Below are 57,671 nucleotides of genomic sequence, written 5' to 3'. Positions count from 1 at the left end.
GAATCTTGATAGTAATATCTTTTTCCAATTGAGCCCGAATTTGAAATTGTGGTTGAAATTTTATGGTCAATTAACTTTTTTCATATCGTTTCAGCTAGAGGGGTAAACTTTTTTAAAAGTGGTAAAACTGCAACTTTATACGGGCTTAAAATAAACGGAAATTGGAAAAAATAACGGTTTTTCTGTTCATCAAAGCGAAAATTTTCCTCTAAAATTGCTAACATTAAGCGATCTAGACCCATCGAGGGTTCGATAATGTAGGGTAAAATTTTTTGGCCATTAGATGAATCAACAAATTCAAGATTCTCACCACTTTTTTTCATATGATTCTTTAAATCAAAGTCGCCGCGATTACTAATTCCGATTAGCTCACCTCATCCAAAGTTAAAATTGTATTCAAAATCAGCGGTTGCTTTTGCATAATGAGCTAATTTTTCCGGTTGATGATGATTTAATTTGAGTGATTTTTCGTTAAAACCTAGCTTTAACAAAAAATTTTTAATTTTTTCGAGTTGAGCATTAAAAGTTAATTCAGAATCTTCTTGTTTTACAAAAATTTCTAACTCCATTTGTGTAAATTCGCGTGTGCGAAAAATGAAATTACCAGGAGAAATCTCGTTTCTAAATGATTTTCCAACTTGCGCGATTGTTAGCGGTAAACTATTTTTTGTTGTCCGTAAAAGCGTTTTGAAGTTTATAAAAATTCCTTGAGCAGTTTCGGGTCTCAAAAACAAGGTAGTTTTTTCGTTTTCAATAACACCTTGATGAGTTTCGAATAATAAATTAAACTTTTTTGGGACAGTTCATTCAGTTTTGGAATTTTCAAAATTATCAATTTTGGATAAATACTCTTGAATTTCAGATTCTGTTAACTTTTCAAATTCAACATTAGGGAAAAATTTTTCAAATAAATGGTCAACACGATAACGTTTTTTGTTAATTTTGTTTTCAACTAATAAATCGCTAAAGTTTTCAAGATGACCAGAGGTTTGTCATACTTTTGGATTCAATAGAATTTTGGTGTCGACAAAAAAAGCGTTAGGATTAGAATTTACAAAAAAATCTGCTCAAAAATTTTCAATATTTTTTGCTAAAAGAACTCCAAGATGACCATAATCGTAAGAATTAGCCAAGCCACCATAAATTTGCGAACTAGGAAAAACGAAGCCTAATTCCTTCAATTGGTTAACAAAAAATTGATAATTTTCAAACTTAGCCATTATTCTATCCTTAAAAATCAAAATTTATTTAATAAAAGAATCAATATTAAGATTTTTTGAAGAAAATTCGGACATTTTTTTTGACATCGATTCAAATTCATTAATTAAGCGATTAAGTTCGGCGTTTGTTCGACCTGAACCACGCAAAACTCGATTTCGGCGGGAGGGGTTTTTTAAAAGTTTTGGCTTTTTTCTTTCTTCAATTGTCATTGAAGAAATTAAAATTTTATACAGATTCATTTTTTTTTCAGCTTCATCAATTTGATTCTGATCAATTTTGCCTGACAAACCTGGAATCATTTTGATTATTTTTGAAAATTTTCCAATTTTTTGAATCTGAGCTAAACTATTTAAAAGATCATCTAAATTAAATTGACCTGAAAACATTCGGTGAGAAAGTTTTTTTACAGCTTTTTTATCAATATTTTCTTCTGCTTGTTCTAAAAGCGACATTACATCACCCATTCCCAAAATTCGGTCAGCCATTCTGTTTGGGTGAAAAAGTTCAAGAGCAGAAATTTTTTCACCTGTACCAATTAGCAAAATTGGAATTTTAAGCAAATGAGTAATTGAAAGCGCCGCTCCTGCACGTGCATTTGAATCTAATTTTGTAATAATTGAACCATTAAGGTTGATTTTTTGATTAAATATCTGTGCAACATTGATTATATCTTGTCCTGAAAGCGAATCTACAACGAAAATAATTTGATCAGGACGAATAACTTTTTTGATTTCAGATAATTCTTCCATTAATTCTTCGTTGATCGAAAGTCGCCCAGCAGTGTCAAAAATTACAAGGTCATAATTGTTGTTTTTACTATAAATTAGGGCATCTTTTGCAATTTCAACAGGCGTTTTTTCAACATAAAAAACATCAATTGATATCTGTTTTCCCAATTGCTTTAACTGATCAATTGCAGCAGGACGATATGTATCACAAGCAACTAGCAAAATTTTTTTTGATAATTTTTTTTGTCGAGCAAAAACCGCTAATTTTGCTGCAGTTGTAGTTTTTCCTGAACCTTGAAGTCCAACTAACATTACTACAGTTGGATTTTTGCTAAAATTAATTGGTTTCGAATTGACACCAAGAACTTCAACTAAATTTTGGTGCAAAATTTTCAAAAATTCCTGTTGTGGATTCAGTTTTGTTGTTAAACCTTGCTTTAAAACTTGTGTTTTTACCTTATTAATAAAATCTTTTACAACAAGCAAATTAACATCGGCTTCAAGCAAAGCAAGTCGAATTTCACGTGTTATTTCCGTCAAATCCTGTTCGTTTATTGTTACTGATTTTTGTATTTTTTTCAAGGAAGATTGAATTCGATTAGTTAAAAAATCTAGCATTATACGCAAAAATATAAAATTTTTCCCGTTTTTTAAGGAAAAATTTTATACCTCTCTTTAATTTGACTTGATAATTATTCTACTTTTTTTTAGCTTCTTGAATTTGCTGATTAACTTCAGTAGAAAAATCAACATTCTGTTTTTGAATTCCCTCACCAACTTCAAAACGAATAGATTTTAATAATTTAGCTGAATTTTGCTGTAGATATTTTCCGACTGAAACTGTGGAATCAAGCGCGAGCGGTTGAAGTTCAAGAACGTATTTTGAAAGTTCTTTATCAATCATTCCTTGTAAAATTGATGCTCTTATTTTTTCAGGTTTTTTTTCTAAAGCAGGTGAATTTGAGAACTTTTCATAAAGTTTATTCATTTCCTCTTCTGGAACATCGCTTTTAAAAATATATTCTGGATTCAAAGCAGCAACGTGCATTGAAATATTTTTTGCAATTAAATCGTTGCCACCTTTTAAAATTGTAAGAGATGCAATTTGACCATTTGAATGTGTGTAAACTCCAGCGGTTCTTCCAGTGAAAAATTTATTTTTAAATGCACGGCGCAAAGTAATTTTTTCACCAATTGTTGCAGTTGCATCAATTAATAATTGGGAAATTGTTTTTCCGTCAGTGTCTACAATATTGTCTAAAGCGCTTTTTAGATTTTCAAAATCATTTTCTAAAAGCAAGTTACCGATTTTTTGTTGCAAATTAATAAAATTTTGGTTTTTTGCAACAAAATCTGTTTCAGAATTTAATTCAAAAATTAAAACAGTGTCTTCATTTTTTAGTGCTAAAACTAAACCTTCAGCCGCAATTCGATCAGCTTTTTTCATAGCTTTAGACTTGCCGTTTTCACTAAGTCAATTAATTGCCAAATCGATATCGTACCCAGAGTTTTCCAATGCTTGTTTGCAATCAACAAAAGGAGCATCGGTAATTTCCCTTAATTTTTTAACTTTAGCCATTTTATCAATTTGTGACATTTTTACACCCTTTCCTCGTTTTGCTCGTTAACTTTATTTTGCACTTGTGTTTCAGAGTCTAAATTTTGTGTTGTTCTGTCTCTTAAAGGATTTTTGTTAAAATGATTTTTGTTATTTTGTCGATCAAATCTTTCAAATTTTTCAAACGAATTACGACGGTACCGATTTTGTTTTTGTTCTCTTTCAGGATCTTCAGGAAGGATTATTTGCTCATCAGTTTGGTAGGCAAAAAGAGGTTTGCCACCTTTTGCAGCTGCAATCGCATCAGCTAAAACAGTAAAAATTAATGTAATTGATTTAGTTGAGTCATCATTTGCTGGGATTCCAAAGTCAACCAATGAAGGATCGACGTTTGAATCAGTTATTCCAATAATTTTAATCCCTTTTTTACGCGCTTCCTTTACCGCAATTATGTCTTTAATAGGGTCGGCAACCAACATAATTAGCGAAAATAGCGGAATATCTCTTAATCCTTTGATTCCGTTAAGGTTTTTTTGTAATTTTGAGAGTTGTTTTTGTTTTGAAAGTCTTTCTTTCTTTGTATAGCCCTCAAAATTATCGGCTGCTTGTTTTTCAAGATCTTCCATTGCTTTAAGTCGCGATAAAATTGTACGACTATTTGTTAAAGTTCCACCTAGTCAACGACCTGAAACATAAATTGAGTTTGTACGAATTGCTTGTTCTTCAACAACTTTTCTCGCTTGTTTTTTAGTCCCAACAAAAATAAATTTTGCACCTTTTTGCGCAAACTTTTCAACTAATTTATAAGCGATTTCCAACATTTTTTGAGTTTTTAAAACATCAATAATGTGAGTTTGATTTCGTTTTCTTTTTAGCAAAAACTGTGCCATTTTTGGGTGTCATTGAGATGTTTTATGACCAAAATAAACACCAGCTTCAAGTAATTTTTGCTTTGAAATAATAGGTGTTTCGCTCGAAGTTTCAGCGTCAATCTCACCTATATTTAATAGGTCGCCGTCTTTTGACACGGTGCTTAAATCTTGATTTATTCCGTTTGCCTTCTCCATGTTTTTCCTTCGTTTGTTATTTCTACTTAAAATTTCGAACAGTTAGAACTTAAAAAAGCACATCCAACTGAATCCATTTTAATGATATTTTGAATAATTTTTTAGGTTAGTTTAAGAACTAAATTATATCATAAAACTAAAAATAAATAAGCAAATAAAAAAACATCAATTTTTTAAAAATTCTATATTTTTTCTAGTAAAACTTCTTTATTAGCAAAAATTAGCAAAATTCAAACAAAAATCGAAATTTTTAACTAGATTTTCATCTAAATTGTGCAAAAAAAGTAGTGTAATGTTTTGTTTTAACAACAAATTTACAAGATTTTCAATATTTATCTTGTCAAGATTGGAAAGGTTTCATCAATTATTTTAGTTCGTCTAAATTAACTAAATTAATTAAATCATCAATTTTTTTCTCATCATATTTTGAATAAAAGCTAATATTTTCAGATAAATTTCCTTCAATTAAGAGCGGATTGTTGTCGATAAAACTAATTTTTTCAATGATATTTTTGTTGCTAATTGAGTTTAAGTTTGTGGAATTAAAAATAATTTCGCCTTTATAATCTCGTTCAACCCCAGTTAAAATTTTTAATAAGGTCAATTTTTCAGCACTATTTTCGCTACGAAGCAAATATTTTTTCCTAAAAATATGTTTGGTAAAATTAAATAATTCAAAGGAGGTTCAAAATTTTGCCAGTTTATAAAATTTGCCAACATATTTTTATGAAATTTTATAATATTTTTAGCAAAAATTAAAGCATTTGATCAATATAGCCAATGAAATCAATTATTCCTGGATAGGTCAACGAAATTTCAAAACCTTCTTTTTCTAAAAATGAAATTGAAATGGATTTTAAAGAAAAATCAACTTTATCAATATTAACTATATAAAATTTTTCTAGTTGCTTAAAAAAAATTACAAAAAATGCACAACCAAAATGTTTTCGGACTTTATGTAAATAATTTAATTGGTGTTCTGGAATTTGTTTTAAATTCAAGGTATTTTCGTTAGTGCTTTTTGCTTCAAAGGCAACAAAAACCCCCTTATAAATTCCATAATAATCAACAGTCGATTTTTTTAAAATAAAAGCATCGTTTAATGCCAAATCTTTGTTGACTGCTTTAAAACTAATATCCAAATTTTTTTTATGAAAAATGGCAATATCGTTCTGATAATAAAATTCGATTGTATTGTTAATAATTTTTTCAAGAAACATTCCACGGTTTTTGTGATTCATATAACTTGTTAAGTTTTTTTTCTTTTTTAATCAAAAAAAGGAAAAAATTAGGAAAAACTACATAGTAAGTTAGTATAGGAAAATGAGACACATCATTATTTTTAATTATTTTTAAAACAAATTTTTATTATTTTTTATTCTCCAAAATTGTGAAAATTTTTTTGAGCACCAAATTGTTCAAAATGAGAATTTGGACTCAAATATGAAAGGCAACTTTGCACTCTAGTTTTATTGTATCATTTAACAAATGAGCTGATTTTTTGATGGGCATCTTCAAGGTTTTCAAAAATTTTACCCTCAACATTCAAGTATTCTCTTTGTAAAATAGCATAAAAGTATTCAATCGGGCGGTTTGCAAGCGCGTTTCCTTTTGGCGACATTGATTGTTGAATGTTGTTTTCTTTTAAAAATTGAGCAAATCGGTGGTTAGCATATTCAACTCCATGATCTGAATGGAAAAATTTAGGTGTAATTTTGTGTTTTTTGATTGTTTCTTTTACTAATTTTATTGTTTCTTCTGAAAATCTAGTCTTGGAAATTGAAAAATTTAGCAAATAATTAGATTTTGTTTCAATTATTGAATGCAAAAAATAAAAATCATCGCCAATTCTTATAAATTTAATATCAGCAAATCATTTTTCACCAAAATTTTTAGATTCAAATTGTCCTTTGATATGATCTTCGGCTCAAATCCGCGAAAATTTAGCTTCTTTTGGCGCATTTTTACCTTGTTTTTTGTAAGCAATCGATTTTATCCCTAAATGTTCATAGTGTTTTTGAAAAACATATGTGCTTATATTATTTCCTTGATTTTTGTATACATTATACAAATTATCTCGACCTTTTACTTTTCTGTTAAAATTAAAACTTTCAAGAATTCAATCAAGTAATTCTTTACTGTATACCATTTCTTTTGGTGATTTTTTCACCTTTATTTTGCGATAAATCGATGTGCGATTAACTTTTAAAACGCTGCAAAGTCTTGTTGAATTTTCGATTTGATCCTTATCTTTTTCTGCTTCTTGTTTTCGCTTTTTAAGTTCGTCCATTACAATTGCAGGATCAATCCCGTATCTTCTAAGGACGTTTTCCATTATTTCTTGATAAATTCCGCGGTCATTTTCCGAAAGATCGTTAATTGTGTATTGTTTTTTTGACTTACGTGGTGATTTATTTTTACCACGTGTGCTAATTAATCCGTTCATACCATAATTATAATACTTTTTTTGTCAGTTTCGAATTAAATTATTCGCATATGTCTGTAAAAAACCCTCTTTTTGCGATTTTTTATTAACTGATTTATTTTTATAAATTTCACGAAACTCGTTTGCAAAATGTATAGTCGCACTTTTGAATCCTTGCGATTCAGCGATTTTGATATATTTGATTTTTTCATTAATTGAAAATTTATTTTGTTTCATAAAAAAACACACCTCTCTTGGTGTGTCTCATTTTTTTCTACTAATTTAGGAAAAACTACATAGTTTTCCTTTTTTTAACAAATTTTCCCAAAAAATGTTAATATTAAGCAGAACCCAATTTATCTTCAGTAAAAATCAAAATCTCAAATTTGTTAGCGAAGACGATTCCGCTTTTAATTTCGAATTCTAGTTTTTCTTTTTCGTTAAAAATCTGCAAAATTGATGGGTCAATCACACCAACAAAAGGAGTTATTCCGTATTGAGCCACACGATATCCAAGTTTTGTTTTTATTAAAACTGAATCAGGTTTTGATTCGTGAAAAACTCCGTTCGGAGTAAATATTTTAAAGTTAATTTTTTTCACTTCAGCCCATCTTTTTTGCTTTTTCTATTGCTTGATCGATTGTTCCAACGTATAAAAATGCCTCTTCTGGAACATTGTCGTATTTACCAGACAAAAGCTGGTCAAAATTATTAACAGTATCATGTATTTTAATGAATTGACCTTCAATCCCAGAAAATTTTTGCGCTACAAAAAATGGTTGGGATAAAAAATTACGAATTCTACGGGCGCGAGCGACTACTTGTTTATCAGATTCGCTAAGTTCATCTACCCCTAGAATTGCAATAATATCCTGTAATTCCTTGAATCTTTGTAGAATTTGAACAACTTTTTTAGCCACACGATAGTGTTGTTTGCCAACTATGTTTGGCTCTAACGCCCTTGATGATGAAGCGAGTGGATCGACAGCGGGATAAATTCCTAAAGCGGCAATATTTCGGTCTAAAACTGTTTTTGCATCAAGATGGGAAAAAGTAGTTGCTGGTGCTGGGTCAGTGATGTCATCTGCTGGAACATAGACAGCTTGAACTGAAGTTATTGAACCACGAATTGTCGAAGTAATTCGTTCCTGAAGTTGGCCCATTTCTGTCGAAAGTGTTGGTTGATAACCAACAGTTGAAGGAATTCTTCCCAGTAAGGTCGAAACTTCTGAACCTGCCTGAGTGAATCGAAAAATATTATCAATAAAAAGTAGTACATCTTGATTTTCGTGGTCACGGAAATACTCGGCCATTGTCAGAGCTGAAAGCGCAACTCTCATTCTAGCACCTGGCGGTTCGTTCATTTGACCAAAAACAAGTGCGGTTTTTTCTAAAACTCCCGCGGCTTTCATTTCAAAATAAAGATCATTTCCTTCACGAGAACGCTCGCCAACACCAGCAAAAACCGAAAGTCCCCCGTGTTTTGTGGCGATATTATTAATTAATTCCTGCACTAAAACGGTTTTCCCGACACCCGCACCACCAAAAAGTCCAATTTTACCCCCTTTTACAAAAGGTATTAGGAGATCAATAACTTTTATCCCTGTAACTAAAATTTCGCTAGTTGCTTTTTGTTCTAAATAAGTCGGAGCTGGAGCGTGAATTGGTTTTTTTTGAACTGAGTCAAGCAAGGAACCACCATCAATTGGTTCGCCTAAAACGTTAAACATTCGTGAAAGCACTTCTTTTCCAACGGGAACTGAAATTTGTGAACCAGTGTCATAAACCTCAAGACCTTTAGACAAATTATAAGTCATTGACATCGCGATTGCGCGAACAATTCCTTCACCCAAATGTTGAGCAACCTCGAAAACAATTTTTTGACCATTAATTTCAATTTCAAGCGCTGAAAGAATTGCGGGCATATGCTCATTCGGAAATTGAACATCGATAACTGGGCCAAAAATTTGAACAATGTGACCGATACTTACGTGTTTTTTCATAAATTTACCTACTTTTTTCTACATTTTTCCGCTAATAATTTCAATAATTTCTTGCGTTATCATTGCTTGACGACTTGAGTTGATTTCCGTTTCTAATTTTTGCAAGATTTCACGAGCATTTTCAGTTGCACTTTCCATTGAAGAACGTCGGGCAGAAGTTTCAACTAATTTCGATTCAATGAAAAGTTTTTCAAGAACTGATTTAATGTAAAAAGGCATTAATTTTTCAAAAATTTCGGTGGCATTTGGTTCAAATTCAATTCCATACCCATCGTATTTTACAGTGTTTTTTTTAAAATCAAGCAAATTATGCATTTCTGGTTTTGAGTGAATTATACTGATAAATTTATTATAACAAATAAAAATTTTACTATATTTTTTGTCTATTATCGCCTGATTTATAAGGTTAGATACTTGTAGAATCGGATCCACGAAATTTGATTCTTCTATTCCTAAAAAAGATTTTAGAATTACCTTTGGGTAATTTAATGATAAAAAATTATAAATTTTCTTCCCAAAAACGATCACTTCGTCATTTTCTTTGAGTTCAAGTGTAAGTTTTTTTAAAATTAAATTATTAAGAGCGCCACAAAACCCTAAATTTGAACCAAAAATTATATAAAGATTTTTTTTAGATTCTGTTTTAGTTAATTCTTCGACTTTTGTACCTAAATTTTCAAGAATATTTTGAAAAATATAGTCCAAATTTTCAAAATATTCTTGAGATGATTTAAATTGATTCTTTATTTTAGGGATTTTTGCATTTGCAATCATTTCCATAACATTAGTCATTTTTTTTATGTTTTGAATCTGGACAAATCTAGCGCGAAGTCGATTTAATTTAGCCATTTTTTCACTCGCCTTTCAAAAAAATTAACTAAAAGCTTGTCCTAAATTGAATTTTTCGATAAAATCTGTAATATTTTTTAGAATTTCTTCTAAATTTTCGCCTTCTAGACCTTGATTATGACTAATTTTTTCTAAAATTAACTTAATTTTACTGTCAGAATCGAGAAATTTTAGAAAAACTGACCTAAATGATTGAATAGATTTCTGTTCTAATTTATCAATTAAATGCTCACGAATCAAAATTAGTAACATAATTTGCTGAATTTCACTAAGTGGTTGTTGATTTTCTTGTTTTAAAAGTTCATAAATTTTATTGCCGCGATCAAGAATCAACTGTGAACTAGGCCCTAAATCTGAACCAAATTGGGCGAAGGCCTTAAGTTCGTTATACTGTGCTAATTCCAATTTTAATGAAGAAGATGCTCATTTCATCAATTTAGTTTGGGCGGCAGAACCAACCCGTGAAACCGAAAGCCCAATATCAATCGCTGGTTTTTGCCCAGAATTGAACAAACTATCTCTGACAAAAATTTGTCCATCTGTAATTGAAATCACATTTGTGGGAATATAGGCTGAAATATCGCCAGCTTGAGTTTCAATTATTGGCAAAGCGGTAATTGATCCACCACCTTTTTCATCAGAAAGTTGCGATGATCGCTCAAGAAGGTAGGAATGTTGATAAAAAATATCGCCAGGAAAAGCTTCGCGACCTGGCGGCCTTCTTAAAAGAAGCGAAAGTGTTCGATAAGCAATTGCGTGTTTTGATAAATCATCATAAATTATCAAAACATCTTTTCCTTTGTGCATCCAATATTCGGCGATCGAAGTTCCAGAATAAGGTGCAAGATATTGCAAAGGTGAAAGTTCGCTTGCGCCAGCTAAAACAACAGTTGTATATTCAAGTGCACCTTTTTTTTCAAGAAGTGAGACTATTTGAGCAACGCTAGAATTTTTTTGCCCGATTGCGACGTAAACACAATAGACATTTTTTCCTTTTTGGTTCAAAATTGTATCAATTGCGATTGTGGTTTTCCCAGTTTGGCGATCCCCAATTATTAACTCACGTTGACCTTTTCCGATTGGAACTAGTGAATCAATGGCTAAAATTCCCGTTTTCAATCCTTTTTGGACACTTTTTCTGTCCATGATCGAAGGTGCACTAGTGAAAATTTCGCTTTTAAGACTATTATCAAATTCACCTTTTCCATCAATTGGAGCCCCAAGAGCGTTGATAACCCGACCTAAAAGTTGATCTCCAACTGTGATTGAAATTACAGATTTTGTCCTTTTGACAATTGAGCCTTGAAAAACCGAATTTTCTCCACCCATAATAACGATTCCGATTAAATCTTGCTCTAAATTAAGGGCGATTCCAAAAACATTGTTTTCAAATTCAACAAGTTCACCAAATTTCACTTTTTCAATTCCAGATACAAGCGCGACACCATCGCCGACAATAATGACTTTTCCAATGTCATCATTTTGAATTTTAGCTTCAAAATTTTCAATTTCATTTTTGATTATTGCGGCTAAATTTATATCTTTATTCATAATAAAACCTTTAAATTTATAGACTTTTTTTAATATCTATACGATTTTTCAGTGTCTGTTTTAGTGACTTTAATTGTGAAAAAAGTGAGTTTTCAAAAATTTGGTTATCAACTATTATTCGAACTCCAGAAATTAGTTGGGAATTGATTTTTTGCCTTAGATGAACTTTTTTGTTTAATTTTTTTGAAAGAATATTTTCAAAATTACTAATAACAGAAACAGGAATTGGAAAAGCAGTTTCTATTTCACCTCAAGTTTGTGCTAAATGTGCATTTGCAAGTTTAATAAATTTTATCAAAATTTGTCGATAGTATGAAAAAAGATTGTTCTTACCAATTACTTTAAGAAAATTAACCATCTTTTTTTCAACTTTGTCTGAAAAAATTTTATCAATTAAATTAAATTTTTCCTGTTTAGTTACAAAATAAGAATTAAAAACTGAAATTAAAACTGGATGATTTTGGATTATCTCTAAAATTAAAAAACTATCATTTAAAAAGTTTTTTACTTTTTCATCAGAAATTGAAATTTCCAAAAGTGTTTCCGCATATCCGTAATAATTTTTTACTTGTGAGTGCATTTTTAACCCTATTTGGTATCAATTTTTGAATTATTTTCTTCAGATTTTAATTCATTTTCTAAATCTAAAAGTAACTTTTTATGCAAATCTTCGTTGTTTTCTCGCTGTTTTTCAAGGTATTTTCGACTAATTTCAACTGCAACATTAATAATATTTTCTTGATGTTTAGCGATTATTTCTTTTTCATATTCTAGTAAAATTTTTTGACCTTCACTAATTAATTGCCGTGCGTTTTCTGTCGCTGTTTTTTTTGAATCTTCAAGAAATTTACTAGCTTCAATTTGTGATTTTTCTTTAAGTTCGTTGCAAAATTCTTTTGTTTCAAGAAGTTTTTTTTGTGTTTCTTTTTCAAGTTTTTGCGCCTGTAAATTCGATTTGATTGTCGAATCTATATGATTTTGAAGGAAATTTTTTCGATCTTTTATGTATTTTTTGAGTGGACGATAAACAAAATAAGTAATTACTAAAAATAAAATTATAAAACTAACTATTGTCGCAGTAATAACATAAATATTAGGAGTAATTCCTTCAAACAACTTGCCTAATGATTTCTTAAGATCTTCCATTTTTTATCTTTTTCAAGTAATTCAAAAATTGCCTAAAATTATTTAACAAAAATTAAAATAAAAGCAATTAAAAGCGCATAAATTGAACTAGTTTCAGAAATTGCAGTCCCGATTAATAAAACACGAAAAACTTTTTTCTGAGCTTCAGGATTTCGAGCAATCGCATCACACGCCTTACCCACCGAATATCCTTGACCCGCTCCAACACCGATAACACCGATCATTGCAAGTCCTGCGCCCAGATACGCAAACGCTTTCCCGTTTAAGTCGGTTTGTGCTGCTTTATTTGCTACTTCTTGAAAATTTTGAACAACTTTATGTGAAAAATTTATGAGAGAATCCATTTTTTTCCTTTTTCTAGTTTTTTAAAATTAATTTTTTAAATTTAGAGTTTTTATGTTTTTTGAAAATGTGCTTCTTTTTCCGTAATTTGTTCACTTTTTCCAGACTCGTTTGCTTCCATTCCTCAATATGAAACTGTTAAAATTACGAAAATGAAAGACTGAATTAGCGAGCCAACAATATCGAAATATAGAAGAAAAGGTGGAAAAATTAACACAACTGGCAAATTAAAATTACCAAAAACACCCAGTGGTATTTTTTGGTAAACCCATTGGACTCCCGAATAAATAATCATAAATAAAACTGAACCAGAAATTAAATTCCCATACATCCTAAAGGAAAGCGAAATTAATGGGGCTGGTGCTCCAATTATTTTTAAGGGGTTTTTTGCAAATTCAAGTAAATAACGTCATCTAGAATAAATAGCGCCAACTACAAAAATTCCAAATCAACTAATAAAAGCTAAAGTTAAAGTAACTGAAATTGAAGTCGAAACTGGTTCTAACCCAACGAGAGATAACAAATTTCCAAACAAAAAAAAGGTAAAAAGTGAAAAAATATAAGGTTTTGTCTTATTTACATAACCTTCACCAGCAGATTCAACAAGATCATCGATAAACATAAAATAAGATTCTGCAAACAAAACAATGGCTGAAGGAGCTTTATCAACTTTTGATTTTTTTACGTGAAAAAAAACAATAATTGATAAAATTATCAAAAAGATTACTAAAATAAAGAGAGTAAATAATTGTGGCTGATTTCAATTTGAAAAAAAATCCATTTTACTCCTTTACTTTTTATATTTTAATATCGAATTATTAATTATAGCACTAATTGGAAAAATTGTGTACCCAAAAATAAAAGAAATAATATTAATCGGGTGGAAAAAAATGCTGTAAATTTGTTGAGAATCATTAGTTGTAAATGTTTTGTTTATGAAAAAAATAATTGTAAAAATCGATGCCTGAAGTAAAACGAAGAACATATAGGCAAAAAAAGCTATAAAAACCGTCGTTTTTATTTTTCTCTTTGCGTTATTTGTAATTTTATTTAAAAATAAATATTTTGAAAACACAGATGTAAGAACGCTAATTAGAGAAAAAAGTCATCCAAATATTAAACTATAATTTCAAATTGCAACAAAACTTAAAATTATTGATATTGCAAAAAATATTTTTAAATAAAGATACAAAGTTTTTTTCATTTTTTTTAATTTTTAATATGATTTAGTACAAATAATTTTTTAGAACCCATTTTTTTGTTAATGTCCGAAATGATGCTCTTAACTTTTGGGTTAGTTTTTAACATACCAGTATCATAATCTGAAATTTTAGACACAGCGATACCAAAACCAAAAATGAAAGAAAAATCATTAATTTTTTCAACAAGTGCAACTAAATTTTCATAAAGAAAGTCATAATCGTTAGAGGGAAAGGTTAAATTAGTAAAAAAACGGTTCTGTACTTTGTTTTTTAGTTTAAAAAAAATTTCAATTCTATTAGCCGCTTTTGAATATTTTTTCAATTTTTCCACTATTTCTGATAAAAAATTTGAAATTAAGTTTAAAATTTCCCTTTTCGTTAACAAATTATTTAATGGGAATGTGCGAAAATGTGAGATACTTTTGAATTTCTCAAGTCTATTAGAAACGTTGTTGTCACCTTTTCCGGTTAATGATTGAAAAAAATAGTGACGATTAACCCCTAAAATTTGAACTATTTTTTCGTCATTAATTCCTTTTTTTACAAAATCGCCGATAGTGAAAATTCCAGCATCTTTTAATTTTTTCGAGTTTTGCGCTCCTATTCCAAATAGATTTTCAATTTTTTGCGTATGAATTAGCGATGGAATTTTAAATTCTGGGATTAAGACAATTCGGTCTTTTGAGTGTTTAGCCAAATTAGTAGCCATTTTTGCAAGCAATTTGTTATAGGAAACACCGATCGATATTGGTAATTTAAGATTTTTTTGCAATTCATCCTTTATAAAGTACAACATTTCGCTTAAAGTTTTGAAATTTCGAGAAAAATCTGTTAAGTCAAGAAAACATTCATCAATTGAGTAAACTTCAATTTTTTTAGTGAAATTTTTAGAAATAAAAGTGAAAAACTGGTTTGACAAAAATTTATAATAATTCATATTTGGTCGAATTACAATTAAATTTGGTATCTTTTTTTTAATTTCAACAATTTTATCTGTAATTTTAAAGCCTTTTTCTTTTACTTCTTTAGAAACAGAAACAGCCATTGCAAAATCATCTCTTCGAGAAATTGCAATTGGCTGTCCTTCTAGTTTTGAGTCTAGTCTAATTTCTGAGGAAACAAAAAAGGTATCAATATCAATATGTGCAATTATTTTTGGCATACAGTTAAAAATAATTATACTTAATTTTCTACAAAATAAGCAACATTATGCATCTTGATATAAACTGATTTTATAGTTTCTATTTAGTTTATTTTTTTTGTATTTCCAAAGAATTTCAATATATATTGTGCTTTTTTGATCATCAATTTGATATCGAAAATTTATTGATCCAAAAGCAACTTTAATTTTTGAGACTATTTCTTTTATAACATTTTCAACTAATCATTCATCAATAAAAACTTGCCCGTCTTTAACTTTGATTGTGTCATAAAAATCATTCGCATAAATATTAGGAAAAACTTCGTTGTCCTTGTATTTGCTTTCATTTTTTACTTCAAAATCAAGCTGTTTTTTTAGTGGCGGAATTGATTCCTGCAATTTGTGATTATACAAATATCAACCACCTATGCCAACGCCAGCAATTATTACGGTTGCCGCAAGCGCTGCTCCTATTTTAATAGCGACTTTCAATTTATTCCTCTAATTTTTTTTCCTCATCATCTTCTTTAAAGTTTGTGAGCGAAAGATCTCTTAATTGCTGAATTGTTAAAAAATTAGTGGCAACATATTTAAAATCTTGATTTGAAATTCTAATTTGATCTGATTTAATAAAAGGGGTAGAATAATTTGTGATTTTTATTTTATAGATTCCACTTTTTTTATCATAATCAATTAATTTTTTACTAATTTCTTGTGAAAAAGCCACACTTATTTTTCGGTAGTCATTGTTAATATTCATCTCAATTTTTGGATTTAGTGTTCCTGAAAAATTATAGGGAATCACAAAACCTTGTTGAGAAATTTGTGAATTTCCAGAAAAAACAGCTCTTTCTTTTGAATCATAATAAGTATTTGACGTTATAAAAACATCGCCTACAATGTATTTTCCTGCAATTATTTCTGGTTTTTTATTTTTATCATAAATATTTTCCCTAAATTGGAACGACAAATCCAAATGATTTTTCGAATTATTTAGCGATTTAATTGGCAAATTAGTTAACTTTAGGTTTGTAATATTAATGTTTTTGTCGATATTTCCTGCATAAAAAAGTTCAGGATCAACACCAACTTTAAAAATATTTACATTGTGTTTTTGTTGACTAAATTTACTAGGAAAAAAATAGACTGTATTTTCATCAATTTTTTCGTAAGTTTTCGAAAATTCGACCGAAGCATCAGCGCCAAGATTTGCCATCTTAATTGATTTTAACAACTTAAAACCAATTCCCGTTTTTTTTATAGAATATTCTTTGCTTACATCAGAAAAATTACGGACTTTTAACACATTGTCTAATAAAATGTTTTGTTCATTTTCTTTAGTTAAATACACTAAAACATTGTTTAATTTTATAAATGCAGCATCATTTTCTTTATCTTTTTCTTGCTTTGGTCCGCCAAATGTAAAAACTGCTTGGTTAAATCTTTCTGGAAATAATTCAAGTAATTTCGGCACAGTTGGTGTAGAATTATTTAACTGCACATAAACATTGACTTTTCCTACTATTTTTGAAAAAACAGTAACAATTACGCTAAATCTTTCAGAAGTTAGATCGCGATCAATTTTAACAAATTGCCTAATGCCGTTAGGAGAAGAACTTGATGCATAACTAAATGAAATTTGCCCGTAATTTCTTGCGATTTGAATTTCTGGATTCTCGTTAGGAATAAGATCTAAATTCATACACTAAAGATTTAAAATTATGATAAATTGATCAATCGCTTTATGCATATTTTTGTAATAAGTGGATTTTGATCAATATTTTTTAATCCAGTTGCGATCGTTGTCAATAAATTCTTTAATTAAAAGTTTGGTATATTTTGGTTCTAGCAAAGAAAGCGCGCGTTCAATTGCCGAAATTGGCAGATTATCTGGTTTGTTAGTCAAACCGAGAGTTTCGTAAATTTTTTCTTTTTGAGAATGTAGTTTGTTTGCTTTGTGATATAAGAACAAAAATGAAACTAAAGATTTTTTTTCAACAAAAGTTCACTCTGAAGAATCTCTTAATTTTTTACGAAGTGATCTTTTTGGTTTGCGGGTGTCGTCCATTATTTCTTTCTCCTATTCAATTAATTTCATAAAAAAGTATAGAACTTATGAAGTGTGGTCTAAAAAATATTTTTAATTTCATTGAAATTCAAAATCATAAATTTTGACTGTATCACCAGATTTAATTCCGAGTTTAATTAGTTCATCCCAAAGTCCAATATTTTTGACTTTAGTATTAAATCTAAAAATATTTTCCTGTGAATTTAACGGTATTTTATGAATTATTTTTTTAATTAACTCGCCAGTAACTTCGTAAAATCCAGGAGTACTGTTATCGATCAAAAATGGTGCTTCTAAATTAAATTCAACAGGGTTTTCGCTTAATTCTGTAATTTCTACATTTTTTTTGCTTTTTTTAATTAAATCAAGCATTTTTTCTTTTATTTCTTTAATTTCAAATTGATCATTTGAAATTAAACTAGCTTTAACTATTGGAATTTCGGGAAATTTTTTTTGAAAATTAATCAAATTATCTTGAAAACTTGGTAAATCATGTTTGTTTGCAATTACAATTTGCTCTAAATTTAACAGATTTTTGTTAAATTTTTCCAATTCAGCGTTAATTTCAACAAAATCAGTAACTGGGTTTTTCTCTTTATCACCGAAATCAATTATATGAGCAATTGCGCGGCATCTTTCAATGTGTTTTAAAAAGATAATTCCCATACCTTTTCCAGAACTAGCCCCTAAAATGAGCCCTGGAAGATCGGCGACAACAAAAGAATCATTATGAATTTTAACAAGACCTAACTGCGGAACTAAAGTTGTAAATTCATAATTTGCAATTTTCGGTTTAGAATTAGAAATTAATGACAAAAGTGTTGATTTTCCAGCATTCGGTTTTCCTATTAAACCAATATCAGCCATAACTTTTAGTTCAAGGTTAAGGTTAAACTTCTGTCCTAATTCACCATTTTCCGAAATTCGCGGCGCTTTATTTTTTGAACTTTTAAAGCGAGTGTTGCCTAATCCACCGCGTCCACCGCGAGCGATTAAATACTCTTTTTGCAAAATGATGTCGCAAATTAAAGTGTTTTTTACAAATACTTGCGTTCCTAAAGGAACTTTTATAAAAACATCTTTACCGCTTGCACCTGTTCTATTTTTTGATCTGCCGTTTTCACCATTATTACCAAAAATTTTTTTAGTTTGGTAAAATGGTAACAATGTATTTAAACCAGAATCTCCAACAAAATAAATTGAACCACCACTTCCCCCATCGCCACCATCAGGTCCGCCTTTATCAACATGCGCCTCTCGACGAAAAGAAATTATGCCATCACCACCTTTTCCAGCCTCAACTTCAATTGAAACATGGTCTATAAATCTCATTTTATTCCTTTCATAACAGAAATTGTGAATATAAATTCTCTAATTTTTCCATATAAGGTTCGTCATCAAAATATTTAGTTTCTTGGGCGTTAACTCATAAAATTATAAGATAGAGAACAAAAATTCTTTGCACTAATATGTCTTTATAGTTAGTTTTGCCATAAAAATCTAAAAAAATACGTTCATTTTTATCATTTAGCCTTGCTGATTCAATGAAGTAAGCTAAATCAAAATGTATATCGCCTTTTGATGCGTATTCTCAATCTAAAAAATAGATTTTATGATCTTTTTCGACCATATTCATTAATCACAAATCGTTGTGAAGCGGTTTGGATTTGTCCATTTTTTGAAGTATTTCTTTAATAAAATCATAATATTTTGAAATGATTCTATTTTTTATACCTTTTTCTGATAGAGTTTTTAAATAACACTCAACTCTAAAATTATGATTCGAAGGCGGAAAATCAAGTTCAGAATCGTGGACTTCTTTTAGTTGAATTGCTATTTTTTGAAGTGATTCAGGGGTTAGTTCAACTTCGCTACCCTCGATTCATTCTCAAATAATTAATTCTTTTGAGTCAAAAATTAACTTTGGAACGAATTTAAAATTTGATAAAATTTTATAATCAATTTCGTGATTCATTCCGTTATGAATTTTTTTTTGCACGAATTTGGGACCATCACGGAATGATTCGTTAGTAAATCCAATCGAAATTTTTTTCATATTGGAAATTTTATTAAATTTTTTTAAATTTAAAAATTTAATAGTAATAAAATTATCATGCTAGGGTGGAGTAACTTTTATTTTTAACATAATAAAGTTTATTTTTTCCACCCTAGCATAATATTTTAAGAAAAATTCCAAAATTTTTCTTAAAAAAGGAAAAACAGTTATTTTTTCCTAATTTTTTCCTTTTTTAATTTAATTTTTCAAAAAAACTTAATTTAAATATAGTTTTATATTAAGAACCAAAAATTAAAATGAAGGAACCTATAATGACAGAAAATATGGATAAGTCACTATTAAAACAAGCGCTTGCAGAAATTAAAAAGAAATTTGGTAACGAATCAATTATGGTTTTGGGCGAAAAACCACCTATTGATACAGAAGTTTTTTCATCAGGCAGTATGGCAATTGATATGGCGCTTGGAATTGGAGGGTTTCCAAAAGGAAGAATTATTGAAATTTACGGTCCTGAATCATCAGGAAAAACAACAATTAGCCTTCACGCAATTGCAGAAGTGCAAAAACAAGGAGGAATTGCAGCTTTTATTGATGCTGAACATTCGATTGATCCACAATATGCAAAAAATTTAGGAATCGATATCGACAATTTAATTCTTTCGCAACCAGATTCAGGAGAGCAAGCCTTAGATATTGTTGATACTTTGGCAAAAACAAAAGCGATTGACTTAATTGTCGTTGATTCAGTTGCGGCTTTAGTCCCAATCGCGGAACTTCAAGGCGAAATGAAAGATCAAGTAATTGGCGCTCAAGCCCGTCTTATGTCAAAAGCACTTCGAAAAATTACAGCATCCTTAAATAAAAACGGTACTACTGTTATTTTCATTAATCAAATCAGAGAAAAGGTTGGTGTAATTTTTGGAAATCCTGAAACAACCCCGGGTGGAAGAGGACTTAAATTTTATGCATCTATCCGATTAGATGTTAGAAAAACACAACAAATTATTTCAGGAAACGACATAACAGGACATAGCGTAAAAATAAAAGTAGTTAAAAATAAACTTGCAATTCCGTTCAAAACTGCAATAGTAGAAATTATTTTTGCAAAGGGCATCTCAAAATCAGCAGAAATTGTCCAATTAGGCGAAGAATTGGGAATTCTTGTGAGAAAAGGCTCTTGATTTGCATATCGGGGAGAAAATATTGCGCAAGGGAAACTGAATTTAAAATTGTTACTAGAAAACAATTCTAAACTATTTAATGAAATAAAAGAGCAAATTATCGAAAAATTAAAGGAAAATCAAGAACAAAATCCAACATTATAGTAAAATTACTGCTACAATGCATAAATTCACAAAGTGATTTTTTTATTATTGCTTTTTAGCGCTATTTCTAGCAGGTTTTAGTGCAGCAATTTATTTGATCCATCTTTTTTTGTCAAGAAATATGGATTGAATTTCGATTTTAACTCTCGCCGTCGTCCACGTTTCTACTTCTTTTTTTAATATTTATTTGTTATTTCAAAAAAGAAGGTATGAAACTAAAATTTCATGGTTAATTGCTTGCTCAATTTTCCCTATAATAGGGCCGATTTCATATTTTATTTTCGCAAAAAAGTACTCAAATAGACAACACATAAGTCAATATTTTAGCCAATATCAACGTTTTATCGAATTTAATTACGAAGAAAATAAGTTAATGGAGAAAAATCCGGACTTTGAAGATAACTTACTAACTTTTTCAAGCAAATATTTTTCTTCTCCAATTAAAAAATTTAACGGTGATTTGCTAGTTGATGGTCATAGTTTTTTTGAAAAACTTTTTTTTGACATTAAAAATGCAAAAAAATATATTTTTATCGATGTTTACATAATAAAAGACGATTTTGTTTGGAGAAAATTAAAAAAACTGCTGATAAAAAAGAGAAAACAAGGTGTAGAAGTAAAAATTCTAGTCGATTCTTTTGGTGCTTACCTTATAAAAACGCGACAATGAATCGAATTAAGAAGAAAAAAAATCGAAGTTTTACTTTTCAACATTTTCAAAGTTCCCTTTATTACGGGGCAAAGTTTTTATAGAAATCATCGAAAAGTTTATCTCATAGATGGAAAAATCGCTTATACTGGTGGAAATAATATTTCTGAAGAATATTCAGGTTTTGACAAAAATTATGGTTATTGGATGGATTTAAACCTTAGACTTGAAGGTGAAATTGTCCAAACTTACTGCAAAAACTTCCTATTTCATTGGACAAAATGAGGAAAAAAAAATATTTCTAAAGATAAAATAAATAGTTTTTGCAATGTTAAAGACTTTGATCCCAAACCTGATGAATCCAAAAATATCGGTGTCGTTATTCAAAACGGACCAAATCTCGAAGATTCGTTGATTGAAGGTTTTATTTTAAAAAAGATTTATTCAGCGAAAAAAAATATAAAGATTTTTACACCTTATTTTGTCCCAACGCAAAAAATTCTTGATGCATTAAAAGATGTTTTACTTGCAAAAATTGAATTGGAAATCTTTTTACCGGGAAGAAATGATTCAAAAATCATTAAAAAATTTAATGATTTTTTTGCACGTAAATTGTTAAAAAAAGGGGCGAAAATCTATCATTTTAAAGAAATTTTTTTTCACGGAAAATCAATAGTTATTGATGATAAAATCGGAATGATTGGGACTTCAAATTTGGATTATCGATCTTTGTTTTTTCAGTATGAAACTAATTTATTTTTTAAAGGAAAAATTTTAAACGAGTTTTTAAATCACACAGATTTTCTGAAAAAACAAGGTATTATTGTCGAAATAAAAGATATTACAAGGGTTTTTTCTATACTTCGTTTTTTCATATTTTTTTTAAAAACAGTTGTTTAAGTTTTAGATAATTTTATTGTATAATTATAATTATATTTTTTTTGAGTTGGGCATTATGTTGAGAACAATAATTATTGCTTTTATTGCTATTTTTGGATTTTTAATCATTTTGATTTCCTTGCTAATGTCGCCACATTCAAACTCCTTTTCTGGAGCGCTTATCGGTTCTAGTGATCTTGATTTGTTTCAAGTTTCAAAAGAACGTGGATTTAAAAAATTCACAAAATGAGCAATGTTTGTGGTTGGATTTATTTTTCTAGCACTGTCACTAATTATTAGGTTGTTGTAAATTTTATGGAAATTATATCAGAAGAAAGATTAAAAAATTTTCTAAAAAACGAAAGAACATTTGTTGAAATTGTCAGAAAATTTAATATCCCTTTCAATTTAAATCAACAACTCACTAACCAAATTAGCAGTCTTATTGAAAACTTCCTTGTTTTTAAAACACCTGAAGGAAAATATTACGCGCCGCGATTATTAAAAACAAAAGTCGGTATTTTTAGAGCAACACAATCAAATTTCGGTTTTGTTGAAGACAAAGAAAACCCAATACAAAGTCAAAACGTTTTTATTCCAGCTCGATTTACAGCTAGCGCGCTTGAAAGTGATGAAGTTAGAATCAACATTTATGCTGATCGATTTAAAAGCGATCAGGTTTATGGTGTGGTTACCAAAATTATTCAAAGAAACACGAAGTTTTTGATTGGAAAAGCTTTTAAAAATGGTAAATTTTGGGATTTTGAACCTGTTAATTTCAAAGGAAATTTTGTTTTCCGTTGAAATTCATTTAACGATTTAGTTGTTGACAATTTTTACAAAGTAAAAATTGTTGACTACCAAAAAAACATTCTAAAAATAAACCTAGTTCAAGAAATTGGTCACAAAAGTGAACCTTTTTTGTACGTAAAAATCCCTATAATTGAATCAGAAGTTTCGAACAAATTTAACAATGATGTTATTGAAGAAGCCTCAAAAATAGAAGAAGAAATTACCTTTATCGATAAAAACAGAGTCGATTTAAGGAATGAATTAATCGTTACAATTGATGGCGATGATACAAAAGATTTTGATGATGCAATTTCTGCCCAAGAAACGGAAGATGGAAATTTTCTTTTAAAAGTCCACATTGCTGATGTTGCTCATTATGTGAAACAAGATAGTGCAATTGATATTGAAGCACAAAATCGTGGAACTTCAATTTACCTTCCGCACACCGTAATCCCGATGCTGCCAGAAGAGTTGTCGAACGGAATTTGTTCACTAAAACCAAATGTTGATAGATTTACAGTGACAATGGAATCTTTAATAAACAAAAAAGGTGAAAATTTATACATTAAAATCTATCCTTCTGTCATCAATTCAAAGCAAAGATTGACATACGAAGAAGTCAACAATTTTTTTGCTGGAAAATCTAATTTTAATAATTTTGAATTAGAAAATATGCTTAAAACTGCGTTAAAATTAAACTCTGTTCTTTCGCAATTCAAGAAAAAACAAGGTTATATTGATTTAGCGATTGACGAAGTGAAAATTATTTTAGATGAAGAAGGTTATACTAAATCTTTAAAATTAAAAAGCAGAGGAATTTCCGAAGAGTTAATCGAAAATTTTATGATTAGAGCTAACGAGAATGTCTCTGAATTTTTAACAAAAAGAAAAATTCCGATTTTATACAGAATCCATAATAAACCCGATCCTGAAAAAATAGTGATTTTCAATCAAATTCTTAAGGCCTTGGGTATAAAAAACACTTTAAAATTAAATCCAAATTCAAAGGAATTTGCTAAAAAAATTGATGAAATTAAAGTCGAAAATAACGACAATTTCTTAAAATATTCAATTTTAAGAACAATGCAAAAAGCAATTTATAGTACCGAAAATGTAGGTCATTTTGGTTTGGCCGCTACTTTTTATAGTCATTTTACGAGCCCTATTCGTCGTTATCCAGATTTAATTTTGCACAGAATTATTCACCATTTTATTTTTGAAAAAAATAAAGATTTGGAACTTTTTAAGGAAATTTTAAACAAAAATTCTTATTCAACCACCGAATTAGAACAGAAAGCTTTTAATTTAGAAAGAAAAATTGTGAATATCAAAAAAACCGAATATGTGAAAAAATTGGTTGGTCAAACTTTTGGCGCTCAAATAACATCAATTATAAAATCCGGTTTTTTTGTTGAAATTGACGGTCTTTTTGATGCGATGATAATTAATAAGAGTTTACCTGATAGCGAAAACGATCCATATCAGTTAACTGAAGATGGATTTTGCGTTTATAACAGTAAGCGTAGATTCAAATTAGGCGAGTTTATTGACGTTAAAATTGAGAACGTTAATATTTGAGACGGTAAAATTACAGCTATTTTAGCTGAAAATTAGAATTAAGCTGACTAAATTTTTCTATTTTAATTTTAGTATAAAAATCAAAATAGAAAAATTTTAGGAAAAATTAAAGAAAATTTCTTTAATTTTTCAGTTTTTTCGCTAACAATAAAAGGACTTTGTCACTAAATTTTTTGTTAAATTTTTCAATTTTGACAAATTTAACAAAAAAAATACTATTAAAAAATTAAGGTAAAAACTGTTAATTAGAAGGAATTCCGATGACTTTTTGTTCAGCGTAAGTTTTTTCATCAAGATATTCGGTTAAAGGTCTTTCGAATTTTTCTTTTTTAAGTTGAACTTTTTTGCTTTCATCAGTTGTTAATTTCGCAAACTCAATTAAGGAATCAATAAATTTACTTCCCTCAAAAGCAAGTGTGATTTTATTTTTTTGGTCTTTTTTATCCAGCATTTTATAGCCGTCGCCACCGTCTAAAATAAAATCATTTGTTGCAATATAATAATATTTTTCAGGATCAATTGTTTTATTATTAATTTTGAAACTTTTTTCATCAGGAATTCAAAAATATTCTTCTTTTTTTGTTTTGTCATCTAGTTTTTTTTCAACTCTTACATTATAAGAAACGTTTGAAGAAACTTGTGCAAAACCGCCCGAACGCCCACGAGAAAGTCCGTGTTTTAAAGCCTGAATTACAACATCACCCTTAGTTCTTACAGCAGTAATTAAATCGCCAAAAGGACTTACAGATAGCGCTTTTTCTTTAGTAATTTCACCTTTTTCGTAATTTGAGCGCAAAGCGCCGCTGTTATAAATTCCGATCGTATTTTCGAGCGATCCGCTTTCTCAATTTGTATGCGTTTTTCAAGGTTCTTCTTTTGCAAAACCTCAAGCGACAGTATCGGCAGCGATAACCCCTAAAGATGTCGGCTTAAGTCTACCAACTCAAAAATCTTCACCACCAATTTTTTGTGAAATTGTATGTTTAAATTCGCCAGGAGATGTAAATACGACAACTTTTCCCTCTTTGTCAAAATTATCCCTTAATTTCTGCACTAATTTTGAAGGCAAGTCTCTATTATATAGTTCGATTTGATTAATATCTCTCATTACTTGGTGAACTTCTGTGATTTTTCCAGTTTTTGTATCAAAAACAAGGTCAATATCGCCTAAAAATTTTGTGTAATGACTTGTTTGGGTGATATAAACATCTCTATTTTCTGCAGCTTTTTTGTTAATTTCGACATATGTGTGACTGTGTCCGTCGATAATTAAATCAAGTTCGCTATCTGAATTTTGTGATAAAAATTCTGATGTTCATTTTTTTTCATTTCGACCTGTTCCGAGATGGGTAACTGCAACAATAAAATTAATATCAGGATTTTCAGCTTTAATTTCACTAATAACTTGATTTGCTGATTCAACAGGATCACGAAATTCGACTAGTTCAGAATTACTTGGTCTAGAAGTAAAAACTGTATCAGGTGTTGTGATCCCGAAAACTGCAACTTTAATGCCACCGACTAATTTTTTGATTATATAAGGTTTAAAAACTCTTTTTCCGACTTTAGTTTGGTCATAATTTTCAGGTTTTCGATCGCTTTTTTGATAATCTTTATAATAAATATTTGCTGAAATAAATGGTGTGCTAGTTCCGGTTTTAGGCTCGCTTATTTCCTTGTTTAATTTCAAAAGATGCCCTAATCCATAGTCAAATTCGTGATTTCCGACTGCAACCGTATCATAACCAGCGAATCTTGCAATTTGGGCAATTGTTTGTCCTTTATCAGAATCGGAAAGGGGTAAACCTTGAATTAAATCTCCAGCAGAAAGGAGCAAATCTTTGTTTTTATCCGCCAAATATTTAGAAAAGTCTATCATTCCAATAAATTTACTGTATTTTCCAGCATCAAATTCGAGTCGACCGTGTTCGTCGTTTGAATGGAAAATTTTAATAGTTTTTAACCTTGAATTTTCAGCATTCTCTGCTTCACGAAGTTTTCTGAACAAGTAATTGTATTCTTTAACAAGTGGATCTAAAGTTTTTTTAGATTGAAAATACAGGTCGAAAATCGCTTGTTCTAATTGATGTTTTTTAGTTTCCTCTTTTTGATCTTTAAGTTTTTTGTTCAAATCTTCTAATTTTTTAGCAAAATTGGCGATTTCCTTATTATATTTTTCATTATTTTCAAAATATTTTTTCCTAATTTCACTCGACTGTTCCGATTCTGATATAACAGGAATGCAACTCGCAACCACAATCGACACAGGGGCTAAAATTAACAAATTTCCTAAAATTAACTTCTTAAATTTCATAATTTATTCTCCAAGTTTAGTCAAAATTTAAAATTTTTTATTTAAATATATAGCAACAAATTATATTACAAAAAATTTTAAATTTAGGCGATTTCAAACTATAATTTAATATAAAAATTTAAAATTATAGTTTGAAATTCGATATTTTTTAAACTAGAAAATAAAACTTTGGAAAAGTTAAACTTTTTAAGCAAAATAAAAGCAGATGTCGAAATCGTAATTTTGGACATCTGCTTTTAGGTAAAAAACTATAAGGTTAATTAAAATTATGCTTATTTTTACGACATAATTTGGCTTTTGTTAAAATAAAAATTTATTAATTTCTTCAGTTAAATTAACGCTTAAAGTTTTAAAAGGAATGGCAGCCGTTATATAATTCGATAAATTATTTTGATCATAATAATATTTTTGCTGTTTGTTATCCTTGACGAAAATATAATTTGTAAACACTAGCAAATGAACATATTTTTGGCTGTTGCTAATCCTGGTCAAAACAGACCTAATTTTGTTGTGTAGTCAATTTCGCCGTTTTTCCAAATTTTTTCACTTATTTTAACAGGGTCTAATTTAGACATTTCATCCAAATATTCGCTAAAAAGTTTTATACTTTTTTCGAAATTTTTTAGTCTCCTTATTGTATCGGCAGGTCTTGCTCATCAAAAAGATGCTTTAATTTCTTTGCTATTTTGTTCAAAAAAGGTAATGGGACTAAGAAAATCATTAATAAATTCTCTGTATTTAAAATAGAAAAGTCCAACGTCTTTTTTATGTGACTTAAAATTTTCAGCAACACGAAAATATTTATCGTAAGTTTGTTTTACAAAAAGGGTTTTAGCCTTGAGTCTTCCTTTCTATGAAATTTATTTCATTTTTTCTCAAAATCTTCTTTAATGTGTAACATATTTAGAAATCAAGAAAAATCTGGAGATAGCACATAATTAATCTTGTTTTTAAAGTAAAAACTGATAAAACGATAGCCAAAAAAATGTCACATCGATCTTTTTTGTTGAATAAAATATGGTTGTTTGTTAAAAAAAGCCCTTCTTCACCGTTTGTATCCAGTAAAATTGAGGTTCCTAAACTAAATCTAATATTTCTTTGGAAAATGTTCTTGTATTTATTGTCAGAATAATCCATTGACCTAAAGCCAAAATGTTTTAATTTATAGTAGTTTTTTCTAAAGTTTTTATTAAAATAACTAGTAACAACCGAACAAAGCGGACTTGATTTTTCACCCTATTTAAATTCAGTTTATCAAGTAGATAAACATTTAAATTTTCATTCCTTTGTCCTAAAAAAGAGTGTTCATTTTCTCGTAAAATTGCATTTTCCGATATAATCTTGAATAATTTAAACGCGCCTTGTCTATCTGTTATTCTAATATTTTGAACTTTTTCATCATCGTTAACTTTTGATAATTTATAAATATCAAAAGTTAAGGGGGTTTTCGCCTGAATTATCAATTAATTCAATTTTTTGTCAACTTGTTCTATATTTTCATTAGAAAAAACAGATTCAGAAGTACCTGATTCTGTTTTTTCTAATGAATTAGTCAGGCTTTTATTTAAATTTTTGTTATTTTCAGTTGCCTGTATAAGACCATTTTCAGTATTTTTTTTTATTTTTTTGGACTATATTATTCTTATGAGCGAACTTGTTTTTCTCTTGAATTTTCAATAATTCTTGTATTTTTAGAATTTTCTGGAAAAAAATTATTTTTTCCAGTTTTACTAAAATTTTTTTCAGTTTTAGTATCTAAATTAAAATCTACGTTTTTTAAGCTGGAATTACTGTAAAAATCGTTGTTTTTTGATCTTTAATTTTTCCAGAATTATGATTTTGCAAACTTTTGTTCTTTTTGTGATTATCAAACACCTGATTATTTTGCTGAATTTTCGGGATCGAACTGTAATAACCACACGAAGAAACTGAAAACAAAAAACCAAAAATACTTAATATTTTTAGGAATTTTGTTTTATTTTTGGTTTTTGCTTGTTCAATTTGCCGCTTACCCTTTGTTTTTTTAAGGATTTTTGTTATTTCAGCAAACTAAATTTTTCAAAAATCTAGTTTTTAACAAAAGTTTTTGTTATTTTCTTTTATTTTTTAACAAAATATCTAATTACTCTTACAAACTGGGAAACAAATGAATATTCATTATCGTATCATGTATATAATTTGTAAAGTCTTTTTCCATCAGCTTCAACAAATTTTGTTAAAGTTGCATCAAAAATTGAACCGTGTTTGTCACCGATAATGTCGCTAGAAACGATTGGTTCATCGCAATATGCAAAAGATTCGTTAGCATATTTTTTAATTTTTTCATTAACTTCTTCAACTGAAGGATTAGATTTTAACTCAACGCTTAAATCCACAAAAGAACCTGTAATTACGGGAACTCTAATTGCAATTCCATCGAGTTTTCCAGCTAGAGAAGGAACTACAAGCCCGATCGCTTTTGCTGCGCCCGTTGATGAAGGAACTAAATTAACACCAGCAGCGCGCGCTCTTCTTAAATCGCTATGTGGAGCATCTTGCAGCCTTTGGTCGGCAGTATAGGCGTGAATTGTGGTCATAAACCCATGATTTACTCCAAATTCCTTCTCAATAGCGTTAACAAGTGGGGCCAACGCGTTTGTAGTACATGAAGCTGATGATAAAATTTTATCATTTTCGTCAATTGTGTTGCAATTTACGTTGTAAACGATGGTTTTAACGTCATTTCCAGCAGGTGCGGAAATAATTACTTTTTTTGCACCAGCTTCTAAATGTAAACTTGCGCCTGATTTAGAAGCAAAAAAACCTGTACATTCAACAACTAAATCGATTCCGAGCTCCCTTCAAGGCAATGATTTAGGATCTCTTTCTGATAAAACAAGAATTTTTTGACCATTAATTTTAAGGTAATTTTTCCCATCTTCTTTTAAAACTTCGATTTCACCCTCAAATTTACCATGTGCGGAATCATATCTAAAAAGATGAGCTAAAACAGAAGCATTTGTTAAATCGTTAATTGCAACAACTTTCAAATCTTCATCGTTAACTTCAAAGAGGCGGCGAAGCGCTAATCTACCAATTCTTCCAAAACCATTAATTGCAATTTTTTTCATTTTGGCTCTCCATTTCGTTGATTTTATAAGTTAATTTTGCCATCTAAATAGTAAAAAATTAACAAAATATAACTTTTCTTGTTAATTTTACCACTTTAAACTAACTTTACATTAAAATTTTTGTTAAATTATTTGTCTTTTTGTATAAAATTTATTTAAAAAATTTTTCACAATTTTTTTGAAAGGATTTTAGAAAAATCTTATGGGTTATTCAGTTGAGAAACTTAAACTATTAAAAGGGCTTGAAGCAGTAAGAAAACGCCCAGGAATGTACATTGGATCAACAGATGTTAACGGATTACACCAATTAATCTGGGAAATTTTTGACAATTCTGTTGATGAAGTTATTGCAGGATATGCTAACGAAATTACACTAACAATTAATCCTGATAATTCGGTTGAAATTAGCGATAATGGACGTGGAATTCCGACTGAAATTCATAAGAAAACTGGAAAAACAGGTGTTGAATTAGTTTTTAGCGAACTACATTCAGGAGCTAAATTTTCTGATGAAATTTACAAAACTGCTGGCGGACTTCACGGTGTTGGTTCATCAGTTGTAAACGCTCTTTCTAAAAAACTTGAAGTTTATGTAAATCGCGATAAAAAATTATTTTATACTTCCTTTGTTGATGGTGGAAAAATTGAAACTCGAACAAAAGTAATTGACTCTAGCAAAACAACAGGTACAAAAATAAAATTTTTACCTGATTTTTCCATCTTTTCACATACCGAATACGATGTAGAAATGATAATCACACGCTTACGTGAGACTTGTTTTTTGATTAATAACTTGAGAATCAATTTTATTGACTTAAAAAATAGCATTAACCAAACTTTCCAATTTGAAAAAGGTATGGAAAGTTTTATTGATTTTTTAAATAAAGACCAAAACAAAATACACGATAAAATTATCAATTTTAAGGAAAAAAAGCAGGAAATTATAGTAGAATTTGCATTTCAGTATGTCGATTCACAACAGGAAAATATTGTTTCTTTTGTTAATAATGTAAAAACAAATTTAGGCGGAAGTCATGAAAACGGGTTTAAATTAGGTCTTTTAAAAGCGCTTAACACTTACGGACAACAAAATAATTTAATTAAAAGTAAGCAAATTTTCGAATTTGCCGATGCAAAAGTTGGACTTTCAGCAATTTTGTCGCTACGTGTGCCCGAACCAATTCTTGAATTTGTTGGTCAAACCAAAAACAAATTAGCAACAGTTTTGGCAAAAACTGTGACAGAAGAACTCATTTTTACAAATCTAATGTCATTTTTTGCACTTAACAAAGAAATTGCTACTAAAATTATCAACTTTTTATTAGAAGTTTATCGTCAACGCCAACAGTCAAAATTGAACATAATTGAGTCAAAAACATCCAAATCGATTACGAAAGAAAAGCGAATTTTATCAGGAAAATTAACCCCCGCAAATTCAAAAAAAGCTATGAATCGCGAGCTTTTTTTGGTTGAGGGTGAATCGGCGGGTGGTTCTGCCAAACTTGCAAGAAACCGTGAGTTTCAAGCAATTTTGCCTTTAAAAGGTAAAATTGTTAACGCCCAAAAAACAAGATTAATCGAACTGTTAAAAAATGAAGAAATTGTTGCAATTATCAGCGCTTTAGGAACTGGAATTGGTCAGAATTTTAATATTAAAAACTTAAATTATGGCAAAATTATAATTATGACTGATGCTGATAATGACGGAGCTCATATTCAAATTCTAATTTTGACATTTCTCTTCCTTTATATGCGTCCTTTAATCGAAAATGGTTTTGTTTTTATAGCGCAACCGCCGTTGTATCGGATTAGCCAAAAAGGTAAAAAAGATGTATTTGTTTGGGATGAAAAAGAGTTTCAAAAACGTATTAAGAATGGTTCAAATTTACAAATTCAACGTTATAAAGGACTTGGCGAAATGAATGCAAGTCAACTTTGACAAACAACAATGGATCCTTCAAAACGAACTTTAGAAAAAGTTTTAATCGATGATTATGCAAAAGTTGAAGAAAATTTCAAAATTTTAATGGGTGAAAGAGCTGATCTTCGTAAAAGTTGAATTGAAGAAAATGTTGACTTTTCACTTGAAGACAATTTTATCGACAATTTAAAGGAGTCGATCCATGAATAAAAATTTAGATTTAGTAATTAGTTCAAAATTAGAAAAAATTTTAGCAGAAAAATTCATCCGTTATTCCAAATATATAATTCAACATCGCGCAATTCCGGATGTTAGAGATGGTCTAAAACCTGTTCAAAGACGAATTCTTTATTCAATGTGACAATTGGGTCTGAAAAATAGCAAAAATTACAAAAAATCTGCTAGAGTTGTCGGTGATGTAATCGGAAAATATCATCCACACGGTGATTCATCAATTTATGATGCCCTTGTCCGACTTTCTCAAGAATGAAAAATGAACGTCCCACTTGTAGAAATGCACGGAAATAAAGGTTCAATTGACGACGATCCACCTGCCGCAATGCGATATACAGAAGTGAGACTTACGCAAATAAGCGAGCATTTATTAGAACTAATTTCAAAAAATGTTGTAACTTTTTGTCCTAATTTTGACGACAGTGAAAAAGAACCGACAATTTTACCAGCAATTTTTCCAAACTTATTAATTAACGGCGCAATTGGAATTGCAAGTGGATTTGCTACCGAAATTCCACCACATAATCTGTCTGAAGTGGTTGATGCAGCAATTTTGATGATTAAAAACCCAGGAATCACAATTGATGAAATTTCAAAAGTAATTTTAGGACCTGATTTCCCAACAGGCGGGATTGTTTATGGAAAATCTGGGATTTTTGATGCCTTTAAAACTGGGAAAGGGAAGATAAAAATAACTTCAGGTTATAAATTTTCTGAAAAAAAAGACCAAAAAGTAATCGAAATTTCTTCAATTCCTTTTGGAATTTCAAAAGCAAATTTGATTCAACAAATTGATAACATTCGTTTTGAAGAACAAATTTATGGAATTAAAGAGGTAATTGATCAATCAGATCAAAATGGAGTTTTAATTTTTGTTGAGCTAGAACAAGATGCGAATCAAGAATTAATTATTAATTATTTACTACAAAAAACTGACTTGCAAATACATTATTCTTATAATTCTGTTGCAATTTGCGACAATTCTCCAAAACTTTTGACAATTAAAGAGATGATTTTTTACTATCTTGACCATTTAAAAAAAATTAAACTTGCTGAATTTAATTTCGATCTCTTCAAAAATAGAACAAGATTAGAGATTATCGAGGGTTTTCTCAAAGTTGCTGACATTACTGACGAAGTAATTAAAGTTATCCGCGAATCTGATAATTCAAAAGCTGGTGTTGTTGCTGATTTAATGAAATTTTTTGATTTTAGCGAAATTCAGGCTGATGCAATCGCATCGATGCGCTTATACCGTCTCTCAAAAATTGAGCAGCAAACTTTTCTTGAAGAGTCAAAACATTTAGAAAAAAATATTAGCAGACTAACAAAACTTGTCGAAAATAAGGAAGAATTTGATTCAAATTTAATCAACCTACTTAACGAATTTAAAAAATATCATGGTTCACCGCGAAAAACTAAAATAATTAATTCTGATTTAAAAATAAAAATAAATCATGATGAATTAATTAAAGATGAATTTTTTTATTTTTGAATTTCAAAATCTGGACTTTATAAAAAATTAGATCTAAAAAATTCTACAACTGAAGAAATTGAAAAAACACAGTTACCAAAAGATGATATTTTTGTTTTTCAAGGTTTGGTTAATCAAAAACAAAAAGCACTTTTTTTAACAAATAAGGGTGAAATTGCTGTTTTTCCAGTTCACCAAATTGATGAATTAAACTTGAAAAATGCGCCTATTAATTTAAGAATTACGTTAGGAATACCGAACGATCAAGAAATTTTAAATGCTTTTTTTGTTGATAATTTTGAAAATAATCAATTTTTAATTTTTATAACTAAATTTGGTTTTGCCAAAAGAATGCAATTGGATCAATTAGCAAAAATTAGACAGAAAAAAATGCAAAATACTTTTCGAATTAAAGAAAACGATGAAATTGTTGAAACTTTTTTAGAAAATAAATTGAAAAACATCGTATTTTTTACTTCGCAAAATCGCGCCTTGAAAATAAGTCTTTCGGAGATCCCAATTTATTCCCGAAATTCAGCAGGTGTTAAAATTTTAAATCTACGTAAAGGCGAATTTATTGTAGCAAGTCAAACAATTGAAACATCAGATTCGATTGCCATTATCGACTATTACTCTCGATTTGAGAAAATTGAAACTGATAGTTTACATTTTGGTAATAGATTAATTGCACCTAAAGTTTTTTCAACCAAACTTGATTTTTCACTGATTCCAAAAAGTATCGCTGTTTATAATCAAAATTTAACAGTCTTTGAATTTGATAATCCTTTAAAAATCTTTACAATTTCTGATTTTATAAATTACAAAACCAAGGCAAAAACAAATTATAGATTTTTTTTGCAAAACGACAAAAATAGCAAAAATAATGTGAAAAATGTAGATTTTTCAACAAAAAGCGTCAATAATAATCAAGATATTAAAACAAATGTTAAAAACGAAAAACCTGCAGAAAGTATAGAAGATAAACTTCGTAAAATAGGTGAAATAGATATAAAATCAATTTTGGACAAAATTGAAAAGGAAAATGAATAATGGATAAAAATTACTATAAAAATTCGTTAAATATATTTAACTCGAATTTTTCAATGAAGGCAAATTTACCTGAAAAAGATAAATTTTATACTGATTTTTGGGAAAAAAACCAAATTTATCAAAAAATCTTAAAAAATAGACAAGGAAAAACAAGGTTTATTCTTCACGACGGTCCTCCATATGCAAACGGCGACATTCACATTGGTCACGCGCTTAATAAAGTTTTAAAAGATATAATTGTTCGTTACAAAACTATGTCAGGTTTTTACTCTCCGTTTGTTCCAGGTTGAGATACCCACGGTTTACCGATTGAAAACAAAATTATTAATCAAATCGAATCAAAATCAGCCCTTGAAATACGTCAAAAAGCAAATGATTTTGCTAATTCACAAATTTTTGTGCAAATGGAACAATTTAAAAAACTTAATTTATTGACTGATTTTAAGGATATTTATCAAACAAACACTCCTGATTATGAAGCTAAACAGTTAAAATTATTCAAAAAAATCGTTAGCCGTGATCTTGTTTACCGTGCTTTAAAACCGATTTATTGATCACCAAGTAGTCAAAGCGCGCTTGCTGAAGCAGAAATTGAGTATCTCGATCACCGTTCACCATCTGTTTTTGTCGGCTTTAACATAAAAAAAGGTAACAATTTTGTACAACCAAACGATAAATTAGTTATTTGAACAACTACACCGTGAACTTTAATTGCAAATTCAGGGGTTGCAATTGGTTTGAATTTTAATTACATCCGTGTAAAAAGCGGTCAAAATTTTTACATTTTAGCTGCTAATTTACTAGAAAAATTAAGTAACACTTTTGGATGAAAAGACTATGAAATCATAGCTAGTTTTACTGGTGAAACGCTTTTAGGAGTGGAATATCATCATCCAATTTTTGAAAAAATTTGCCCTGTTGTTTTTGGAAAACACGTAACTTTAGATGCGGGATCAGGACTTGTTCATTTAGCACCGCTTTTTGGCGAGGATGACTACTGGATTGGTCGCGAAAATAACCTTGAAATGGTTATGCACGTAGACGATAATGGAAAATTTAATGAAAACGCAAAGCAATTTTCTGGTTTATTTTATGATGATTCTAACAAGGTAATAACTGATTTTTTAAATGAAAAATCAGCAATTTTAAACTTGAGTTTTATTAAACACTCTTTTCCTCATGATTGAAGAACTTTAAAACCAGTAATTTATCGCGGGACACCGCAATGATTTGTTTCAGTGGAGAAAATCAAAAAAGAACTAGAAAGCGCCATAGAAAACATTGAATTTCCAGAAAATTGGCTTAAAAATCGTCTAAAAAAAATGATAATTGATAGGAAAGATTGGCTAATTTCACGTCAGCGAAGTTGAGGAATACCACTAATTATTTTTTATGATCAAAATAAAAAACCAGTTTTGGACAAACCAGAAATTTTTGACCATATAATTTCACTAGTTGAAAAACACGGATCATCAATTTGGTATGAAAAAACAACAGATGAACTTCTTCCAAAACAGTATCAAAACTTGGGCTGAACTAAGGAAAACGACATTTTAGATGTCTGATTTGATTCAGGAGTTAGTTTTTTGGCCGCAAATATTAATGGTGAAAATCCGCCTTTTGACATTTATTTCGAGGGTTCAGACCAATACCGAGGCTGATTTAACTCTTCTTTGATAAATTCAGTTATATATTCTGGAGTTTCTCCCTATAAAAAATTGCTTTCCCACGGTTTCGTTGTTGATTCGAAGGGAAATAAAATGTCAAAATCAAGAGGTAACGGTGTTGATCCAATTGTAATTTTGAAAAAATATGGTTGTGATATTTTCCGACTTTGAGTTGCAAACAGCGAATATTATAATGATGTTGTTTATTCTGAGTCAATTTTTGAACAAAATGTGGAAATTTATCGAAAAATTCGTAACACAGTTCGGTTTTTAATAACAAATTTAATTGATTTTGAACCAAAAAAGTACGAATTAACAGAACTGGATTTGTATATTTACAATAAAATTCAAAAGTTGAAAAATGAAATTATTGAAAATTATGATAAAAATCGATTTGTTCGTGTTGTTAAAATAATCAATAATTTTATTATTGAATTTTCTAATTTTTACCTATCAATTGTTAAAGATGTTTTGTACGCTGATAAAAAAGATTCCTTAAAAAGAAGGCAAATTCAATATAATTTATACGAACTTTTGCTTGTTTTAAACATTGCAATTGCACCAATTATGCCAACAACAGCAGAAGAAATTTATCAATATGTTCAAAAAAGCAACAAACAAATTTCGGTACATATGGAAAATTTCTTTGAAAAGTCCAACTTTGACGAAAAACTAGATACAAAATGAGAAGAATTTTTTCAGATCAAGGATTCAATATATCAGTTAATCGAACAAAAAATTCAAACAAAAGAAATTAACCGATCAAATGAGGTTGGAATTTTATTAAAAACTGATTCTGACTTTATTAAATCACTCGATCTTGTAAAATTATTAATGGTTGCAAAAGTTGATTTTTCTGATAAAAAAACAGAAATTTTGCAACTTAATTGACAAAAATGCCCAAGATGCTGAAACCATTTTGAAAAAATTGACACTGTTTGCCAACGCTGTTTTGAGGTCTTAAATGAAATCCAAACTGAAAAAATTAACTAATTTTATTAAATTAAAGTATCAATTAGTCGGAAAAAAGCGATTTTTTCTAAATATCATTATCGCTTTTTCTATTATTGTAGCTTTTTTACTAATTGACCAATTAACAAAAAATTTAATTTTTTCATGAGATGAATACGAAATTTCTACTAAAAAAGGTTTTATAAAAAATATTTCTTGAGGTTTCATTGGATTTCGGCCACTTTTACACCAAGGAGTAACTTCGCGAATTAATCATATTATCGGGTTCGAAGGAATTCATATTTTCGCCTTTTTTTTATCGTTAATTCTTCTAATTTTAATTCCATTTAGTAAAAAATTTTCACTTACCGTTTTTATGGCAATTCTTTTAGCTGGTAATTGAGGGAATGAAATTGATAGAATTTTGAATGATAATACTGTAAAAGACTTACTTTATTTACCTTTCACAAATTCGAGTGGTACTTTTAATTTTGCAGATATTTTCATTTTCATAGGGCCAATAGGTATAATTTTAGTTCATATTATTGATACTTTTAAAAATTCATATTGAGAAAAATTTAAAAAGCGAAAAAAGAAAAATGTTGTTGAAAAAAAGGATAATGATGATTTTGTAAATTAGCACACCAAATCTAAACGCTTCAATTATTTACTAAAATTTTAATGAGAAGAGCATATTTAAACATTAGGTTAAGTAAAATTTTTTAACCTTTTTAAGTCAAAAATTTTTAATTTTTTTCATTAAAATTATCTAACCAATCTTTTAGGATTTCGCTAACTTTTTTTGGATCAGCGTTTCCTTTTGTTTTTTGAATAATTTTTCCGATCAAAAATTTAAATAATTTATCTTTATTTTGTTTATTTTTTTTAATTTGGACTGTTTCTTGTTTAACTATTTCAACTAAAAATTGCTTAACTTCAGTATCAGATAATTTATTTTCTGAAACCAACTTTAAAACACTATCTAAATCAAGGTTTTTTGATTTTTGCTTAATTTCAATAATTTGTCGAAATTCAGAATTTGAAATCTCATTTAAAAGATGTTTTTTTACTAACAAACCAAAAAATTCAAAATTTATCGATAAATTTTGAATTCCTAACTTGTTAATAATTGGAACAATTTCAGAAAAAAACAATTTAACACTCAAGTGCCAATTTTCAGGATTTGAACTTTTTAAAAATGTTCAGTATTCGAAATTATTCAAAATTTGATTGATATAAAAAGTTGAAACCCCTTGTTTTTCAAGCATTTTTTCAATTTCTAGTGGTACAAGTGGTACTTGAATTTTATCGACAAAATCTTGCTTTAGTTCGATATAAGGTAAATTTGGTTCTGGAAAATACTTATAGTCAATTGCATCAGATTTAGAACGCAAAATCTGATTTTTTATTAATTTATCGTTAAATTTTTTTGTAACTTGTTCAACTTTTCCACCTTTTTCATAAATGTCAATCTGATCTTGAATTTCAAGTTCAGTTGCTTTTTGAATATTAGATATCGAATTAATGTTTTTGATTTCAACTTTTGGGTTAAATTCAACTTGATTTTTATCACGAACAGAAATATTTATATCAGCACGAAGCGAACCGTTTTCTAATTTAGCATCAGAAATACCTAAAAATAACGATAATTTTCTTATTTCATCAACATATTTTGCAGCTTTTTTTGCCGAATCTAGTACAGGTTTTGTAACAATTTCAATTAGTGGCGCTCCACATCTGTTGTAATCAAAAAAAGTTTGCTCATCTTTATGAATTTGTTTTGCAGTGTCTTCTTCGAGATGAATTCTTTCAATTGCAATCACAGAATCTTCAACATTTAAAGTTCCATTTTTACCAATCGGATGGAATTGCTGACTAATTTGAAAACCTTTTGGCAAGTCGGGATAAAAATAATTTTTACGGTCGAAGGCTAATATCGGTGAAATTTCCATTTTAAGCGCTTTTGCTAAAATAATCGCTTTTTCTACGGCAAGTTTGTTGATTTTTGGCAAAGTTCCAAGATAAGCTAGATCAAAAAGGTTAAAAAAACTATTAGAATTACCGCGTAAATTAGGTGAATTTGAAAACATTTTTGCCTTCGTATTTAGTTCTAAATGAATTTCAACACCAATTGTGATTAAATATTTGCTATTCAACATTAATTTCACCTATTTTTTCTTCAAGATAAAGGGAAAAACCTAAAAGTTTTGCATCAGAATTTATTTTTGAATCAACAGCTAAATTAAATGGTAAGTTTTTGTATTTCCCAAGTGGCAAACTAATTGATGGATTGCCAACTAAATTTGAAATCGCCAAAATAAAATTAGTAATTTTGTCACTTTTTTCGCTATTTTTTCCAGAAATGTCAGGCGCAATTCCATAAAAGGCAGGAAAAATAACTAAATCAAATCTTTCAAGTATTTGCTCATAATACTTTTTGATTAAAGTTCTTACCTTTTTTGCCTTAATAAAAAAGTATTCTTGATTCTCTTTTTCAAGAAAAAAAGACCCCCAAATAAGTCTTTTTTGCAACATAAATCCAAATCCATCCGTTCTTGTTTTGAGAAAAATCTCTTCTCACTTTAAATTTTTATCTGTTTTTCCAAAAGTTATCCCGTTAATCGCTGATAAATTTGAGGTCGCTTCAGAATAGGAAATAATTTCATAAACTGGTAAAATTGTTTTTAAAAGTTCAAGATTGGGTTTGATAATTTCCAATTCTACACCATCAGTTTTCAAAACATCCTTTAATTTATAGAACTTTTGACTAACATAGTCCTCAATTTCATCGCCAAAATCAAAAACAGCAACTCTTTTTGGTTTCTCTTTTTCCACTTTTTTAACATCGATTTCAACAGAAGTTAAATCATTTTTATCAGCACCAAAAACAACTTGAGAAACTAAAATCGTATCAAAAACATTGTGAGTCAATCAAGCAACCGTGTCAAGTGAAGTCGCATAGGCAAACAAGCCATAACGTGAAACCGCACCATACGAAGGTTTGAATCCAACTTTTCCAATAAAACTAGCAGGTCTTCTAATCGAATCACCTGTATCTGAACCAATTGCAAAATGAACAAAATTAATTGTTGCGGCGCTTCCCGAAGAAGATCCGCCAATTAATTTTGTTTTATCAAGCGGATTAACAATTTCTCCAAAAGCAGAAAAAAGACCTTTTCCACCTAATCCTAATTCATCATTATGCACTTTGACTAACGGTTGCGCCCCAGCATCGATTAATTTTTGAAAAACTGTTGAATTATAAGATGGTTGAAAATTTTCAAGTGAAACTGATGAGCCATGAGAAACACCTTCAACGGTTGCAAAGTTTGATTTGATACTAAAAAATTTGCCCGCTAAAACTCCGTTTTTATTATTTTTTTCTTGAAAAAAATAAGCTACAGCGTTATTTTCATCTTTTTTTAATTTTTCTATCGCTTGATCGATGTTAAGTTTGAATTTAGTCATCAATTACCTTTTTAATTATGATTTGATTGTTGCTATTGTGTACAGAATTTTTGAAAAGATGTGCGCTAAAATCAGTAAAATCAGGAGAATCGTCGAATAAAATTTCAATACCTTTTGGTAGTGAATTGATTTTTTCTAAAGCTTCAATGTTTTCAGTATCAAATTGGTGTAAATAGTTGATTTGCGCCAACATTTTGTCTTTTTCTTGCAAAATCGTTTGAATTACTTTTTCATTCGGAACAAAATAGAGAGACTTTGCAAGTTTTATTATTTTTTCCCTATCCATTTTTAGTCTCCAAAAAAGCGAAGTTTTTTAATTATATAAATAGAAAATTATACTAAAATAATTGGGAAAAAATTGCGAAATTATACGTGAGTTTTTCTAATTCAAACCTATTTTCTTTAGTTTTTTTTAACTATTTTTTTATAAATCGGGAGAATTTTTTAGATTTTCCTATCACCATTCAGGTTTCGAAGTAAACTTTTTGTCATTTAAGTAGGATAAAAAACCTTCTAAATTGCTAAATTTTAAGGAAAAACTATGCAAAAAAAGTCGTTTTGCTTTTAAACCCCCATATTTTTCATCGCCCAAAATTGGAAAACCTAAATGTGACAAACTAACTCGGATTTGATGTTTTTTGCCTGTATGTAAAATTGCAAATTTTTTATGATTTTTAGAGTAAAAAGTTGTTGACACCAAAGTTGATTTTAACGATTTTGGAACAACTTCCATTTTTTTTATCAAATCATTTTTACGAACAAAAAGGTCGGTTTTTATAGACTTTTTTAGGTTTATCTCTGATTCAAATGTGTAAATTTTCTCAAAAAAGTTCTGTTTTTTATTTAATTCAACAACACTTTGATAATTAAGACCATATAAAATAATTCCGGATGTTTTTTTGTCGAGTCTACCGATGTGTGAAGGCATAAAAATTTGATTTTCTGGAATTTTCAAATAATTTCATACAACTAAATCCAAATTGAAGGCGCCGCCGTGCACTTGTAGATTTTCCGGTTTGTCAATAATCAAAATGTTGCTATCTTTATAGATAATTTTTAAATTTATGCTGAATTTTGGTAATTTTTTCTCAATTTTGTCCTTTTTTTCATCAACAAAAATTAAGACTACATCACCTTCTTTTATGCAATAATTTTTTAACTGAACAACATTGTTAACTTTAATTTTTTTGTTACGAAAATACTTTTGAATTTCGTTGTAACTAAAATTCAAAAGTATTTTTTTAACTAATTGGATTAACTTTTGTCCGTCTTGATCTTTGGTTGCAACAAACTTAATCATTAAAAAAATTATGCTTGATTTTCAGATCCAAATTCAACAATTTTATCTTCAATAAGAAGTTGAATCGCTTTTGTTCCAGGTGCTAATAATTTTCGAGGATCAAAATTTTTCCCTTGATTAATTTTTCCAGAAAGCACAAATTCAGAAATAGCAACAGCGTTTGCTTGTTGTAATTCAGTATTTACGTTAATTTTTGAAATACCAAGTTTAATTGCTTTTTGAATTTGATCTTTTGGGATTCCGCTGCCACCGTGTAAAACTAACGGAATTTGTGTTTTTTTAGAAATTTCTTCTAAAACATCGAAATTCAAAGATTCTCAATTTTCTGGATAAATTCCGTGAATATTCCCAATTCCTGCAGCTAAACAAGCAATTCCAGTATCAGCAAGTTTTTTGGCATTATCAGGGTCAGCGATTTCGCCATTTCCGATCACCCCATCTTCTTCACCGCCAATTTGGCCAACTTCAGCTTCAACAGTCGCATCTGTTTTTCTGGCCAAATCAACAATTTCCTGTGTTTTTTGCAGATTTACAGAAAATTCTTCTTTAGATCCATCATACATCACAGAAGAATAACCGTTTTTCAGCGCCTCTTTGCAGGTTTCATAACTTCCATGATCTAAATGAAGCGCAATTGGAACTGTTATTTCAAGAAAATCCATCAAATTAGTAACTAAATTATAGACAGTTTTTAGACCACCCATATATTTTAGCGCACCTTCAGATGTCCCGATAATTAATGGTGATTTTTTTGCTTGTGCCGCTAAAAGTGCCGCTTTTGTTCATTCAAGGTTATTAATATTAATATGTGGAATTGCATAGTTGTTTTTCCGCGCTTTTTCCAACATTGTTTTGGTGTTAACTAGTGTCATTTTTTCCTTTCTGTTTTTTTTTTTTTTTTAAAAAAAAAAAAAATTATGTATTAAGATCGCTTCTGAGCGCTCAATTATTATCTCCAAGAGCAACAAAATTGCCGTCAATTGTTAACAATTTATACAATTCGCCGCGTTTTAGAGTTAAAATTTTCTCTGTTGACAAATTTGGTAATTGATTTTCCCATTTTGCCATTAACGAAGTTTGAACTTCTAAAAAAATGTCGCTAAAATGTGCTTGTTCACGATTTTTCAGAAAATTTACCGCTATTGAGATTATAGTTTTCATTTTTAAATCCTTTCTTTGGCTTTTATTCCGAGTAATTTTAGTCCGTTTCTCAAAACAATTACAACTGCTTTTGTTAGACACAAAAGGTTGTTTGTATTTTCATTGCCAAGAATTTTTGAATTAGAATAAAAAGAGTTAAAAAGATTCGCTAATTCAAGTAAATATTTGTTTAATAAATTAATTTTATAATTTTTTGCAATTTTTAAAACAATTTCTTCAAACTGTTTTAATTTTGAAATTAAAACAGTTTGACTTTCACCATTAAATGGTGAAAGTTTTTCAATATTTAATGGTGAATTTGCAAGCAACTTTGAACCGCGAGCGTGAGCATATTGAATTAAAAATAATGGATTTTGAACATCAATTGCGCCTGCTAATTCTACATCAAACTCGACAAGTGAATTATAACTCCTTTCACTAATAAAATAGCGAATTGCATCGACATTTACGACTTCGAGCAAATCTTTGATTGTAAAAGTTTGACCTTTTCGCTTTGACATCTTGAATTCTTTACCGTTTTTTACCAATTTTACCAATTGATACAGCAAAATATTCAATTTTTGATCGTAATTAACTATTTTTAATGCTGATTTTATTCTATCAACATACCCGATGTGGTCGGCGCCTCAAACATTTATTAAAAAATTAGGTTGAAAATTATCGTTAATTTTCTCTAAATGATAGGCGATGTCGCTTGAAAAATAAGTAAATTCACCTGTATTTTTGATCAAAACACGATCTTTTTGGTCGCCAAATTTTGAGGTTTGCAATCAAGTAGCGCCTTCCTTTTTGTAAACAAAAAGTAATTTCCCCAAGTTTTTCTGAACTTTTTTCGAACTAAAAAGTTCACTTTCGGAGCTAAACTTATCGAATTTTATAGATAAATTTTGTAAATCAACCTTAATTTCATTAAGGAAAAATTCAACTGATTTTTCACGAAAAGTTTTATAAGTTTCTGGGTCGCTAAGGTTAGAATTTTCAAATTTATTATCATATATTTCAAAAAATTTTTTCGCCGCTCAAACAATATCTTCACCAAAATAGGCGTCTTCAGGTAGCGGAAAATCTTTGAAAATTTGTTGATATCTTGAAAAAACCGAGACAACTAACCTATCAATTTGGTTGCCAAAATCGTTTATATAATACTCGCGAAGAACAAAATTACCACTAAATTCAATGATATTTGCTAAAATATCACCAATAATCGCGCTTCTTAAATGTCCAAGATGTAAAAAACCAGTCGGATTTGCCGACACAAATTCAATGTTAATTTTTTTGCCTAAATTAGCGCGACCAAAATTTTCGTCTTTTTCTATAATGTTTTTAATGATTTTTGAGTATTCGTTTTTAGAAACAAAAAAATTGAGAAATCCAGGTGCTGCGATTTCTATTTTTTCAAGATCTAAACCTTCTAAAAGCAAAAAATCTTTTATTTCTTTTGCTAAATTTAGGGGTTCGATTTTGTTTTTTTTAGCAAAAATTAGCGCAATATTTGAACTATAATCGCCAAAATTCCTTGATTTTTCTACAATTATTTTGTTCTCTTCAAAAATTAAATTTTTATTTTCTAAAAATTTAATTATTTTTTGCTTAATTTTCTTGTTCATTAGGTTTTCCAACAACAACGAGCGCTGTTTTTACAATTCGGTCGTGCAATTTATAACCTACTGAAACAACATCGAGAATTTTATCCTTTTCGCCTTCAGTTATTTCGTAAATTTCGTGAATAGAAGAATCAAAAAAATCACCTATTTTAGGGTCTATTTTTACCAAACCAAAATCTTGCATAACATTTTCAATCTGCCCAACCAGCATTTCAAAACCTTTTACATATGCTGAAATTTCCGAGTTTTGCGAATTAGAACCAAAGGAAATTGCTTTTTTTAAATTTAAAAATGGTGAACTAATTTTTTCAAAAAACGGTTGTAAACTGTATTTTTTTATTAAATTTGTCTCGTTTTCTAATTTTTTTTGTAATTCAATTTTTAAATCTTTAACTTTTAGTGTAGCTTTTTCCTCAAAAGCTTTAACTTGTAATTTAAAATCATCTTCTTGTTTTTTAATTTTATCTTTCAATTTGAGCGAATCAATTTCAAGAGTTATATTTTTAGTGGTCAAATTTTGAATTTGAGTCTCAAGATCCTTTAATTTACCTTCTTTTTTTAGCAATCTACGAGATTTTTTCTGATTTTTTTCACCGCTTTCAACACTTTTCTCAAGTTTTTCTTCCTTATTTTCAAGATCATTCTCGTTTATAACTTTGTTTGAATTTTCTTCTAAAATTGTTTTTTCAGAGTCGTTTTCAACTTTTTTTGTTTCAATATCATCAAAAATCATTTTTATTCCTTTCCTGTTTTACTTTTGCTAGATAAAAAATCTTCTAAAAGTTTTATGCCTGTGCGTGCTGCAGAATAATTAATTTTTTTGGTCGAACCAATCATACTTATTTCTTTAATTGCTAGTGATTTTTCAAATTTTTTCGATATAAATGAAGCTTCTGAAGATTCGATACTAATTTTTAAAGTTTCATCATCTTTGGTAGTTCTGTCATCTAACATTTCTCAAATTGATTTTTTTTCGATTACATTAAGCAAATCGACAAGTTTTGCACGAGAAATTTCTTTATCTAAAATTAATGAATTTTTGTTATAAATATTAGACTTGCTTTGAATCTGAAAATTAAAAATTTTTTCCATAAAATGATGTAAAAGTTGATCGCTATGTTTGATTTGTTTTTCCAATTCTTGTTTCAAAATTAATAATTTTGATGAAATTTCAACCAAAGGAGTATTAATTAGTCTTTCTTGAAAAAGTCTGATTGCAATTTTAACGTCTTGACGAGAAATCTGTGATGAAAAAGCTATTTTTTTATTTTCAACATTACCACTAGAACTAACAACGACGATAATTCCTTCATTTTGTGAAATTTGTGTTAAATTTATCGACATTAAACGTTCGTTTTCATTGTTTGTAGTTGCGATTAATGTCGTGCCAACAGATTCAGAAATTAATTTAACAGCTTCAGCAATTGTATTTTCAATACTTACACGTCGACGCGCAAACAAATCCTTTAATTTGTTTGCTAAATGTTCGTTTTCATCAAAAGATAAAAATTCAGCATAATATTGAAAACCTTGCAAAGTTGGAATTCTACCACTTGAGCAATGTGATTTTTCTAAAAAACCTTCTTTTTCAAGCTGATTCATTATCGCTCTTAAATACGAAGAAGATTTTTTAATTCCGTAATTCTCTTTTAAATTAAGAGATCCGATAGACTCGCCGGTTTTAATGAAATTCTCAACTATTTGTTTCAAATATTTTTCTTTTTTAGAATCTAATCTTGGCATCTTTCATAAATTATAACAAAAAATAAAGCAAATTAGCAAAATTTGGCACTTTTTAAGTTTATTTGCTAATTTGCTTTATTTGATTAGATTTTTTAAAATTTAAGTTATGAATTAACAGCTTTTTCGATTTTTTCAATTAAAACTTCAGCAGGAACATAATTAAATTGTTTAAACACAACTTCACCGTCCTTAAAAATAAAGTGGGTTGGTACAAAAAGCACGTCATATTTTGTGCCTTTTTGACGGAAAAGTTTTGCTTCCTCAGCGTCAACCTTGATCAATTTCACATCGCTTCGGTCTTTAAAATACTCGCTTAATTCTTCGTTAACTGGCTCTTGCATTTTGCAATCACCGCACCAGTCAACAGCAAATTCTAAGTAAACTACACCAGTTTTTAATTCATTTTCTGCTTTTTTTCAAGGCATTTTTTTCATTTTTTGCTCCTCAGGGTAAATATTATGGATTAAAACCGAAACATTCGGTTCTTTGTCAAAAATTCTAAAAAGTTTACGCTTAATATTTTTTTGAGTTTTTTGTTGTAGTTCTTTAATTATTTTATCATTAATTTTCTTTAAATTTGAAAAATTAGTAAAAATTATTTTTCTAATTATTTCACAATAGGGTTCGCGATTCTCTTTGCTCAAAATTCCATAATCTGTAATTTCAGGAACTGAAAGAATTTTTTTTGAGATCGGATCAAACAAAAAGGATACAATAATCAAACCATCTCGTGACAAACTCTCACGCTCTTTTAAAACTTCGAGCGAAACATCGCCGATTCCATAACCTGAAACGTAAATTTCATCTTCGCCTCTAGTGATTCTTTTGCGAGAAAATAGTGTTCCATCGATAAAATTAGCCACTCTTTTATTTTGCAAAACAATAATGTTTTGCCGATTTATTTTGTTATTAAAAGCGATGTTAGAAGCAACAATTAAGTAGCGATAAAGTCCTTGAATTGGGATAAAATATTTTGGGTTAAAAAAATTAATCATTTCTGAAATATCTTCTTTATAGGGGCGGGCTAGCCCGAATTCTGATTCAGAAATATCGACAATATTTGTTGTTAATTTAGCAACTTGATCTAAAATTTTTGCGTAAAACTGTTCCATTCCGTTAATTGGTGGCGTCAGCATTATTACATAATCAGATTTTTTTAATTTAAAAAAGGCATCATCATTTTCAAGAATACGGTTAAAGCGATGACAAATTCGTTCCGGGCTTGATGTTATTAAAATTACAGAATTTTTTTGCTTATTTGCATATTTATAATCAAAAAAAATAGGTAAACTTTTTAACTTATTAGTTGTCAATTTATCCAATTTATAGATCATATTGTATAATTTGTCGTATTTTTTTCCGTAAGCGGTAATTTGACGATTAAATTTAACAGCAAGATCAATAATCTCTTGAATCGAAACCATTTCCTCATCGTATGCTGAAACTACGATTCGGGAATTTTTATCAGCTTGCAAGAAAGACTTTTCTAAGAAATTTTTTGCAAAAAGTTTATTTATTGATTTCCCCGGCAAATTAGATTTGCCTGAATCAGAAATAAACATCAAAATTCCTTTTGGATTTGCGGTAATTTTTTTGATTAATTCAAAATCAGTTACCCCGTAAACTCCTAAGTCGCCAACCACATAATTCGACATAAAAACAATTGCGCCATCCTCGGTTTGAAAACAAAAACCAAGAGTTCCGGGCATCGAGCCAGCAACTGGGATAGGTAAAATCGACAATTTTGCATTAATTTGTAATTCAGAAGTTATCGGTTTTATTTCAAAAGTATTTTCCGAAATACCGTATTTGTTAATTCGGTCAAGAATTAGCGCTTTTGTAAAAAAAGAGCTGTAAATCTTGATACCTTTTACTTTCATTATCAATCAAGGGAGTCCTGAAAACGATTCATTTTTGGCATCGGTTATAAAAACACCCTTGATTTTATGGTGGTTTTCTTCAATATAGGTAAAATCTGCAATAATAGTGTCAACACCAACTGAATTATCAAGCGGGATTTTTGCGCCTGAATTTATAATAAAAATATTGTCATCAATTTCTAAAACATAACAATTTTTCCCGTTTTCGTCTTGACCACCAAGAGCAAAAAAACTTATTTTAGCCATTAATTTCCTTTAATTTTTCATTTTTTACGTGAAAAACTTTTCATAAAAAGTAAAATTATAAAACTGAATTTATCAGAAATTTATTCTGTATATTAAAAATTAGAAAGTAAAACATGCTTAAATTTTACTTATTTTTCAAATTAAATTATCAAAAAATAAGTAAAATTTAAGTTTGATATTGATTTTTTACCTCTTTTGTGATTGCATAAATAAACAAATCAAGATCAAAAGGTTGTAAATCATCCATTCCTTCGCCAAGACCAACTAATTTTACACTTATATCGAGTTGATCTTTGATCGAAAAAATAATTCCACCTTTGCTTGTGCCGTCCATTTTAGTTAAAATTATACCAGAAACAGGGGTTATTTTTGCAAAATTTACCGCTTGCGAAACCCCATTTTGCCCAGTTGTCGCATCGATAACTAAAAGCGATTCATGCGGTGCGCCAGGAATTTTTTGAGAAATTATCTTGTTAATTTTTCCTAATTCTTGCATCAAATTCACGTTATTTTGTAATCTTCCAGCGGTATCAATTAAAACTAGATCAATTTTTTCCTGAATCGCCAAGTTCAAGCCTCGAAAAACAACAGAACCAGGATCTTTTTCGTTAATTTCTGGCTTTAAAATTGAAGCGCCAACACGATTAGCTCAAATTTCAAGTTGTTCAACTGCGGCTGCACGAAAAGTGTCGCCTGCAATTATTAAAACTTTTTTCCCTTCTAAAATAAATTTGCGGGCAATTTTGGAAATTGAAGTGGTTTTTCCAGAACCATTAACTCCTGAAATTAAAAAAACATTGATTCTGCCGTCTTTTACGTTCAAATTTGTGTTAACAATCGAACGATTCGAGTAAATTGTGTACATTTTATCCATAATTATTTCTGGAATTAAATCGGGATTATCGAGATTGTGATGGCGGACTTCATCTTTTAAGGAATCAATTATAATTCTAACAAAATTAGGGGAAATATCAGACATAATTAAAATTTCTTCGAGTTCTTCGAAGAAATTTTCGTCAATTTTAATGTGTTTTTTCTGAAGTTGAATAATTTGTTTAAAAAAAGAAAGCCTTGATTTAGTCAAGCCTGCAACGTATTTATCTAAATTTGCAGGTTTTTCTTCTTTTGATCCAAAAATTTTTTCCTTGATTTTCCGAAAAAAAGACATTTTTAATTCCTAAAATTTTAATAGTACAATAAATTATAAATTAAAAATTAATTTTTTTATTTTCACCAAACTAGAATTTTAAAAAGAAATTTAATCTTCTAAAACAGAAATTTCGTCATCTTCAAGAATAGTTTCATTAAAAATAATTTTAGAAAGCCGATTTGTGGCGGCAATTTTAAATGATTTTTGTTTGTGAGATAGATTTATTAATTCTTTTGGTCGAAATTTTTTCAGTCTTTCATAGACAAAAACAAAACAAGATCATCTTAAATCTAAATCTTCTTTTCTTTGTTTTAGATCAAAAGTTTCTTCAAAGTCCTGGCTAAAATCATTTAAAAAATCGCTTTTTAAAGTATTTTTAAACTCATCGATAAGATTATTTTCGTGATAATCAAGTATTTCTTCTATGCTATATTGTGTATTTTTAAGAGCCTCTGTGCCAAAAAATTGGGTTTTCAAAACCGTTCATGAGACTGGACCGTATTTATATGATTGAAAATTTTCCGAAAAAAAGGGGAGTTGATATCTTCTATAAAATTTTCAGTGCGTAAATCAAAGAATTTTTTGCACTCACGTTCGATAAACTTCTCTTTCACCTGTATCAACGTAGTAAAATGCAAACAAATACTTTAAAAAATGCGTTATATTAATTCCGTTCATCGCTTTTCCTTTCGTTTACTTAACAATATTAGTTTTTTTTATCTTTATAGTAAAAAAATGGAAAAAAATAGTATTTTTGACGTATTTTTTACAATTCACCGTTTGATTTTAGGTTAGAATCTCAATTTTCATATTCAATTTGACAATCTTCAATTAACTGATCTAGTTTATCAAGATCTTCAACAATCGCACCTGATGCATTAAGATGTCCGCCGCCGCCTCATTTTAGAGCAACTTTTTGCACATTTGGACCAGCAGAACGGAACTCAACCCTTCATGAATTCTCTGTTTCTTGAACTAAACAAAGTCAAATTTTATAGTCTTCAATATTAGCAAGCAAATTTGGACGAACTGAATTTAACGGATTTTTCTTCAATTTTTCCTGTTCTTCTAAATTTAATGTATAAAAAATGACGTTTTTATAAATTTTTTTGTTTGCAAAAATATAACTATCAAATTCAAGGTCTGTCAACCTTTTTGCGTTCAATTTTTCGTGGATTAACGAAAAATTGAATCCTGTTTCAAACAAAATACTTGTTAAAAAATGTGTTCTCGCTGATGTGTTTTTGTAAAGAAAGCGTCCTGAATCTGTATAAATTCCAAGATAAATTAATGTTGCACTTTTCTTTGAAATTTTTCAATTTGCTTGATATGCTAAATCGGCGATTTGTTCACAAGTTGCAATATAACTTGGATCCACTCAGCGATAAATTTCCGTAAAATCATCCTCATTTGGGTGATGGTCGATTCGTAAAATCGACTTAAATTTGAATTCTTCAAATAAAAAAGCGGATTCAATTCGGTTTTTAAAATTAGCATCGACAATTATTGCCAAGGATTTTTCCAAAATTTCCTTTTTCGGAATTGGATCCGCTTTTAATTTTAAAAATGGAAACGATTTTTTATAATCTCCAACAGCAAAAACCTTTTTATTGTCAAAGTTATCTAAAATCAAATTTTTAAGTCCAACTTGCGCTCCAATACAGTCTCCGTCTGGCCTGATATGATGAAAAATTACGATTGATTCGTGTTTTTCGATAAGTTTTACGATTTCTTCAATTTTATTTTTGTTCACTTTTTTCAAATTCCTTTACTAAATTTATTAATTTTTCAATAATTTCATCGATAATTTCTTTTATTTTTTCAGATTTTTCCAAATTTATTCCAGCAGCATAATTATGACCGCCGCCGCCGTATTCGAAAGCGATTTTATTGATAATCGGACCGTTTGAACGAATTCTGACCCTAATTTCATTATCACCTTCAATTAAAAATAGTCAAACTCGAGCATCGCCAATATTGGACAAAATGTTAACCGATGATAATTGATCTCGACTTAATTTAAACATATTTTGTTGTTCTTTTGAAACAAAATGTCATAAAACTTTGTCTTTTTTATTGTAATTTGTTAAAACGTATGCGTAAAAAGCTACTTCTTGTTCTGTTCTTTGTGATAAAAATCAGTTCAATTTTACAAAATTAAAATTGGATTTCAGCAAAAACGAAGCAACATCAAATGTTCTTGCAGAAGTTGAAGAAAATGAAAAACGACCTGAATCAGTCAAGATACCTAAATATACAAATTGGGAAATTTCTTCATCAATTTCCCAATTTTCTTCTTTTAAAAGCAAACCAATCATTTCAGAAGCTGCCGAAAAAGTTGTATCAACTCATTTTTCGTTATAAATCGGTTCTAAAATATCAGGATGATGGTCGATTTTTACCCTTGTTTTGAAATCAGAATTCAAAAAAAACTCAAGTTTTTGAATTCTTTTAATATCAGCAGTGTCAACTGTAATCGCTAGGGAATTTTTAAAAAATTCTTCTTTGATTAAATTTTCATTATCAAAATGAAAATTTAAAAAATTAAAGATATTTTCGTTATCACCAATAAAAAAAACCCTTTTTTTAGGATATCTTTTTAAAATCGCCCTACCCAAACCTTGTTGCGCACCGAGACAATCGCCATCTGGTCTAATGTGATGAAAAATAAAAATATTATCGTGATTTTCAATGTTTTCAATTATTTTTGCGAATGGTTTTGTGTTCATTTTTTTCCTTTTTTATTCCCCGTGGTGATATTTTCGGTTATGTTTAATTGAAAAACCACGGTAAATTTGTTCTAAAAGTACAAGTTTGAAAATTCTATGAGGAAAAGTTATTTTTCCAAATGACAAAAAACGGATGTTTGGCATAGTTTTTGATAGTAATTTTTCATCCACACCTTGCGATCCGCCGATTATAAAGCAAATATTTGCAGAATTTAAAAGTTGAGAAAATTCTTGGCTTGACACCATTTTTCCACGTTCTGTAAAAAGATAACAAGTATAATTTTTTGGGATTTTTTGTAAAATAACCTTTGTTTCAAGGGATTTTTTTAGATCAATATTTTCAACAGATTGTTCAGAAAGATTCACAAATTCGATTTGATACTTAAATTCTTTAATTTTATTAACCTCTTTTTGGTACAAAGGTAAAAAATCTCGAGAATTTGAAGCAAAGTTTATTATCAAAATTTTCATTAAATTTTTGTTACTTTTTGCATTTTTAAAAGATTAATATGGAACAAAAGCATTTGAATATCGGCAGGATTTACGCCACTAATTCGACTAGCTTGACCGATTGTTCTGGGTTTAACTTTTTTAAATTTATCAAGCGCTTCCATCGATAAATTAGCCACTTTTTCATAATCTAAATCGGTTGGAATTAATAAATTTTCAAGTCTAATCATTTTTTCGGCTTCAGAATTTTGTTTCTGAATATAACCTTTTAATCGCGCCATAACTGCCAATTCATAGCCAAATTCGAAGTCTGGAACGACATCTTTGAAGTCGACATTCGGTCTAGAAATTAATTTTAACTTCGAAATCCCGGTTTCAAGGCTATATTTTCTCGCTAATTCGTCTTTAGGAGAAACAAATTGGCGTGAAAGTTCTAAAATTTTCTTGTCAATTTTGGCATATTTCTCTTTCGTCTTTAAATACTCATTTTTTGAAATCATCCCTGATTTTAAAGCATATTTTGCCATTCTGATATCAGCATTATCATTTCGTAAAATCAAACGGTATTCCGCTCTTGAGGTCAGCATTCGATAAGGTTCTTTTGTCCCTTTTGTTACTAAATCATCGATTAAAACGCCGATATAACCGTGATTTCGCAGTATTTCAATCGGTTTTTTCTTCAAAACAAATTGACCCGCATTAATTCCAGCCACCAAACCTTGCGCCGCAGCTTCTTCATAACCGCTAGTGCCGTTAATTTGTCCAGCCATAAAAAGCCCTTTGACCTTTTTGGTTTCTAAACTTTTCTTTAATTCAAGCGGATTTATCGCATCATATTCGATTGCATAGCCGAATTTTGCAATTTTTGCATTCTCAAGCCCTGGGATCGTTTTCACAATTTCGCTTTGAACTTCTTCAGGCATCGAAGTCGAGAGTCCGTTGATATACATTATGTCCTGTTTTTTTGTTTCTGGTTCGAAAAATATTTGGTGGCGTGGTTTTTCGGAAAAACGAACAATTTTATCTTCAATCGAAGGGCAATAACGTGGACCTATTCCAGAAATTAGACCAGAATACATAGAAGATTTTCCTAAATTTTTATTAATTATTTCGTGAGTTTTTGCTGTTGTGTATGTTAAATAGCAGGAAATTTGTTTTTTTAACTTGTGCTTTGAATGAAAAGAAAAATTGATGTTATAAAGCGGCAAAACTTCTTTTTCAACTTTTGAAAAATCAATTGTTGAGGTAAAAATTCGCGGCGGAGTTCCAGTTTTCAACCTTTGGAGTTCAAATCCAAGATTTTTTAAGTTATTTGAAAGCAAATTTGATGTTTTTTGACCATCGGGTCCACTTGAAATCGAAGTAAAACCGCGAAGAACTTTTGAATCCAGGTAAGTTCCGGTTGTAATAATAACTGTTTTTGCAAAAAAGATTTGCTTTTTAGAAGTTTTTACACCAAAAACACGATTTTTTTCAACTAAAAGCTCAGCAACTAAATCTTCTGTGATTAACAAATTTTCTTGTTTTTTTAAATCTCGTAATATTAATTTAGAGTATTTTTCCTTATCGATTTGCGCGCGAATCGCGAGAACCGCTGGACCTTTTGATTCATTCAAATATTTTATTTGAATCATTGCAGCATCAGAAAATTTGGCTTGAACTCCACCAAGAGCATCAATTTCTCTTGTTATAATTCCTTTTGCTGGTCCGCCAATCGCAGGATTACATGGCATTGAAGCTAATTTATTTTTATCAAGTGTAATTAGAACAACTTTTAGTTGTTTTTTTAACAAAGCATAAACCGCTTCAATTCCAGCATGACCTCCGCCGACAACAACAGCGTCAAATTCGAAATTAGAATTTTCTGTTTTTTTTGACATCGATAACTTCCTCAAATTAAATCTATTTTGTAAATTATACTATAAATTTGCATCCTTTTTCCGTTAAGTCCAAAAAAGGAAGTTTCAATTTTTAAATCTAAATTGAGTTTTTAGATCAAAATTAAACCAATTAACTGACGAATTTCAGGTTTATCTGGTGAAACTACAAGCATTTTTGTCTTTTTATCGTTAATATGAATTTCAATAACTTTTTCAAAAACAGAAATCGCGTCTTTTAGATAGCGATAATTCACATTAACCTCAACGAAATTAGGGTCAAATTTGGAATCATTTGCAAAAATTGGATTCATCTTAAAGTCTATAACATTTTTAGTTAAAACATTTGATTGACCAGATTCATATTGAGAAATATAACCTTTTAGCGCGTTTTTTGACATTGAAAGGTTAATTACATTGTCTTTTCCTGGTGTAATTATTGTTGTTTTGTCAATTAAATCTAGAATATCGCGCTTATTAATTAAAAAAGAATATAAAATTTCATTTTCTTTCGGAATAATGTTTGAAATATCTTTGTAATCGATAGTGAAAATATTTGATTGAATCGTCAAATTATCATAAACATAACTAATTTTTGTCGGTTCGATATTTAATTCGATGTCGGTGTCGAGTTCGGGAGGGATGAAATCTTTTAAATTTTTGGCACTAATTGAAATATTTATCCTACTTTTGTTAAAAATTTCTATTTTTTCCGTTGCAAATCTAGTTGTATCTGTTGCTGAAAAATGCAAAAAACCGTCTGCAGAACTAAGGTTAATTGCTGATAAAATCGGTTGAGAAGGATTGCTAGTAGTTGCAAAAGCTGTGTTTTTTACAGCTTTTTTGAAATTTTTTGCATTTACAATTAATTTAATTCCTTTTTGCTCAAAATCTAATTCAGGAAAAATTGATATGTCGCGTAATGTTTTCGAGAAAACCGCATCCTCTCAAGAAACTATTAATTCTGTTCCTTTTATCTCAAAGTTTATTTCAGAATCACTTTTTTTTATAACATCGCGTAAGAAAAAACCATCAATTAAACAAATTCCAACATTTTCGACTTCAATTAAATCATCTTTGCTAATAAAAACTTTATAAGAAAGTTCGCTATTTGTCGAAATTATGAACAAACCAGCTCTTGTTAATTTCATGAAAAATGAACTTAAGGGAGAGTTGTTGTGCGAAAGTATTGCTACTTGCATTCTTTCGATTTGCTGTTCAATAACAGATTTTTTAATACTAAATTTCATATTTTACGCCTTAAAAAATTATATTTAGTTTAGTTTTTTTATATTAGGTTTTATAATAATAACAATAATAAGGATGTTTAAAAGTTGAAAAAATAAAAAGATGCAATAATTTACAGCACTTTTTACGAAAATCAATGTCAATTAATCTTGTTTTTTTTGTTTAAAACTCCAATTTAACTGTTTGTAAATGTGGTTAAGCGCGATTTCTAATTCATTATTGTTGCTTTGTTTTAAAGTATCGACCTTCTTAAGAATCGAAATAATTGTCGAATGTTTTCTATTATTAAAAAAGGCGCCGACACTATTATGAGTTAGATCTAAAATATTTTTAATTAATCAGATTGCAACATCTCGAGCATGAACAATGTTTTTGTCTCTTTTTTCACTTTTTATATCCAAAACAGAAACTCCGTAATACTTTGAAACCACGCTGATTATCAAATCAGGAGTAATTGTCTGTTCGATTTCGTATTTTTCGACAAAAATTTCAAACATTTTTTGCTTATCAAAACATATTTCGTTTTCAAACCTGTCTTTGTTTGTTTGTATATAAAAAGCAATCGATTTTAGTGCGCCTTCAAGTTCGCGAATTGAATTGCGAAAATGTTTTGATAAAAACTCAAAAGCTTCGGTTGTTCAAATGTGTTTTTCTAAATTTTCTTCTGTCAATTTACACTTAAAAATACGCAAAAAGTCTTCTTTTTTCGGCTTGTTTAATTTGATATGCAACCCCGAACTAAATCTAGTTATAAACCTTTCCTCAAATCCACCCAATAATGACGGCGGTTTGTCAGAAGTTATGATTACTGTTTTGTCCTCTTCGATAAATCTGTTTAAAATCTCAAGTGCAACAATTAATGTTTGATGTTTATGACCCAAACCTTGAATATCATCAAAAAGAAAAACATCTACTAGTGATAATCAGTCTAAAAATTCGCTAATTTTTTCGTTTTGACCATTTTGCATTCAAGAAGAAATACAACTTATAAATTTGTAATCGTTAATGTAGAAAACTTTTTTCTGTTTTTCAACAAGTAAATTGCCGATCGCATTAATAAAGTGAGTTTTCCCGATTCCGGAAGGCCCAGAAATAAAAATTGGTGAATAATTTAGTTTGGAATTTGCTACTATCGAATCGTAAATGCTAAAAATCTGAAAATTATAATTTGATTTGATAAAATTTTTAAATGTAAATTTATTAAGAACGTTATTAATTTTGAAACTACAATATTTCCCTTTGTTGATAGAAAAATTTTGTTCTTCATTTTTATCGCCAATCGAATGCGTGTAATTATTCATATTATTAAACGTTAGGACTTTGGAAATTTCAAGATTTTTCACTGCTTTTTCCACCGTGTCAACTCATCGGGAAATCACTTCTTGTTTTGCAAAAAAGTCTGTAAAATCAACAATAATTTCAGTTTCAGTTTCTTTTACCACATAAATTGTGTTAAAAAAATTGTTGTACAACATTTTATCGTTTAGTAAATTTTCGATTTGCTGTTTAATCTGTTGAGTCCTAACTTTTATGTTGTTTTTATTTGTGCGCAT

General features: G+C 29.1%; 53 protein-coding genes and 1 pseudogene (1 of these 54 running past the window's edge). 9 read left to right on the top strand and 45 right to left on the bottom strand.

What is annotated here, in order from left to right:
• The 21 genes from MDIS_RS00255 to MDIS_RS00150 all read right to left on the bottom strand — a co-directional run.
• Positions 1-1,220, bottom strand: the 5' portion of a protein-coding gene (locus tag MDIS_RS00255) for a glycine--tRNA ligase (RefSeq protein WP_044635139.1). 148 nt of this gene lie to the left of the window's left edge; only the first 1,220 of its 1,368 coding nucleotides appear in the window; it begins with the start codon at positions 1,218-1,220; its stop codon lies off the left edge, out of view.
• A 24-nt stretch (positions 1,221-1,244) separates the two neighbouring features.
• Entirely contained in the window at positions 1,245-2,567 is a 1,323-nt protein-coding gene (gene ffh, locus MDIS_RS00250) for a signal recognition particle protein (protein WP_044635138.1), read from the bottom strand.
• A 79-nt stretch (positions 2,568-2,646) separates the two neighbouring features.
• Positions 2,647-3,546 (bottom strand): translation elongation factor Ts, encoded by a 900-nt coding sequence (gene tsf, locus MDIS_RS00245; protein WP_044635137.1) that lies wholly within the window; start codon positions 3,544-3,546, stop codon positions 2,647-2,649.
• 2 nt (positions 3,547-3,548) lie between these two features.
• Entirely contained in the window at positions 3,549-4,574 is a 1,026-nt protein-coding gene (gene rpsB, locus MDIS_RS00240; protein WP_084217513.1) for a 30S ribosomal protein S2, read from the bottom strand.
• 364 nt (positions 4,575-4,938) lie between these two features.
• Entirely contained in the window at positions 4,939-5,208 is a 270-nt protein-coding gene (locus MDIS_RS04320; RefSeq protein ID WP_044635136.1) for an ATP-binding cassette domain-containing protein, read from the bottom strand.
• Between the two features lie 121 nt (positions 5,209-5,329).
• Complete coding sequence (gene recU / locus MDIS_RS00230) at positions 5,330-5,815, bottom strand: Holliday junction resolvase RecU (protein WP_044635135.1); 486 nt, start codon at positions 5,813-5,815, stop codon at positions 5,330-5,332.
• Positions 5,816-5,949: 134 nt separating this feature from the next.
• Positions 5,950-7,236 carry an IS3 family transposase gene (locus MDIS_RS00225; protein ID WP_044635134.1) on the bottom strand — a complete coding sequence of 429 codons (1,287 nt, stop codon included), beginning with the start codon at positions 7,234-7,236 and terminating at the stop codon, positions 5,950-5,952.
• A gap of 103 nt (positions 7,237-7,339) precedes the next feature.
• On the bottom strand, positions 7,340-7,600 hold the full coding sequence (locus MDIS_RS00220; protein ID WP_044635133.1) for an ATP synthase subunit epsilon: 261 nt from the start codon (positions 7,598-7,600) through the stop codon (positions 7,340-7,342).
• Entirely contained in the window at positions 7,587-9,002 is a 1,416-nt protein-coding gene (gene atpD / locus MDIS_RS00215) for a F0F1 ATP synthase subunit beta (RefSeq protein ID WP_044635132.1), read from the bottom strand. The genes MDIS_RS00220 and atpD overlap by 14 nt, the downstream gene beginning before the upstream one ends.
• Positions 9,003-9,020: 18 nt before the next feature.
• The gene (atpG, locus tag MDIS_RS00210) at positions 9,021-9,851 is read right to left on the bottom strand and encodes an ATP synthase F1 subunit gamma (RefSeq protein WP_044635131.1); all 831 of its coding nucleotides are present in this window, start codon (positions 9,849-9,851) and stop codon (positions 9,021-9,023) included.
• Between the two features lie 24 nt (positions 9,852-9,875).
• On the bottom strand, positions 9,876-11,402 hold the full coding sequence (atpA, locus tag MDIS_RS00205) for a F0F1 ATP synthase subunit alpha (protein ID WP_044635130.1): 1,527 nt from the start codon (positions 11,400-11,402) through the stop codon (positions 9,876-9,878).
• A 16-nt stretch (positions 11,403-11,418) separates the two neighbouring features.
• Positions 11,419-11,982 carry a F0F1 ATP synthase subunit delta gene (locus MDIS_RS00200; protein ID WP_044635129.1) on the bottom strand — a complete coding sequence of 188 codons (564 nt, stop codon included), beginning with the start codon at positions 11,980-11,982 and terminating at the stop codon, positions 11,419-11,421.
• An 8-nt stretch (positions 11,983-11,990) separates the two neighbouring features.
• The gene (locus MDIS_RS00195; RefSeq protein ID WP_044635128.1) at positions 11,991-12,548 is read right to left on the bottom strand and encodes an ATP synthase F0 subunit B; all 558 of its coding nucleotides are present in this window, start codon (positions 12,546-12,548) and stop codon (positions 11,991-11,993) included.
• Positions 12,549-12,586: 38 nt separating this feature from the next.
• The gene (locus MDIS_RS00190; protein WP_044635127.1) at positions 12,587-12,892 is read right to left on the bottom strand and encodes a F0F1 ATP synthase subunit C; all 306 of its coding nucleotides are present in this window, start codon (positions 12,890-12,892) and stop codon (positions 12,587-12,589) included.
• A gap of 50 nt (positions 12,893-12,942) precedes the next feature.
• Complete coding sequence (locus tag MDIS_RS00185; protein WP_044635126.1) at positions 12,943-13,671, bottom strand: F0F1 ATP synthase subunit A; 729 nt, start codon at positions 13,669-13,671, stop codon at positions 12,943-12,945.
• A gap of 428 nt (positions 13,672-14,099) precedes the next feature.
• Positions 14,100-15,254, bottom strand: a complete 1,155-nt coding sequence (locus tag MDIS_RS00175) for a Y-family DNA polymerase (RefSeq protein WP_044635124.1) — start codon at positions 15,252-15,254, stop codon at positions 14,100-14,102.
• A 45-nt stretch (positions 15,255-15,299) separates the two neighbouring features.
• The gene (locus MDIS_RS00170; RefSeq protein ID WP_197722417.1) at positions 15,300-15,725 is read right to left on the bottom strand and encodes an MHO_1590 family protein; all 426 of its coding nucleotides are present in this window, start codon (positions 15,723-15,725) and stop codon (positions 15,300-15,302) included.
• 1 nt (position 15,726) lies between these two features.
• Complete coding sequence (locus MDIS_RS00165) at positions 15,727-16,935, bottom strand: MHO_1580 family protein (RefSeq protein WP_044635123.1); 1,209 nt, start codon at positions 16,933-16,935, stop codon at positions 15,727-15,729.
• Positions 16,936-16,938: 3 nt separating this feature from the next.
• Entirely contained in the window at positions 16,939-17,301 is a 363-nt protein-coding gene (locus tag MDIS_RS00160; protein ID WP_044635122.1) for an MG284/MPN403 family protein, read from the bottom strand.
• Between the two features lie 72 nt (positions 17,302-17,373).
• Positions 17,374-18,633, bottom strand: coding sequence for a GTPase ObgE (obgE, locus tag MDIS_RS00155; RefSeq protein WP_044635121.1), 1,260 nt, complete (start codon positions 18,631-18,633; stop codon positions 17,374-17,376).
• Position 18,634: 1 nt separating this feature from the next.
• Positions 18,635-19,357 carry a phosphotransferase gene (locus tag MDIS_RS00150; protein ID WP_044635120.1) on the bottom strand — a complete coding sequence of 241 codons (723 nt, stop codon included), beginning with the start codon at positions 19,355-19,357 and terminating at the stop codon, positions 18,635-18,637.
• A gap of 272 nt (positions 19,358-19,629) precedes the next feature.
• Between MDIS_RS00150 and recA the strand changes: the two genes are divergently transcribed.
• The 5 genes and pseudogenes from recA (at position 19,630) to rnr (ending at position 24,577) form a co-directional block, all read left to right on the top strand.
• Positions 19,630-20,643, top strand: coding sequence for a recombinase RecA (gene recA / locus MDIS_RS00145; protein ID WP_084217512.1), 1,014 nt, complete (start codon positions 19,630-19,632; stop codon positions 20,641-20,643).
• Positions 20,644-20,659: 16 nt separating this feature from the next.
• Positions 20,660-20,881: pseudogene (locus MDIS_RS04505) on the top strand (phospholipase D-like domain-containing protein); the annotation flags it as partial.
• Between the two features lie 135 nt (positions 20,882-21,016).
• Positions 21,017-22,192 carry a phospholipase D-like domain-containing protein gene (locus MDIS_RS00140; protein WP_232034219.1) on the top strand — a complete coding sequence of 392 codons (1,176 nt, stop codon included), beginning with the start codon at positions 21,017-21,019 and terminating at the stop codon, positions 22,190-22,192.
• Between the two features lie 55 nt (positions 22,193-22,247).
• A complete protein-coding gene (secG, locus tag MDIS_RS00135) occupies positions 22,248-22,481 on the top strand; it encodes a preprotein translocase subunit SecG (protein ID WP_044635117.1) in 234 nt (77 codons plus the stop codon).
• Positions 22,482-22,486: 5 nt separating this feature from the next.
• Positions 22,487-24,577: a ribonuclease R gene (gene rnr, locus MDIS_RS00130; protein ID WP_044635116.1), complete on the top strand. Its 2,091-nt coding sequence runs from the start codon at positions 22,487-22,489 to the stop codon at positions 24,575-24,577.
• 205 nt (positions 24,578-24,782) lie between these two features.
• Here rnr and MDIS_RS00125 read toward each other — a convergent pair whose 3' ends face one another.
• From MDIS_RS00125 to gap, 6 genes are all read right to left on the bottom strand, one after another.
• Positions 24,783-26,855, bottom strand: a complete 2,073-nt coding sequence (locus tag MDIS_RS00125) for a bifunctional metallophosphatase/5'-nucleotidase (RefSeq protein ID WP_044635115.1) — start codon at positions 26,853-26,855, stop codon at positions 24,783-24,785.
• A gap of 449 nt (positions 26,856-27,304) precedes the next feature.
• Positions 27,305-27,430, bottom strand: a complete 126-nt coding sequence (locus MDIS_RS04445) for a hypothetical protein (RefSeq protein ID WP_276240873.1) — start codon at positions 27,428-27,430, stop codon at positions 27,305-27,307.
• Between the two features lie 328 nt (positions 27,431-27,758).
• Positions 27,759-27,992: a hypothetical protein gene (locus MDIS_RS04310; RefSeq protein WP_232034176.1), complete on the bottom strand. Its 234-nt coding sequence runs from the start codon at positions 27,990-27,992 to the stop codon at positions 27,759-27,761.
• 20 nt (positions 27,993-28,012) lie between these two features.
• Entirely contained in the window at positions 28,013-28,318 is a 306-nt protein-coding gene (locus tag MDIS_RS04305; RefSeq protein ID WP_232034175.1) for a hypothetical protein, read from the bottom strand.
• Between the two features lie 313 nt (positions 28,319-28,631).
• A complete protein-coding gene (locus MDIS_RS04240) occupies positions 28,632-28,793 on the bottom strand; it encodes a hypothetical protein (RefSeq protein WP_165073030.1) in 162 nt (53 codons plus the stop codon).
• 161 nt (positions 28,794-28,954) lie between these two features.
• Positions 28,955-29,965 (bottom strand): type I glyceraldehyde-3-phosphate dehydrogenase, encoded by a 1,011-nt coding sequence (gap, locus tag MDIS_RS00115; RefSeq protein WP_044635114.1) that lies wholly within the window; start codon positions 29,963-29,965, stop codon positions 28,955-28,957.
• A gap of 202 nt (positions 29,966-30,167) precedes the next feature.
• Here gap and MDIS_RS00110 point away from each other — a divergent pair, with 202 nt between their 5' ends.
• The 4 genes from MDIS_RS00110 to MDIS_RS00095 are packed head-to-tail and all read left to right on the top strand — an operon-like array spanning position 30,168 to position 37,902.
• Positions 30,168-32,096 carry a DNA gyrase/topoisomerase IV subunit B gene (locus MDIS_RS00110; protein WP_044635113.1) on the top strand — a complete coding sequence of 643 codons (1,929 nt, stop codon included), beginning with the start codon at positions 30,168-30,170 and terminating at the stop codon, positions 32,094-32,096.
• Complete coding sequence (locus MDIS_RS00105; RefSeq protein ID WP_044635112.1) at positions 32,089-34,644, top strand: DNA topoisomerase IV subunit A; 2,556 nt, start codon at positions 32,089-32,091, stop codon at positions 34,642-34,644. Before MDIS_RS00110 ends, MDIS_RS00105 begins: the two co-directional genes overlap by 8 nt.
• Positions 34,644-37,304, top strand: coding sequence for an isoleucine--tRNA ligase (gene ileS / locus MDIS_RS00100; RefSeq protein ID WP_044635111.1), 2,661 nt, complete (start codon positions 34,644-34,646; stop codon positions 37,302-37,304). Before MDIS_RS00105 ends, ileS begins: the two co-directional genes overlap by 1 nt.
• Entirely contained in the window at positions 37,276-37,902 is a 627-nt protein-coding gene (locus tag MDIS_RS00095; protein WP_044635110.1) for a signal peptidase II, read from the top strand. The genes ileS and MDIS_RS00095 overlap by 29 nt, the downstream gene beginning before the upstream one ends.
• 106 nt (positions 37,903-38,008) lie before the next feature.
• Here MDIS_RS00095 and gatB read toward each other — a convergent pair whose 3' ends face one another.
• The 18 genes from gatB to dnaA all read right to left on the bottom strand — a co-directional run bounded on the left by gatB (position 38,009) and on the right by dnaA (position 57,671).
• Positions 38,009-39,418 carry an Asp-tRNA(Asn)/Glu-tRNA(Gln) amidotransferase subunit GatB gene (gatB, locus tag MDIS_RS00090; RefSeq protein ID WP_044635723.1) on the bottom strand — a complete coding sequence of 470 codons (1,410 nt, stop codon included), beginning with the start codon at positions 39,416-39,418 and terminating at the stop codon, positions 38,009-38,011.
• Positions 39,411-40,730 carry an amidase family protein gene (locus MDIS_RS00085; RefSeq protein WP_044635109.1) on the bottom strand — a complete coding sequence of 440 codons (1,320 nt, stop codon included), beginning with the start codon at positions 40,728-40,730 and terminating at the stop codon, positions 39,411-39,413. Before MDIS_RS00085 ends, gatB begins: the two co-directional genes overlap by 8 nt.
• Positions 40,723-41,016: a hypothetical protein gene (locus tag MDIS_RS00080; RefSeq protein WP_044635108.1), complete on the bottom strand. Its 294-nt coding sequence runs from the start codon at positions 41,014-41,016 to the stop codon at positions 40,723-40,725. The genes MDIS_RS00085 and MDIS_RS00080 overlap by 8 nt, the downstream gene beginning before the upstream one ends.
• Before the next feature lie 168 nt (positions 41,017-41,184).
• Entirely contained in the window at positions 41,185-42,030 is an 846-nt protein-coding gene (locus MDIS_RS00075; protein WP_044635107.1) for a pseudouridine synthase family protein, read from the bottom strand.
• An 8-nt stretch (positions 42,031-42,038) separates the two neighbouring features.
• Entirely contained in the window at positions 42,039-42,902 is an 864-nt protein-coding gene (gene fba, locus MDIS_RS00070) for a class II fructose-1,6-bisphosphate aldolase (protein WP_044635106.1), read from the bottom strand.
• Positions 42,903-42,945: 43 nt separating this feature from the next.
• Complete coding sequence (rpoE, locus tag MDIS_RS00065) at positions 42,946-43,191, bottom strand: DNA-directed RNA polymerase subunit delta (RefSeq protein ID WP_044635105.1); 246 nt, start codon at positions 43,189-43,191, stop codon at positions 42,946-42,948.
• A gap of 2 nt (positions 43,192-43,193) precedes the next feature.
• The gene (gene argS, locus MDIS_RS00060) at positions 43,194-44,798 is read right to left on the bottom strand and encodes an arginine--tRNA ligase (RefSeq protein ID WP_044635104.1); all 1,605 of its coding nucleotides are present in this window, start codon (positions 44,796-44,798) and stop codon (positions 43,194-43,196) included.
• On the bottom strand, positions 44,782-45,528 hold the full coding sequence (grpE, locus tag MDIS_RS00055; RefSeq protein WP_044635103.1) for a nucleotide exchange factor GrpE: 747 nt from the start codon (positions 45,526-45,528) through the stop codon (positions 44,782-44,784). Before grpE ends, argS begins: the two co-directional genes overlap by 17 nt.
• Positions 45,529-45,530: 2 nt before the next feature.
• Entirely contained in the window at positions 45,531-46,538 is a 1,008-nt protein-coding gene (locus MDIS_RS00050; protein ID WP_044635102.1) for a heat-inducible transcriptional repressor HrcA, read from the bottom strand.
• 104 nt (positions 46,539-46,642) lie between these two features.
• Complete coding sequence (locus MDIS_RS00045; RefSeq protein ID WP_044635101.1) at positions 46,643-48,664, bottom strand: thioredoxin domain-containing protein; 2,022 nt, start codon at positions 48,662-48,664, stop codon at positions 46,643-46,645.
• Between the two features lie 166 nt (positions 48,665-48,830).
• A complete protein-coding gene (gene ftsY, locus MDIS_RS00040) occupies positions 48,831-49,832 on the bottom strand; it encodes a signal recognition particle-docking protein FtsY (protein WP_044635100.1) in 1,002 nt (333 codons plus the stop codon).
• 90 nt (positions 49,833-49,922) lie between these two features.
• Positions 49,923-50,492 carry a Panacea domain-containing protein gene (locus MDIS_RS00035; protein ID WP_044635099.1) on the bottom strand — a complete coding sequence of 190 codons (570 nt, stop codon included), beginning with the start codon at positions 50,490-50,492 and terminating at the stop codon, positions 49,923-49,925.
• A gap of 88 nt (positions 50,493-50,580) precedes the next feature.
• The gene (locus MDIS_RS00030) at positions 50,581-51,576 is read right to left on the bottom strand and encodes a DHH family phosphoesterase (RefSeq protein WP_052506184.1); all 996 of its coding nucleotides are present in this window, start codon (positions 51,574-51,576) and stop codon (positions 50,581-50,583) included.
• On the bottom strand, positions 51,554-52,543 hold the full coding sequence (locus MDIS_RS00025) for a DHH family phosphoesterase (RefSeq protein ID WP_044635098.1): 990 nt from the start codon (positions 52,541-52,543) through the stop codon (positions 51,554-51,556). Before MDIS_RS00025 ends, MDIS_RS00030 begins: the two co-directional genes overlap by 23 nt.
• Before the next feature lie 12 nt (positions 52,544-52,555).
• Positions 52,556-53,014 (bottom strand): 23S rRNA (pseudouridine(1915)-N(3))-methyltransferase RlmH, encoded by a 459-nt coding sequence (locus tag MDIS_RS00020; RefSeq protein WP_044635097.1) that lies wholly within the window; start codon positions 53,012-53,014, stop codon positions 52,556-52,558.
• Complete coding sequence (gene mnmG, locus MDIS_RS00015; RefSeq protein ID WP_044635096.1) at positions 53,014-54,873, bottom strand: tRNA uridine-5-carboxymethylaminomethyl(34) synthesis enzyme MnmG; 1,860 nt, start codon at positions 54,871-54,873, stop codon at positions 53,014-53,016. The genes MDIS_RS00020 and mnmG overlap by 1 nt, the downstream gene beginning before the upstream one ends.
• A gap of 110 nt (positions 54,874-54,983) precedes the next feature.
• Positions 54,984-56,120: a DNA polymerase III subunit beta gene (locus MDIS_RS00010; RefSeq protein WP_044635095.1), complete on the bottom strand. Its 1,137-nt coding sequence runs from the start codon at positions 56,118-56,120 to the stop codon at positions 54,984-54,986.
• A 141-nt stretch (positions 56,121-56,261) separates the two neighbouring features.
• Positions 56,262-57,671: a chromosomal replication initiator protein DnaA gene (gene dnaA, locus MDIS_RS00005; protein WP_044635094.1), complete on the bottom strand. Its 1,410-nt coding sequence runs from the start codon at positions 57,669-57,671 to the stop codon at positions 56,262-56,264.

This window comes from Mesomycoplasma dispar (genome assembly GCF_000941075.1).
Taxonomy (GTDB): Bacteria; Bacillota_I; Bacilli_A; order Mycoplasmatales; family Metamycoplasmataceae; genus Mesomycoplasma; species Mesomycoplasma dispar.
The sequence above is the reverse complement of the archived record's forward strand: the minus strand, read 5'-3'. Positions and strand labels throughout refer to the sequence as shown.